Genomic DNA, 47,575 nt, shown 5'->3' with positions numbered 1-47,575 from the left:
AAAACCAAATAACCAATTCAATACAATAAATTGGTATCAATAAAACTTGGCACACTATTGAGTTCTCAAACAACAACCACACCCGGCCAACACACCCGAAAAGCACCGAAAAAACCAGTAAACAATCCGCAACGATCAGCGCCGGAGCAACCACACAAACTTACCCGCCAGACCAGTGATAGTCAAATCTTCAGTTCAGGCCGGTGTTCGTTTCCCAGCAATTCTCATCGCCGAAATTTGAACACATGTTATCGAGCCTATATTTCAAGGCCGATGTCTTGGTCTTTTCCTGGACCGGACTGTTTGCCCGGCGGGGTACTAACTCTAACACCATCCAGCCGAGTTCACCAAACGGCAGGAAGATGTTCATCCACGGGCCCGGGGATCACATCTTCAGCGGTTGCAGGTACACGGCCCCGAGCGGCGGAATGCGCAACGCGAGCGAAGTTTTCTGGCCGTCCCAGGCCTCGGATTCGGCAGCCAGCTGGCCGCCGTTGAGGACATTGGAACCGCCAAATTCCGCACGGTCCGTGTTTAACACTTCTTCCCACGCGCCGCCCTGCGGCAGGCCCACCCGGTAGCCCTCATACGCGACGCCGGCAAAGTTAATAATGCACACCAGCGGGTTGCCGGCCTTGTCCCAGCGGATGAAGGACACGACATTGTGCGTGGTGTCCCCGCCATTGACCCAGGTGAAGCCTTCAGCCTTGTTGTCCTGTTCGGAGAGTGCCGGGGTGTTGGCGTAGACCCGGTTGAGTTCCTTCACCAACAGCTGGATGCCACGGTGCGGCGGGTTTTCGGCCAACCACCAGTCCAGTCCGTGTTGTTCACTCCACTCCGCTTCCTGGCCGAACTCAGTGCCCATGAAGATCAGCTGCTTGCCCGGGTGTGCCCATTGGAAGGCAAGGTATGCCCGGAGGTTGGCTAGCTGCTGCCAGCGGTCACCCGGCATTTTCCGCAGCAGCGAGCCCTTTCCGTGGACGACCTCGTCGTGGCTTATCGGGAGCAGGAAATTTTCCGTGAACGCGTAGACCAGGGAGAAAGTGATCTGGTTGTGGTGCCAGCCGCGGTTGACCGGATCCTCAGCCATATAGGTAAGGGAGTCGTGCATCCATCCCATGTTCCACTTGATGCCAAACCCAAGTCCATCAGCTGAGGTGGGGGCGGTGACCCCGGGGAACGCCGTGGACTCTTCAGCGATGGTGACCACACCCGGATTGCGGCGATAGGCGGTCGCGTTCATTTCCTGAAGGAAGCTGATGGCCTCGAGATTTTCCCGACCGCCGAAGCGGTTCGGGCTCCACTGGCCGTCCTCGCGGGAGTAGTCGAGGTAGAGCATGGAGGCAACGGCGTCGACACGAAGCCCGTCGATGTGGAATTCCTCGAGCCAGTACAGGGCATTGGCCACCAGGAAGTTGCGCACCTCGTTGCGGCCAAAGTCAAAGATGAGGGTGCCCCAGTCCGGGTGTTCGCCCAGGCGCGGGTCGGCGTGCTCGTATTGGGCGCCGCCGTTGAACTTGGCCAGGGCCCATTCGTCTTTGGGGAAATGGGCCGGAACCCAGTCCATGATGACCCCAATGCCGGCCTGGTGCAGCGAGTCGACTAGGAAGCGGAATTCATCCGGGTGCCCGAAGCGCGATGTCGGCGCAAAGTACGAGGTGACCTGATATCCCCATGATCCACCGAACGGGTGCTCGGACACCGGCATGAATTCAACGTGTGTGAACCCCAGCCACTTGACGTAGTCAACGAGCTCGGAGGCCATTTCACGGTAAGAGAGGCCTTGCCTCCATGAGCCAAGATGGACCTCGTAAACGCTCATGGGTGAGTTGTGCGGATCGCGGGCAGCCCGCGCGGCCATCCATTCCGCGTCTTGGAACGCGTAGTTTGACTCCACCACCCGCGACGCAGTCAGCGGCGGGACTTCGGTGCCGTACGCCATGGGATCGGCCTTTTCCAGCCACCGGCCGTCTTCGGTCAGAATCTCAAACTTGTAGCGCTCTCCGGCCGCGGCGTCTGGTATGAACAACTCCCACACCCCGCTGGTTCCGAGGCTGCGCATGGCGTGTCCACGGCCATCCCAGTTGTTGAATTCACCGATGACGCGCACTGCCCGCACGGCCGGAACCCACACCGCGAAACTGACACCGGTCACGTCTCCAAGGCCGGAATGATAGCGGCGCACATGGGCGCCAAGGGTGGTCCACAGCGTTTCGTGGCGGCCTTCCGCCATGAGGTGCAGGTCCAGTTCGCCCACCGTGGGCAGGTAGCGGTACGGATCGTCGGCCTGGTGCGTACCGTCGGCGTAGCTGACTTCCAGACGGTAGTCGGGGGCATGCCCGGCCTCCTCCGCCGGCACCACGGCAACCCAAATGCCGCCGTGTTCGTGCTTCATGGGGAATTGCCCGCTGTCCGTAACCACGGTCACCGACTTCGCCAGGTGGCGGAGGGTGCGAACGGTGGCAAATCCGTCGGAATCCAAATGGGCACCCAGCACCGAGTGCGGCGCATAGTAGGTTCCCTCGGAAACGCTGGCCAAGACTCCTGCATCGACTGCCAGAGGCGCGGTCTTCTTCAGTCCCATGTCCACACTACTTTCCCTTGTTTCAAACAAATCCTGAACGGCCTTTACCGGCACTCCAACCCAACCGGGTCGGTTTTGCAACTCATAAACAACCTCGTAAAGCGCCTTATCCAGCCACAATGACACAAAAAGCGTCGAATCCAATTCAATGGAGTTGGGCCGGACACTCTGGTAGCCGTCAATGAACGCCGCGCTGGAGGCCCGCACCCAGCGTGCAGCCTCCCCTGCGGTGACGGTTCCTTGGTTGGTGGCCTGCGCGCCAGCATAGCCAAGGGAGCGAAGCAGTCCCACCACGTCGCGCAGCGGCACGTCAGGACTCCTTCGCCCGGCCAGCGGCCGCATCGGCTCGCCCTCGAAGTCCAAAAGGTACCACGTGTTGCTTCCGGGGCCGTTGGCCTGAATGAGCTGGCCCAGGTGAAGGTCGCCATGGATGCGCTGCAGTGGGGGCAGGCGCCGCAAATAGCGCAACTGTGCCATGATATCCGCGAATGCCCCGTCGAAGGGCCCGACGACGGGGCGGGCCAGTTTCCAGGCCCAGGTGAGCCGGGCGGTAATCGCCTCCACAAACTCGTCGCGCTGTTCGTCCGAACCGGTGGTGGCGCCCAGCGAGTCGAGCAGGCTGCCATGGACGTGCGCCAGCGCCCTGCCGATGGCCCCGGCCTGGGCGGTGAAATCGCTGCCGCTGCCCGCGGCGGCCAGTGCCGTTTCCCAACCGTCCTGCCCGTTGGGGATGAAGGAATGGATGACAAAGAGTGTGGTCCCGGCAGGATCCCTGCTTGACCCCTCGAGCGGAGCCCCGGGGATAGCTGCCGGTTGCGGGGCCCGCAGGGTAGCTGCCGCATGCAGTTTGGGGACAAAGCTGCTGCCGGCCTGCGCCAGGGCCCTGCCGATCTCGGCTTCCGGGTGTGGACCGGGATGGAGCACCCGGAAGAACTTGGCAATGAGCGGTTGCCCCGCAAGCTCAAAGACCACCGAACTGTTGGACTGTTCGGTGCCCATGGTGCGTACGGCGTCAACGGATGTCGGGCCGGAACCCATGGTGCGTAGCGCGCCAACAGATGCCGTGCCGCCAGTGCCCTCAGTGCCGTCCGTGCCGTCAGTGCCTTCAATGCCGCGCGTGCCGACCGCCCTGTCAAAAATGGTGCCGCTGTGCCAGGCCTGCACTGCCTCCAACGGTGTGGCCCCGGAAATGACGCCCAGCCAGGCGCTCATAAAGGCGGGGTCGGCCAGGGCGTCGTACACCCACCCACCGGAAGGAAGCTCCCCCAGCAGTGCAGTCTCCGGCACGCCCCGCGGCCTTTGGCGGCACACGCCCAAGGGAACCTGCAGCGTGACGACCCGTCCGGCGTCGTGCGGGGAAGTGGCAGTACCGGCGGGCACGATGTCAACGAACAGGACGGTGAAATCGGTGTCGGGGCGGGGCTGCGGCAGTTCCAATGTGCCGGCCACGCGCACCGTGGCGCCTGCTCCGGCACCGCCCTTGAGGGGGTACCAGCGCTGCGCGGGCAGCCAGTCCGCCAGGAGGCCGGGGAGGGCGGCGTCCATCAGTGCCTGGCCAATCCGGCACCGCGAAGGGAGCGTGGTCCCGGGGAGGTGGTTGGCGACGGCATGCCTACCGCCGCACGTGCAGGATGTGGGCCGGTTCCAGGTGGGCGTCCAGCCGGAAGTAGTTTTGCTTGCCCCAGTTCCACGTGGCGCCGGTGATGAGTTCATCGACGATGAACGTGCCGTCCGGGGCGAGCCCGTCCAGTTCCAGGGCGTCCAGGTCCAGGGTGACCTGGCCTTCGCGCATGCTGTGCGGATCGACGTTGATGACCACGATGATGGTGTCCTTGCGGGCCGGGACGTCTGCAGTGGCCGCGATGTCCTTGTGCTTGCTGAAAACGAGCGTGGCCTCGTCCGAGCTCTTGTGCAGCGTCAGGTTTTCCAGGTCCAGAAGAGCCGGGTGGGCGCGGCGGATCTTGTTCAGCAGCGTGACGAAGGGTGCCAGCGACCGCCCAGCGGCCTCGGCGCCGGCGAAGTCCCGGGCCTTGTACTCGTACTTTTCGTTGTCGATGTTTTCTTCCGAGCCGGGCCGTGCCACATGTTCATAGAGTTCGTATCCGGCGTACATGCCCCAGAGCGGGCTGCCCAGGGCTGCCAGGATGGCGCGGATCTTGAACGCCGCCGGGCCGCCGTACTGCAGGTATTCGGTGAGGATGTCAGGGGTGTTGACAAAGAAATTGGGACGGAAGTAGCCGGCGGATTCGCGGCTGACGTGGTGCAGGTATTCCTCCAGCTCCTCCTTCGTGTTGCGCCAGGTGAAGTAGCTGTACGACTGCTGGAATCCGGCCCGGCCCAGCGCCGCCATCATGGCCGGGCGGGTGAATGCCTCGGCCAGGAACACCACCTCGGGGTTCTCGGCGTTGATGGTTCCGATGAGCCATTCCCAGAACCACACGGGCTTGGTGTGCGGATTGTCAACGCGGAAGATCTTCACGCCGTGGCCGATCCACAGGCGCACAATCCGCAGGATCTCCGCCGACAGTCCGGCGGGGTCGTTGTCAAAGTTCAGCGGGTAAATGTCCTGGTATTTTTTCGGCGGGTTCTCCGCATACGCAATGGTGCCGTCCACCCGGGTGGTGAACCATTCGGGGTGCCCGGTTGCCCAGGGGTGGTCCGGGGCGCACTGCAGGGCCAGGTCCAGCGCCACTTCCAGCTCCAGCTCATTGGCGGCGGCAACAAATGCGTCAAAGTCCTCGAAAGTGCCCAGGTCCGGATGGATGGCGTCGTGCCCGCCGTCCGCCGAACCAATGGCCCAGGGCGAGCCGGGATCGGCTGGGCCGGCCACCAATGTGTTGTTGGGGCCCTTGCGGTTGATGGCGCCGATGGGGTGGATCGGGGGCAGGTACACCACGTCAAAGCCCATGGCCGCGACCGCCGGGAGGCGCCGGGCCGCCGTCGTAAAGGTCCCACTCGTCCACACGCCCGTCCCGGGATGGCGCACTGCGCCTTCGGAACGGGGGAAGAATTCGTACCAGGCGCCGCGGCCGGCGGCGTCCCGCTCCACCTGCAGGGGGTAGTTGCGGCTGCGCGTCACCAGGTCCCGCAGCGGAAACCGTCCGACGGCGGCGCGCACCTGCGCGCTGGTGCCGGCGGCGAGGCGGTCGTTGGTGTTCAGCGTGGTGTCCGCGAGCACCTTGGCTGCATGTTTGAACGCCTTGGCGTCCCCGGCATGCGGGGTGTCCGTGGCGGCCTTGGCCACGAGCAGCCGGCCCTCGGCCAGCATGACGTCGACGTCCACGCCGGCGTCGATCTTCACCTGCGCGTTGTGGCTCCAGGTGGCATAGAGGTCCGTCCAACCTTCGACGGCGAACTGCCAGGCACCCTCCGCCGTGGGCGTGAGCGTGCCACCCCACGCGTCGGTTCCCTTGCCCAGCGGTATCATGGGCGTCCGCTGGACCTCCCTGCCGCTGGGGTCCAACAGCACGGCGGTGACACCAACGGCGTCGTGTCCTTCGCGGAAAACCACGGCGCGCACCTGCACGTCGCCGCCCCGCACCGCCTTGGCGGGGAACCTTCCATCTTCAATGACGGGCTGGACGTTGGTGACGGGGATGCGCCCGAAGCGCAGTCCCTGCCTGGGAGCCGGCACAGGGCGGGCCGCGGATGTCGCTGCGCCCGCCGCTGCGCTTGCTCCTGCGCCTGCTGCTGCGTGGCGTGCGGCTGGTGCTTGGGTGGCTGGCTTCGAGGTACTCACAAACAAGACGTTAGCGACTCCTGTCACCAAATGCGAAGGTCTGCGCCGATATTGGGCGTTTCAATCGTGTTAAGAACAATTTGCCCATGCGGGAAGGATTCGTTACGTCATGAAGGCGCGATTGTGTCGCTCCCGCAGTATTGCCGTTACGTTCATGGGTTATGGTGACCGGCATGAAGGCGATACGTAGGTTCACTGTCCGCACCGTTGTGCCCGGGCCGATTGGCGCGCTCCCCCGCCTTGCCACCAACCTGCGCTGGTCGTGGCATCTGCCCACCCGACGGCTCTTTGAATCGCTGGACCCGGTGTTGTGGGAGGACGCCCGGCACGATCCGCTGGCCATGCTTGCCGCGATCTCCCGCGAGCAGCTCAATGCCCTGGCGGAAGACCCGGAGGTGGTGGCCCGGGTGGCCGAGGCGGACCGCAGCCTCGCCGTGTACCTGGACGAGCCGCGCTGGTACCAGTCCCTTGGTGGGGACGCCCCGAAAACCATTGCCTATTTTTCCCCGGAATTTGGCATTAGCGAAGTGCTTCCGCAGTACTCAGGAGGCCTGGGCATCCTGGCCGGAGACCACCTGAAATCCGCCTCCGACCTGGGCGTTCCGCTGATCGGCGTCGGGCTGCTGTACCAGGCCGGCTATTTCAAGCAGTCCCTGTCCAGGGATGCCTGGCAGCAGGAAACGTACCCCTTGCTGGATCCCGATGCGCTGCCGTTGACCCTGCTCCGCGAGGACGACGGCGCCCCGGTGCAGATTTCGCTGCCGCTGCCCGAGGGCCGCGTGTTGCGCGCCCATATTTGGCGCGCCGACGTGGGCAGGGTGCCGCTGCTGCTCCTGGACTCGAACGTGGCCGAGAACGACGCGGCCGCCCGTGGCGTGACCGACCGGCTGTACGGCGGCGGTGGGGACCACCGGCTGACCCAGGAACTCCTGTTGGGCATGGGCGGCGTGAAGGCACTGCGCGTGCATGCCCGCCTCACCGGCACCCCGGCGCCGGAAGTGTTCCACACCAACGAGGGCCACGCCGGTTTCCTGGGCATTGAGCGCATCCGCGAACTCATGGACCCGGCGCTCACGGCCAACCCGCTGTCCTGGGCCGAGGCCCTGACGGCCGGGCGGGCCTCCACCGTCTTCACCACCCACACCCCGGTGCCGGCCGGAATCGACCGTTTCCCCCGCAGCATGATTGAGCACTTCTTTGCCGGCGAGCTGGCCCCGGGCGTCCCCGTGCATGAGATCCTTGCCCTCGGTGCGGAGAACTACGACGGCGGCAATCCCGACGTGTTCAACATGGCCGTCATGGGCCTGCGCCTGGCCCAGCGCGCCAACGGCGTGGCCAAGCTGCACGGCGTGGTCTCCCGCGAAATGTTCTCCGGCCTGTGGCCGGGATTTGACCACGACGACGTCCCCATCACCTCCGTGACCAACGGCGTCCATGTGCCCACCTGGGTTGACCCGCAACTGGCCCAGCTCGCGCGGGAGAAATTTGGCGCGGATGTGCTGGACGGTCCTGACTGGTCCAAGGTCTACGAGGTCGGCGACTCCGACGTCTGGGCCTTGCGCCGCCGCCTGCGCTCGGCGCTCGTGGCCGATGCCCGCCGCCGCCTGCGTTCCTCTTGGAAGAAAAGGGGTGCCGCGGACGCGCAGCTGGCCTGGACGGACTCCGCCCTGGACCCGGACGTGCTGACCATCGGTTTTGCCCGCCGCGTTCCCACCTACAAGCGGCTGACCCTGATGCTGCGCGACCCCGCCCGGCTCAAGGCGCTGCTGCTGCACCCCGAGAACCCCATTCAGCTGGTGATCGCAGGGAAGTCACACCCGGCCGACGATGCGGGCAAGAAGATGATTCAGGAACTGGTCCAGTTCACCGACGATCCGGAAGTCCGGCACCGGATTGTGTTCCTGCCCAACTACGACATCGCCATGGCGCGCACACTGTTCCCCGGCTGCGACGTCTGGCTGAACAACCCGCTGCGGCCCCTCGAGGCGTGCGGCACCTCCGGCATGAAGGCAGCCATCAACGGTTCACTGAACCTGTCCGTCATGGACGGCTGGTGGGATGAACTCTACGACGGCGAAAATGGCTGGGCCATCCCCACGGCCAACCAGGGCACCAGCGATGAGGAACGCGACGACATCGAGTCGGCCGCACTTTACGAACTTCTTGAGACGCAGGTGGCGCCGCGGTTCTACGGCGACCTGGTGTCCGACGGCGCCGGTGCGGCCGGGCCGTCACATCCGGGCAGCGGGGGGCTGCCTTCACACTGGATTTCCATGATCAAGCACACGATCTCCAAGCTTGGCCCCGCGGTTTCAGCTGAGCGGATGGTGCAGGAATATGTACAGCGCCTCTATCAGCCGGCCGCCGCTGCGGGACGGGCGGCACAAGACGGCGACTATGCCGCCACGAAGGAATTTTCAGCCTGGATTGGCAGGGTCCGCTCCGAATGGGGCGGCATCCGCGTTGAGCACGTTGAGTCCCATGGGCTCGCGGACGAACCGCAGATTGGCCAGGCGCTGGCGGTCCGGGCCAATGTGTTCCTGGGCGGGCTGACCCCCGACGACGTCGCCGTCTCCGTTTCCTACGGACGGGTGGGCGACTCCGACGAGCTCAGCGACACCCGCACCCTGGCACTGGATTCGGCCGTGGACCTCGGCGGCGGCCGGCACCAGTTTGTGGCCGAGCTGGTCATTGACCGTTCCGGCAGCTTTGGCTACGGCGTGCAGGTACTCCCCCGGCATGCCTCCTTGGCAAATTCGGCGGAACTGGGCCTGATCGTCACGGCGTAGCGGAAACTCTGGCCGCGGCCGCACCGGTCAGGGCTTGGGGAGCCCGTTGCGGTAGATCTGGATCGTGTTTGCCTCGACCGGGACCGATTCCCCTGCCCGGACCCGCGGCACGGCACGGGGCAGGCTGAACGACGGTTCGCCGTCGTCGTCCAGGTAGGCGCCGGACGTGGTCATGCGCAGCTTGTAGGGGTGCGGCACCACGGATGGGTCCTCGGCAAAGCGCGGGTTGGCCGGCAGAGTCACATCCTCGTCGGTGATGCCGGCGTTGAAGACAACGAGGCCGTCCACCTGCCCATTCGGCGAGCCCATCAGCATGGTGAGGACGCGTTCGTGCGGGTTGGTCCAGCGTTCAGGGGTCATGGCCAGCCCGTCAGCGCCAAACCAGTGGATGAAGGATTCGCCGCCGCGCGTCGGGTAGCTGCTGGGCTGCTCGGACAGGAAATCCTTGCGGATCTGCACGAGTCGCTTCGTCGCCGCCAGCATGGTCTTGGCCTCGTCATCCATGGACCAGTCCAGCCAGGCAATCTCGTTGTCCTGGCAGTAGGCGTTGTTGTTCCCGCCCTGGCTGCGCCCGAGCTCGTCCCCGGCCGTGATGAGCGGGATGCCAAGGGCCAGCAGCAGGGTGGCCATCATGTTCCGGGCGGTCCGGGCGCGCTGGGCCAGGATTACGGGGTCGTTGGCGATCCCCTCCACCCCGTGGTTCCAGCTTCTGTTGTCGGCGTTGCCGTCCCGGTTGCCTTCCTGGTTGTCCTCGTTGTGCTTTTCGTTGTACGCGGTGAGGTCCGCCAAGGTGAAGCCGTCGTGGGCGGTGATCAGATTTACCGAGGCCATCGGGCTGCGGCCGGACTGGGCAAACAATTCGGCGGAACCGCCCAGCGCGTCGCCAAACTTGGCCAGGCTGCCTTGGTGGTGGCCGTCGAATTTGGCGGCACGGTCGCTGAGCCACACCTCGCGGACGTTGTCGCGGAAGGAATCGTTCCAGTCCGACCAGCCCGTGGGGAAGTTTCCGGTCTGCCAGCCGCCGTAGCCCACGTCCCATGGCTCGGAGATCAGCTTGGTTGACGCCAGGACGCCGTCAGTGGCCGCAGCCAGCAGGAACGGATGCTGGTTGGTGAATTCGTGGTCCCCGTCCCGTGCCAGGGACACGGCCAGGTCAAAGCGGAAGCCGTCAATGTGGAATTCCTCCACCCAGTATCGGAGCGAGTCCATGGCCATCTTGATGACGTTGGGATTGCCAAAATTCAGCGTGTTTCCACACCCCGTGGTGTCAAAATAGCTGCCGTCGCGCATGCGGTAGTACTGTTCCTCGGCCAGCCCGCGCCAGCTTAACGCGGGGCCGCCCTGACCGCCCTCGGCAGTGTGGTTGTAGACCACGTCCAGGATGACCTCAATCCCGGCCAGGTGAAGCAGCTTCACCATGCCCTTGAGCTCGGCCTGCACCGCCTCCGGGCCGCGTTCACGGGCCTGGGCACTGGCGTACTTCACGTGCGGGGCGAAGTAGCCCAGCGTGTTGTAGCCCCAGTAGTTGCTCATGCCGGTGCCGTCCAGGTGCGGCTCGTCAATGTGGAAGTGGATGGGCAGAAGCTCGACGGCGGTCACGCCCAGCTCTTGCAGGTGCTTGATGATGGAGGGGTGTGCCATCCCGGCATACGTGCCGCGGATCTCCTCGGGGACTTCCGGGTGCAACATGGTCTGGCCGCGCACGTGCGCCTCGTACATCACGGAATTGCGCCGCGGAGTCCGCGGGCTCTTGGACTCACCCCAGTCAAAGTCCGACTGCATGCGCACCGAGGTGTACTTCACGGCACCGTCGGTGCCCGTTCGTTCGTCGATGTAGCGGCCATATGGGTCCAGAAAGAGCTGGACCACTTCGGGGTCAATGTTGCCTTCGAGGCCGTCCCGGGTGCCGGCATAAAAACCGTATCGGGAGCCCACCGGCAGGCCCGTGACCAGGCCGTGGTGTACGCCGTCGGACATGTCCGGCAGCAGGATGGCCTTCCATGTGCCTTCCGGCGGCTGGAAACACAACACGACATGGTCCAGGGCAGGGGCGTAGACGGCCACGTTGACTGTGTCCGGCGCATTCTCACGGGGGCGGGCGCTGACACCGAGCGGAAAGCGCCGCGAGAGCGTCGTCCCCAGCGTGCTCACATCTTCAACTACGGTATCGGGCATATCAGGCCTTGGCCGCCCGCTGCTTGGAAATTTCGTACAGGCTGATACCCACCGCCATCGACGCGTTCAGGGATTCCATGGCGGAGTTGATGGGAATGGAAACTATCTGGTCGCAGTTTTCCCGCACCAGTCGGGAGAGACCCTTCCCTTCGGAGCCGACCACCAGACAGATGGGGTCCGTCGCCAGGCCGAGGTCGGGCAGCGAAACGTCGCCGTCGCCGTCGAGCCCGAGCACAAAGTAGCCCATCTTTTGGAACGCACCGATGGCGCGGTTCAGGTTCGGGGCCTTGGCCACGGGCACGCGCACGGCGGCACCGGCGCTGGTCTTCCAGGCGGCCGCCGTCATGCCGGCACTGCGGCGTTCGGGGATGATGACTGCCTGCCCGGAGAATGCGGACACGCTGCGGATGATGGCGCCGAGGTTGCGGGTGTCGGTGATTCCGTCCAATGCGACGATGAGGGGGGCGTTGGCGATGTGGCCCTTTTTCCACTTGTCCATGACCTCGCCGGCCTTGTCCACGGCGTCTTCATATTCATACGGCGGGATCTGCAGGACCAGGCCCTGGTGGATGGCGTCCTCGGTGAGGCGGTCCAACTCTGGCTTGTGTGCTTCCAGCAGCGGGATGCCCCGTTCGGTGGCCAGCTTAATGGACTCACGCACGCGCTCGTCCATGTCAACGCGGACGGCCACATACAGCGCCTTCGCGGGGATGCCGGCACGCAACGCCTCAACCACGGAATTGCGGCCCGTGACCAATTCCTCGGTGGCGCGACCCTTGGGGCCGCTGCTGCGGCGGGGCGCGGCGGAACGGGGTTCGTCGCCACGCTTGGCGGCGGAGCGCTCGGCGAGCTCCTTGTTCTTGTACGCCTTGTGGTAGGGGCGCTCCTCCGCCTTCGGAGTGGGACCCTTGCCTTCAAGCGCCTTGCGGCCCAGCCCGCCTGTGCCCTTGCTGGGGCCCTTCTTGAGCTTGCGGACGGCGCCGGAGCGGGAACTGTTGGCCATGGTAAAACCCTTACGATTGGTGCGGTGCCGTTGTCTTCCTGGCCCCGAAGTTCTTTAAAAATTCGTGCCCGTGGACGCTTTTAGGCACACGGGAATACGCGGGAATGCAAACCCGTAGCTATCAGCTTACGGCCTGCACCCCGATTTTGTGATATGCAGGCAGGAACGTGCGCAGCCTCACCCCGGGCGGGTGCGCGAAAACCCGTGCCAACACCCGCTGCCACCAGGAACGCTCCCTTCGGGGCCACAACGGAGAACGCTAGCTCAGCTTCGGGCTCGAATTTGGGAACCCTCCCTCACCCGGTGAGGGAGGGTCGTGGAAAAGCTCCCATTATGTGAGGGAGGGTTTTGGATTCGCCCACCAAAGGGAGGTGAGGGAGGGTTGGCAAAAAGTGCCCCGATTGTGAGGGAGCGCTGGTTGGCGGCTACTTTTTCAGGGACCAGATGGAGCCGTCTGCGGAATCGGCAATGTCGATGCCGGCCGCGGCCAGTGTGTCCCGGATCCTGTCCGATTCGGCCCAGTTCTTCTCTTTCCGCGCCTGCGCCCGTGCCGCCAGCTGGGCGTTCACCAGCACGTCCAGGGCGGCAGTTTCAGCCGTAGCGTCACCGCCGCGCTGCCACTGGGCTTCGGTTGGGTTGATCCCCAGTGCGTCGGTCATGCCCATGACACCCTGGAGCGCAAGGAGGGTCCCGGCATCGTCCCTGGCGGCCAGGGCCGTGTTGCCGGCGCGCACGGTATCGTGGAGCACAGCGAGGGCGGCGGGGATGTTCAGGTCGTCGTCCATGGCGGCGCGGAAGGCGTCGGGCAGCTTCGCAACCAAGCCAAAGTCGCCACCCGGGAAGAGCTTGGCGAGCGCCGCGTGCATGAAGGTTTCAATGCGTTCGACGGCGGCCGCGGCCTCCGTGAGAGAGCCCGGGCGGTAGTCCAGCACGGAGCGGTAATGCGCCTGGCCCAGATAGTAGCGGACCACGAGCGGGCGGGCGATTTCCAACATTTCCCGCGGGTTGATGGTGTTGCCGATGGACTTGGACATCTTTTCACCCAGGTAGGTGACCATCCCGTTGTGCATCCAGAAGCTTGCGAAGCCGTGGCCGGCCGCCTGCGACTGGGCCATCTCGTTTTCGTGGTGTGGGAAGCGCAGGTCCAGGCCGCCGCCGTGGATGTCGAACTCGGTGCCGAGGTATTTGGTGACCATGGCCGAGCATTCCAGGTGCCAGCCCGGCCGGCCGGCGCCCCACGGGGACTCCCAGCGGGCCGTCTCCGGCTCGCCCTCCTTGAAGCCCTTCCACAGCGCAAAGTCGCGTGGGTCGCGCTTGCCCCGGGGGTCGGCGTCGGCCGCGGCCTGCATGTCGTCGATGTTTTGGTGCGTCAGGGACCCGTATTTGGCCCAGGAACGCACGTCGAAGTACACGTCGCCCGAATTGTCCGGGGCAGGATAGGCATGCCCCCGCTCAATGAGCTGTGCGACGAGGGCGTGCATCTCCGGGATGTGGCCGGTGGCGCGGGGCTCGTAGGTGGGCTTGAGAATGCCGAGGGCGTCGTAGGCGTCCTCGAAGGCCTGCTCAAAGCGGTACGCAAGCGCCCACCAGGGCTCGTTGTTTTCGGCGGCCTTGACCAGAATCTTGTCGTCTATGTCCGTCACGTTGCGTACCACCGTGACATCGAGGCCGCTGGTCTGCAGCCAGCGGGTCAGCTGGTCGAAGGCAAGGGCAGAGCGGACGTGGCCGATGTGCGGCTCGCCCTGCACGGTGGCGCCGCAGTAGTACAGGGAGACGCGGCCTTCCTTCAGCGGGACAAAGTCACGGACGGCGGCGGTGGCGGAATCATAAAAGCGCAGGGTCACGGCTCTAGGTTATCCCCTTGGGCGGTGGCGTGCCCGTCCGCGGGCCCGGTGGCGTGCCCGTCCGCGGCCCCGGTGGCGTGCCCGTCCGCGGCCCCGGTGGCCGGCACGACGGCTGGCTGCCCGGTTTGCACCACGAGCGCCGTGGCGACAGCGGTGATGCCTTCGCCGCGGCCTGTGAATCCCAGCCCGTCGAAGGTGGTGGCGCTGACGGACACGGGTGCGCCGGCCGCCTGGCTGAGTGCGGCCTCGGCCTCCAGCCTCCGCGGACTGAACTTGGGCCGGTTCCCCACAAACTGGACGGCAATGTTGCCTATGTCAAAGCCGGCCGCGCGGACAATGCGCGCGGCTTCGGCGAGCAGCGAAACCCCGCTGGCACCCTTCCATTCGGGCCGGTCGGTGCCGAAGTGGCTGCCAAGGTCGCCCACCCCCGCGGCCGAAAACAGGGCGTCCGCGGCCGCGTGGGCGACGGCGTCGCCGTCGGAATGGCCGGACAGGCCTCTCTCGCCTTCCCACAGCAGGCCGGCCAGCCAGAGGGGAACCCGGCTGCCGGCGTCGTCCGTTTCCGCGGCAAAGGCGTGGGTGTCGATGCCTATCCCGGTGCGGGGCAGCACGGCCCCTGGGTTTGCCCCTGCCACGGCTATCCCTCCACCCAACGTGGGCGCAGCGGCCCCTGCAGCATGGCTTCGCCCAGCAGGAGGTCCATGGGCGTGGTGATTTTCAGGCTGTGGGTGGATCCCTGGACCACGTAGACGTCCTCCCCGATCGCTTCGACCAGCATCGCGTCGTCCGTGATTTGTGCGGCCGCGGCGGCGTCCAGCGTCAGGGCGTAGGCGTGGGCCCGGCGCAAGGTGTCCAGCTCAAACCCCTGCGGCGTTTGCACGGCCCGCAGCAGGTGGCGGACCGGCGTGCCCGACACTTTCTCCACGCCGGCACCGGTGGCGGGCAGCTCGGCGGGAGTCACGGTCTTGATGGTGTCCGCCACGGCAAGGGCAGGGATCACGGCCTTGGCGCCGTCACGCAGGGCCGCGACCACCCGGTCAAACACTCCGGAGGGCGTGAGCGGCCGGGCGGCGTCGTGCACCAGGACGGTGCCAACGCCGCTGTCGATCACGGCCAGGGCCGCGCGGACGGAGTCGGACCTGTCCGTCCCTCCGTCGACCACGTTCCACACCATGTCCGGCCCAGCTCCGGACTCCGCGGCAAGCTGATGGCAAATCTCCACCATGGCGGCGTCGTCCTGCGGCACTGCGATGCAAATTTGCGTGGCGATGCCGGCTTTCACCACGCCCCTGATGGCATGGGCCAGCATGGGCTCCCCGCCCAGCGGGACCCGGGCCTTGGGGATGCCGTGCCCCAGCCGCTGTCCGGAACCGGCGGCAACAATCACGACGGCGCAGGGGCCGCCCACTTGCTCATTCATGACTCCACACTATCCCCGGCATGAAAAGAACCCCGGCACCGTGGGTGTCGGGGTTCCTTTCCGGGATTTGCCTGCCGTTTGCACGGCCGGCACTCCTGCAGCTGTTGCTACGAGGCCAAAACCTCGTCAAGGACTTCAGCGGCCTTGTCCTCGTCTGTCTTTTCAGCCAGGGCAAGCTCCGAAATCAAGATCTGGCGGGCCTTGGCCAGCATGCGCTTCTCACCTGCGGACAGGCCGCGGTCGTGGTCGCGGCGCCAGAGGTCGCGCACAACCTCGGCAACCTTGATGACGTCACCGGAAGCCAGCTTTTCCAAGTTGGCCTTGTACCGGCGGGACCAGTTGGTGGGTTCCTCCGTAAATTCCGCGCGGAGCACTTCAAATACGTGCTCCAGCCCTTCCTTGCCCACAACGTCGCGAACCCCTACAAGGTCAACGTTCTCCGCGGGCACTTCAATCGTTAGATCCCCCTGGGCAACCTTGAGCTTGAGATACATCTTCTCTTCACCCCGAACAGTGCGCATCTTGATCTCTTCGATCTTTGCCGCACCGTGATGTGGGTAAACTACTGTCTCGCCGACCTCAAAAAGCATGTGGATTCTCCCTTTCCAATACTTCTACTTTACCACGTTAAAGCACCCTCCCCCTTGAGTTTCCGCAGGTCAGGGCCGCGTGAAGATACGCTTACCGCGCAATTGCTCCAACAATTGGAATTTATCCGCACCCTTGACTAAATGCCCACAAGGTGCACTGGCGGCCCCGCACAATACACGCTTCACTTCGAGAAGGGGCGCAAAAGCGTGCTTTTGGCCCATGAGCGGATAAGCTGGTGCCAGATATTTTGTCTTTTTCCATGAGGAGTTACTGACGTGAGAATCGCTGCCGGCATTCCCGGAGCCAATCGAGTACGGCGCCTGAGCCTGATTGCCGCCATTGGCGTTGGTGCCATGGCGTTTACCGGCTGCAGTGCCATCAACGCGCAAAGCACCACCATGGTCTACTCGGCCTCGGACGGTGTCCGGCTGAACATGGGCAGCCTGGAACTGCGCAATGTGATGATTGTTTCCAACGGCGCGGACGCCCCCGGACGCGTTTTGGGCACCTTCTACAACACCTCCACGTCCGACATCACGCTGACCATCAGCGGCGCCCAGGGATCCCAGACGGAGATCACCGTCAAGCCGGGCGTTCCGACGGTCCTCAACGGCGCCAACGACGCGGCCATCCTCAGCACCGTCACGGCCCGGCCCGGCGCCATGGAAGTTCTCCAGCTGCGTCAGTCCGGGGGCACCACCGATACAGGCTCCCTGAACGTGCCCGTCCTGGACGGCACCCTGGCGGAGTACAAGCCGCTGGTGCCCACCGCAACACCCACGCCGTAGCTTTCACGCACAAAAGGGGCCGGCCATCTCATTGTGAGATGGCCGGCCCCTTTTGTGCCCTGCTTTATGCCCTTTGTGGGCCGGGCTGGCGTGCTGCCGGGCTCAGGCCGCCGGACTGGCGTGCCGCCGGGCTCAGGCCGCCGGGCTGGCGTGCCGCCGGACTGGCGTGCCGCCGGGCTGGCGTGCCGCCGGGCTGGCGTGCCGCCGGGCTTAGGGCTCAAACTTGTAGCCGAGCCCGCGCACCGTCACCAGGAAACGGGGCGCCGCCGGGTCCGGCTCGATCTTGCTGCGGATCCGCTTGACATGCACATCCAGGGTCTTGGTGTCACCCACATAATCGGCGCCCCAGACCCGGTCGATCAGCTGGCCGCGCGTGAGTACGCGCCCGGCGTTGCGCAGCAACATTTCCAGCAGTTCAAATTCTTTCAGCGGGAAGGACACGCCCTCGCCGTGCACTGTCACCACGTGCCGCTCCACATCCATGCGGACCGGGCCAGCGTGCACGGTGGAGCTGACAAGTTCCTCCGGTTCGCCCTGGCGGCGCAGCACGGCACGGATGCGGGCAATCAGTTCCCGGGAGGAATAGGGCTTCGTGACGTAGTCGTCGGCGCCAAGCTCCAGCCCCACCACCTTGTCAATCTCCGAGTCCTTGGCCGTGAGCATGATGATGGGAACGCCGGAGCGCTGGCGCAGCTGCTTGCACACCTCGGTGCCGCTCATGCCCGGCAGCTGCAGGTCCAGAAGCACCAGATCGGCGCCGCTGCGTTCAAAGGCCACCAGGGCGTCCAGCCCGTCGTCCGCCACCTCCACCTCATACCCTTCCCTGCCCAGCAGGAACGACAGGGGATCGCTGATGGATTCCTCGTCTTCGACAATCAAGATCCGGCTCACGCGTGGTTGCTCCTTGTAGGTCATCTTGTGGTTCAGCTACGGTACCGACCGGCTGGAAGGCTCCGGCCGGCGTCGTTCGTGGAAAGTTGTGGCAGGCGCACGGTGAACGTGGACCCCGTCTTGGGCGCGGACCACAGCGTAACCTCCCCGCCGTGGTTGCCCACGATGTGCTTGACGATGCTCAGCCCCAGGCCCGTTCCGCCGGTGTGCCGCGAACGGGCCGCATCCACCCGGTAAAACCGCTCGAACACGCGTTCCTGGTCCTGCGGGTCCATGCCGTCGCCCTGGTCCGACACGCTCACGCTGACGACGCCGTCCCGCACCGACAGCCCGATGCCCACCTGGGTGTTTTCCGGCGAGTAGCGCACCGCGTTGTCGATCAGGTTCCGCAGCGCCGTCACCAATTGCGGCGCGTCGCCGTGGACGTGGGCGGGGATGGCGGGACCGACGGCGATGGCGATGTTCCTGTTTTGGGCCGGCAGGCGGGTCCGGTCCACGGCCTCGGCGATAACGGCGTTCATGTCCACGTCCGTGCCGGCCTGGGCCACGTCCTTGCTCTGCAGCCGGGAGAGCTCAATGATGTCCTGGACCAGGGCGGCCAGGCGGGCGGCTTCGGTGATCATCCGGGATGCGAAGCGGCGCACCGTGGCTTCGTCGTCCGGGGAGGATTCCAGCGCCTCGGCCAGCAGCGAAATGGCCCCGACAGGCGTTTTTAGTTCGTGCGAGACGTTGGCGACGAAGTCGTTTCGGACCGCCTCGGTTCGGGCGATCTCCGTGCGGTCATCGGCCAGCAGCAGGATGTATTCCTCGCCCAGCGGAGCCACGCGAACCTGGACAACCAAGGTGCCCTGGGCGGGGACGTTGTCGAAGGTCCCCGACGCCGGGGCGGCCGGCGCACCCGGGTGCGCGGCCGGCGTCGTGCCCGGGGAGGCGCCGGTGGAAGTGCCGGTGCCCGGCAGGACGACGCGCGGCAGGATGAGGTTGCGTTCCTCGATGACGCCGTCGCGGCGCACCCGGTGGGCCAGGTCCAGCAGTTCCTGATGGACCACGGTGTGGCCGCGGACCAGGCCGAAGGCGTAGGCGCCGGGGCTGGCACGCACCACGCCGTCCACAATGTCAATGACGATGAACGCCTTGCCCACCACGGAGAGAATCTCGGCGGCACCTTCGGGCAGCGAGGGCTCGCGGACGTCTACGGTCTGCCGGCGCGATCGTTCACTGGCGCTGAAGGCGAGCATGCCGAACACGCCCAGGGCCAGGCCGATCAGTCCGGCGGCAACTCCAATCAGCAAAGGGTTCACGTTCCAAGACTATGCGCACTCTTCACCCCGTTTACCTCAAAGTGGGCTCCCTTGGCCGGCCGTTCAGCTAACGTTCACTTCGTAGTGCCGCCGCGTTCACCCTCGGGTGGCAGGGTAGGTCATGATCGAGCCCAACTGTGCGTTGGGCTGTCCATGAAAGGAATCACGCGTGCGCAAAGTTTTTCAGGCAGAACTTCACCAAATCGGGGAGGGCTTGATTGAAATCTCGTCGTTGGTCATTGATGCCATCGAAAATTCCACCACCGCATTTGCCGCAGCGGATTTGGAGGCTGCCGAGCAGGTCATTGCCGCCGACGCCCGCATTGACTTCCTGCAGAACGACCTCGACGAGCGCGCAATTGACGTGCTCGCCCTGCAGGGGCCCGTGGCCAGCGACCTGCGCATGATTGTCGGCTCGCTGCGCATGAGCGCATCGCTGGAGCGCATGGGCGACCTGGCCCGGCACATCTCCCAGCTGACCCGCCTGCGCTACCCGAACCAGGTGATTCCGGCGCAGCTGCAAGCCACGTTCGCGGAGCTGGCGGCGCTTGACATCGTCATCGCCAGGAAGGTCGCGGAGCTGCTGGACACGCGCGACCTGGAGCTCGTCAACGACATCCTGACCGCCAAGGCCTCGATCAGCAAGCTCCACAAGACGGTGTTCTCCGCCATGGGCTCCCCGGACTGGCACGAAACCCCGGCCACCACCGTGGACGTCACCCTGGCCAGCCGCTACTTTGAGCGTTTTGGCGACCATGGGGTCTCCGTGGCCCGCAAGGTCTCCTACCTGGTCACCGGCGAATGGCAGCCCGAGGACTTCCTGGCCGGCTAGTCTTCCCGCTTGGCCCGCCTGCTTTGCAAGATCCTTGCAAAAATGAGCCCGGTCCCGCTAAATGATCCCGGAATCCCGGTGTCAGAAAGCGGGACCGGGCTCATTTTCTGTGGGAGGGCGTGGGGTACGACGGCGGCGGGTGACCCTTTTGTCCAAGGTGACCCGCCGCCGTCGTACTTTCCCCGGTGAGGGGCTAGTTCTTGCCCTGGTTGGCGACAGCCTGAATGGAGGCCGCGGCGGCTTCCGCGTCCAGATACGTGCCGCCGGGGGTGATGGGGACGAAGTTCTCGTCCAGTTCGTACACGAGCGGGATGCCGGTGGGGATGTTCAGGGCCGCGATGGCGTCGTCGGAGATGCCGTCCAGGTGCTTGACCAGGGCGCGCAGCGAGTTTCCGTGGGCCGTGACCAGGACGGTCTTGCTGGCCTTGAGGTCTTCCTTGATGTCCGATTCCCAATAGGGCAGCAGACGGACTAGGACGTCCTTGAGGCATTCGGTGCGCGGCAGGGCGTCGCCGAGGTCCGCGTAGCGCGGGTCGTGGGCCTGGGAGAACTCGCTGTCGTCGGACAGCGGCGGCGGCGGGGTGTCATAGCTGCGGCGCCATTGCATGAACTGCTCCTCGCCGTACTCGGCCAGCGTCTGGGCCTTGTCCTTGCCCTGCAGGGCGCCGTAGTGGCGTTCGTTCAGGCGCCAGTCGCGCTTGACGTCAATCCAGCCGCGGTCGGCCGCCTCCAGCGCGAGGTTGGCTGTGTTGATGGCGCGCTTCAGGCGCGAGGTGTACAGCACGTCCGGGAGCAGCTTGTTCTCCACCAGCAGCTCGCCGCCGCGCACTGCTTCACCGCGGCCCTGGTCGTTGAGGTCAACATCCACCCATCCGGTGAACAGGTTCTTGGCATTCCACTCACTGTGTCCATGGCGAAGCAAAATCAGCGTATAAGTCATGGTTTCATCCTAGCGGCAGCCGCTCCACGGGCCCGAAATCCCTGGAATGCTACGCCGCACTTTGAAGCTGCGCGCACTTGGGGGCTGGCGGGGCGCCACCTGGCAATTAGCGAAGTGCTGGTCCCCAACGGCGCGCAGATTCAAAGGTTGCTTCCGGCATGCGCTCCGCAGGGCTCCACTCGTGCGCATGCTGGAACTCCACTTCCAGCATGCGCCGAATTCGGCCTGGATTCTGCGCATGATGCACTCTGCGCAGAACTCCCCACGAATTAAGCGCATGCGTGAACCGCGCTTCCACCATGCGCCGTACTGGGGGCTGACTTCCGCGCATGGGTGAACGCAGCTTGCCGTATGTGCAGAACCGGGGTCCAGCCCTGCGCATGTATGAACACATAGCCGGCCGTGAGCCTCACCACGTTCTTGCAGCCGTGCGCGGGCCGGCACTTATTCTTAATCAGTGGTTCAACGCGCCCAAAGGGTCAAAAAAGCTTCCACCGGCCCTGCACAACGCGACATTGTTCCGCGTGATGCCGGCCGGTCCCGCATCACACCCTTTGGCAACGCCACCCGCGGCACCACCAACCCGAACCGCCTGCGCCGAGTGGACCGCTGGCTGGCAGGACCGGAGGCCTGGCGGCTGCGCAGGGACCGGTCCCCCGGAAGCGCCCCCCTGGTGGTGGATCTGGGCTACGGCGGCTCCCCCACCACCGCCGTGGAACTCTACGCGAGGATCCATGCGGTCTGCCCCGACGCACACGTCACGGGCATTGAAATTGAGCCTGAACGCGTCCGCGTCGCCAAGCCCCTGGAGCACGACGGCCTGGACTTCCGCGTCGGCGGGTTTGAAATCCCCGTCCCGGGACATGCCACGATGGTCCGCGCCTTCAACGTCCTGCGCCAATACGACGAGGCCGACGTCCGGCTGATCTGGGACACCGTCCGTTCGCGCCTGTCGCCCAATGGCATTTTTGTCGACGGCACCTGCGACGAGATCGGCCGCCGCAGCACATGGGTGGCACTGGACGCGTCGGGACCTCAAACGCTCACCATCTCCATGCGGTTTGGTTCCTTCAAGCGGCCCTCCGACGTTGCCGAGCGCCTGCCCAAGGCCCTCATCCACCGCAACGTTCCGGGCGAGAGGATCAACGACTTTTTGCAAGCCCTGGACCAGCATTGGCTGGCGGCCGCCCCGCTGGCACCGTTTGGAATCCGGCAGCGCTGGCTGCTGATGTGCCAGGGGATGTACGACGGCGGCTGGCCCGTCGCGCGCAATCCGTCCCGGTGGCGCCTGGGCGAACTGACGGTGGCCTGGTCGGCCGTCGCGCCGGGCCTGGACGAAGCCTAGTCCACCGGCGCTTTTAGCGCTGTTACCAGGAAGTACCCCGGGTTTGGTTGCCGCGGCCGCGGCCGCGCACCTCGGCCAGCGCCGGGCGGACATCAGCCAGGTACACACCGGCCACGGTCGCCCCCGCAAGGTTGATGATCATGAGCATGCCCATGTTCGGCGCGACAAGGGCCGTTGCCGCCGGCAGCAGATAGAGGAAGCCGAAGAACGTTGAAACCGCCGTCAGGGCTCCCCAAAATTGCTTGGAGCGCTTGCTGACGCGCTGAAAATCCGCGGCAGGCGTGCGCAGGCAGTCGGTCAGGGCCCAAATTTGGACGCCAAGGGCGACGGCACCCAGCACCGCCAGGATGAAAAAGGTCGCAGCATAGAGGAAGAAGCTCACGTGACTAGCCTAACGGGTGGAACGGTCCGGCAACACGCGGTGCTGCACGGAACAGCGCCGGCGCCGGTTCGGCGGACCCTTATTGGGCCTTTCCGGCCGCTCCGCCTGTCCGGCAGACCCCGCCGCTCCGGCCGATCCGGCCTTATCCCGCGGGCCCTGCCGCTCCGCCTGTCCGGCAGACCCCGCCGCTCCGGCCTTATCCCGCGGACCCTGCCGCTCCCGCGGACCCTGCCGCTCCGCCTATCCGGCAGACCCCGCCGCTCCGGCCGATCCGGCCTTATCCCGCGGACCCTGCCGCTCCCGCCGATCCGGCCGCCCCCGCCGATCCGGCCGCCCCCGCGGCTCCCGCCGCCTCCAGCGCCTGCGCCAGGTCGTTCCAGAGGTCCTCAACGTTTTCAATGCCCACGCTCAGCCGCAGCAGGTTGACGGGCACCGAGTCGGGCTCATTCGCGTGGCGCCGGCGGCGCTCAATGAGCGACTCCACCCCGCCCAGCGACGTGGCGGGGGTCCACAACCGCAGCGCCTCAACCAACGCGTTGGCGGCTGCCTCGCCGCCGGCCATCTCAATGCAAAGGATGGAGCCAAAGCCGAGCATCTGATCCCTCGCGCGGCGGTGGCCGGGGTCGGAGTCGAGCCCGGGAAACAAGACCCTGTCGACGCCGTCGTGCACGTCAAGGCGCTTGGCCAGCTCCAAGGCGTTGGCCTGGGACCGCTCCAACCGCAGGGCCAGTGTGCGCAGGCCGCGCAGCGCCAGCCAGGCCTCGAACGGCCCGGCGATGGCGCCGTGGATTGAACGGTAGTGCAGCAGGGCGTGGCGCAGCCTGTCATCCGAGGTGACCAGGGCGCCCAGGATGACGTCGGAATGGCCGGAAAGGTACTTGGTCACCGAGTGCAGCACCAGGTCGCTGCCCAGTTCCAGCGGCTTCTGGACCAGCGGTGTGCAAAAGGTGTTGTCCGTGACCGTGATTGCCCCCACGGCCTTGGCGGCACGGCACAGGACACGGAGGTCGGCAATCTCCAACATCGGATTCGTCGGGCTTTCCAGCCACAACATGTCAGCGGCCTTTTCGCCGGCACCGGTCAGGGCAGCGAGGACTTCGTCGTTGTTGGCGATGTCCACGGTGCGCAGGGTAAACAGTCCCTTGGCCGCTTGTTCCTGCGCCATGACCAGGGCTCCCTGGTAGGAATGCCGTGGCATGACCAGCACGCCCCCCACCGGGATCAGCGACAGCGCCGCGGCAACGGCCGCCAGCCCGGAGCTGAAAATCAGGGCCGGCAGGGTGGCGCCTTCAAGCTCCGAGAGGGCATCCTCCAGCGGATCCCACGTGGGGTTGGAGTAGCGGCCGTAGGCCCTGTCCCCGTCCACAACCTGGCCGGTCCCCACATAGGTGGAGGACAGCACGATGGGCGGGTTGACCGCCGCGTCATGCTCGCGGGCGGGCCGGCCGGCGGCCACCACCACCGTATCCGGGCTCAGCTCATTGGGGTGGGAGGAAGGTTCATGCGTCATACCCTTCAGATTAGTGCCCTGTCTCACCGTGGAAGAAACTTCATGACGGTGCCCTGTGGACAACGCGGGGACGCTGTCAGCGTTGGCCGGTAGGCTGGGGGCGTGACTTTCCCATCTGCCGCACGGCCCGGCCTGTTCATTGCCCTTGAGGGCGGGGACGGGGCCGGGAAATCGACCCAGGCCACCCTGCTGGCGCAGGCCCTGTCCGACGCCGGCCGCACTGTCCTGCGGACCCGTGAACCGGGCGGGACCCCCGTGGGCGAAAAATTGCGTTCGCTGGTGCTGGACCACGGCCAGGGCGAGATCGACGCCCGCTGCGAGGCGTTGATCTTTGCCGCCTCCCGTGCTGCCCACGCCAGCCAGGTCATTGCTCCGGCCGTGGCCCGGGGCGAGATCGTCATCAGCGACCGCTACATCGACTCCTCCATTGCCTACCAGGGCGCAGGCCGCGGGCTGGGCCCCGGTGAGGTCCAGCGGCTCAACGAGTGGGCCACCGCCGGGCTGTGGCCGGAGCTGACGGTGCTGCTGGACGTCACTCCGGAGGACGGCCGCAGCCGCCGTACGGCCGGGGACGCCGCCGAGGACCGCCTTGAATCGGAACCGGACCACTTCCACTCCGAGATCCGCCAGGCCTTCCTTAACCTGGCCGCGGCCCGCCCGGAACGCTACCTGGTGCTGCGCGCCGGCCGTCCGGTGGACGAGCTGGCGTCGGCCATCCGCACGCGCGTTCTCGGCCTGCTGGCCGCCAGGGAAGCCGGGTCGGCATGAGCGTCTGGGTGGACCTGCAGGGACAGGGGCCGGTGGTGGAGCAGCTTCGCCGGGCCGCCCAGTCCAGCACCCCCACACACGCCTGGCTGCTCACGGGCCCGCCCGGCTCCGGCCGCTCCAACGCGGCCCTGGCCTTCGCCGCGGCCCTGGTCTGCGAACGCGAACAGCTGGCAGAACGCGGCTGCGGCGTGTGCAAGGCCTGCCACACCACACTGTCCGGCACCAACGCGGACGTCAGGTTTATCGCCACGGAAAAAACCACCATCACCATCGAGGAGGCCCGGGAGCTGGTCCGCAAGGCCCACGACAGCCCGTCCTCGTCCCGCTGGCGGGTGATGATTGTCGGCGACGCCGACCGCATGGCCGAACGCACCACCAACGTACTCCTGAAAGCCATTGAGGAACCGCCGCCGCGAACCATCTGGATCTTGTGCGCGCCAAGTCCGGCGGACGTCCTGGTCACCATCCGCTCCCGCTGCCGGACCCTGACCCTGCGCGTGCCCCCGGTCGAGGACGTGGCCGCACTGCTGGTGCGCCGCGACGGCATTGAGCCGGGGCTTGCCCTGCACGCCGCCCGTGCCGCCCAGAGCCACATCGGCATTGCCCGCCGCCTGGCGTCCGACGCCGGTGCGCGGGAACGGCGCGACGCGATAGTCCGCCTGCCGTTCTCCCTGCGCGACGTCTCCGCGGCCGTGCGCGCGGCGGGCAGCCTCCTGGAACTGGCGCAGGCGGAGGCGGCGTCCTCCAATGAGGAACGCGATGTCGAGGAAAAAGCCAACTTGCTCCGCTCCCTCGGCGCACCGGAGACGGGCATGCTGCCCCCACCCATGCGCGCCCAGGTCCGGGCCCTGGAGGAAGACCAGAAGCGGCGCTCCAAGCGCTCGGTGACGGACCAGCTCGACCGGGCCCTGACCGACCTGCTCTCCTTCTACCGGGATGTGCTGGTACTCCAGCTGGCAGCGCAGGGAGGCTCCGGCGTCGGGCATTCCAGCGCGGAGGCAAGCCACGGCGGCGCCTTGGAGCTGGTCAACGAGTCCCTGCGCGGGGACCTGGCCGAATTCGCCGCCCGCGGCCGCCCCGAGGCCACCCTGGCGCGCATGGACTCCATCAATGCCGTGCGCCGCCGCCTGACCACCACCAACGTCGCCCCGCTTTTGGCCCTTGAAGCCATGGCCGTCAGCCTGCTCTAGATTCGTAAAGGACCTTCCCCATGCCCCACGCACCCGTCCGACGGCGGCACCACCTCCGCCTGTCCCTCACCGTTGCCATGGCGGCGGTGGGCGCGCTGCTGCTCAGTTCCTGCACGGCCCTGGCCCCGGCGCCGGATGCGACAGTCATCTCCAGCGCTGACGCGGCGGTCATCGGCGACGTGCCGGCGGACCTCGCCGGGTTCTACGCGCAGGTGGTGACGTGGACGGCGTGCAGCGGAGGCTTCCAGTGCGCGAAGATTGAGGTGCCCCTGGACTACGCCAAGCCGCGCGGCACCTCGATCAAGCTCGCCGTCACCCGGCTGCCGGCCTCCGGAAAGCGGCTCGGTGCCATGCTGACCAATCCCGGCGGGCCGGGCGCCTCGGGGGTGGACATGGTGGTCAACAGCGGAAAATCCTACTTCTCGAAAAAGCTGCGGGCGGCCTACGACATTGTGGGATTCGACCCGCGCGGGGTGCAGCGTTCGGAACCGGTGAAGTGCCTGGACGACGCCCAGACCGATGCCGCGCGGCAGAAGTCCTACAACATGGCCGACGATGCGGGCTTGAAGCAGGCCGAAGCGGACACCAAGGTGCAAACAGAACTGTGCGTGAAGAACACCGGGCCCGTGCTGGCGCACGTTGACACGGTCAGCTCGGCCCGGGACATGGACATCCTGCGGGCCGTGGTGGGCGACCCGAAGCTGAACTACATGGGCTTCTCCTACGGAACCAAGCTGGGCGCCACCTATGCGGGGCTGTTCCCGTCGCGGGTGGGGAAGTTTTCCCTGGACGGGGCGCTGGATCCGTCGCTGGACATCGACCAGGTGTCCATGGGCCAGGCCGTCGGCTTCGAAAATGCCCTGCGGGCGTGGGCGAAGAACTGCCTCGGCACCAAGGACTGCCCGGTGTCCGGCACCGTCGACGGCGCGATGGCGCAGATCCGCGAGCTGAACGACGTCTATACGAAAACGCCACAGCAAACGTCTGCCGGGCGGGTGGTGACGGGGACCGAGTTCACCAACGCGCTGGCATTCGCCATGTATTCCACCGACCTGTGGGATCCGCTCTCCGGTGCCCTGAAGCAGGCCTTTGCCGGTGACGCCTCCGGCATGCTGCAGCTCGCCGACTACTCCGCCGACCGCTCCAGCGACGGCAAGTACAATTCGAACACGGCGGCGGCGTTCACCGCCATCAACTGCCTGGACTACCCGATGAACTCCGACACGGCCCACATGCGGGCCGATGCCGCAGCCCTGAAGAAGGCCTCGCCCACGTTTGGCGAACTGCTGGCCTACTCTGGTTTGACGTGTAAGTACTGGCCTTACCCGGCCACCGGCAAGGCGGAAACCATTTCCGCGCCGGGGGCCGGCCCCATCCTGGTCATTGGCACCACCGGCGACCCCGCCACCCCGTATGCGTGGGCGCAGGCACTGGCCAAGCATCTTGATTCCGGTGTTTTGGTCACGTGGAAGGGCAACGGGCACACCGCCTATGGCCGGGCGAACGCATGCTTGACGTCCGCCGTCGACGGCTACTTTGTGGATGGAAAGGTGCCCGCCGGCGGAACCACCTGCTAAAGCCGCTGCCGCCGATTTTGTACATGGGCGCCGGCATATTAGAGTTGATTCTTGTGTTCGCCCAATGATCCCGCAATGGGTTGTTGGACGATGACAGGCCTCCATAGCTCAGTTGGTAGAGCGTTTCACTCGTAATGAAAAGGTCAACAGTTCGATTCTGTTTGGAGGCTCCAAAACCCCTGAAATCCGCGGATTTCAGGGGTTTTTTCTGCCCGCGGCGTGCGGTCCGCCCGCGGTTGTTGAATCGGGGCGAGCGCACATGGATCACCACCCGGCGCCGCAGCTGTGATTCCCTTAGCTGCCCGCCGCCACGGATGACGGAATGGAAATTTGAGGCCGATAGGTCAACCTCAAATCTCCATTCCGTCATCCTGCACGCCGGGCGGCCACGCCTTTAGCGTGAACCTGTGCTGTCACCGGACAGCTTGCCCTCCCCCCGGGAGTAGCTGCCAGGTTCCACCAGCGCGCCCATTTCCTCAGCGGAGTGCTGCAGCATCAGGTCCGCGTCTGTGCGCGAGGCCTCGTCGTCGGCCGCTTCCTGCAGCGCCGACTTCATCCGCAGCGGCGGCGTCTTGAAGAACAAGGCCAGCACGAATGCCAGCAACACCACCATGAGCGCCACCCAGTAAATGACGATGGTTGAAGTGGTGAAGCCGGTCAGGAACGGCTTGCTCAGCGCCGGATTGGCTCCCTTCAGGAACGACGTGTCATTGAGCGCGCTGCCCCCGGCCGCCGAGGATCCGGATGCCGACTTCAACTTTTTCGCAATGGTGGGCGCAACCTGGTTGACTACCTGGGTCCGGACGTCGGGCTTGGAGAAGTCGAGCGGCTGTGCGGGCACCGTGGTCTCGGCCACTGGCTGCGCCACGCCCTTGGCGACGAGTGCCTTCACGCCGGCGGCATGTGCCGCCTGCTGCGCGCCCTTCTCCACGGGAGTCACGATATCCGTGTAGATCAGGCTCATGATCGCCTTGTTCTCGGGGGCAGTCGCCACCGACGGGGTCATGGCCGCGTCGAGGGCACTCTTCAGCGTGGGTCCGTCGGAGAGGGAGCTCTGGATGTTCAGGGGCATGATCGTGAACAACAGCGACAGCATGACCGCGGTGCCCAACGTTCCACCGATCTGACGGAAGAACGTGGACGCACTTGTCGCCACGCCCATGTCCCGCAGGCCCACCGAGTTTTGGCTGGCGATTGTCAGGGTCTGCATGAGCTGGCCCAGGCCCAGGCCGATCAGCAGCATGCCCCCGGCGACGAACCAGAAGGACGAGTCAAATTTCAAGAAGGTGAGGTACAGGAACCCGGCGGACATCAGCCCCGTGCCGAGGATCGGGAACATCCTGTACCTGCCGGTGCGGGCGATCAACTGGCCACTCCCGATCGAGGCGATCATCAGGCCCAGGATCATCGGCAGCATCTGGAAGCCGCTCTCGGTCGGTGTTGAGCCGAGCACGATCTGCAGGTAGAGCGGAATGGTCATCATGGCACCAAACATACCGAAACCAACCAGCACGCCGATGATGGTGGCCATCGAAAACGTCGAAGAGTGGAAAAGCTTGATGGGAATCAACGCGTCATCCTTCATTCGGATCTCGATGAAGATGAATGCGATGACGCCGACGACGCCGATCACGTAGCAGGCGATGGCAGCCACGCTGGTCCAGCCCCAGACCTGGCCTTCCTCGGCCACCAGCAGCAGCGGCACGAGCGCGACAATAACAGCGGTCGCACCCCACCAGTCGATGCGCACCGAATGGCGGTCAACCTTGGGCAGGTGCAGGAAGCGGAACACCATGGCCAGCGCTGCAAGGCCGATGGGCACGTTGACGAGGAATACCCAGCGCCAGCCGGCGATCCACAGGATCTCGCTGGCCCCGGAGAACAGGCCCCCGATGAGCGGGCCAATCACGCTCGAGACACCGAACACCGCCAGGAAGTAGCCCTGGTATTTTGCCCGTTCGCGCGGGGCAAGCATGTCACCCATGATCGCCAGCGGCATCGACATCAGGCCACCGGCACCGAGCCCCTGCACCGCGCGGAAGGCGGCAAGTTCAATCATGGAGGTCGAGAAGCTTGAAAGGACGGATCCGATGATGAAAATAACAATCGCAAAGATGAACAGCGGACGCCGCCCGAAGATGTCCGACAGCTTTCCATAAATCGGGGTGCTGATCGTGGAAACGATCAGATAGGCGGTGGTCACCCAGGCCTGAAGGCTCAGGCCGTGCAGGTCATCACCGATGGTGCGGATGGCGGTGCCGACCACCGTCTGGTCCAGGGCTGAAAGGAACATTCCCGCCATGAGACCGAAGATCACAAATAGGATTTGGCGGTGGTTCATGACGGCGCTGCCGGCGGGACTGGGACCGGATATGGGCGGCAATGGTTTTTCGCTAGACATGCGTCCTCAAAGGTTTGTGCAGGATGCCGCTGACACCGGCATCACGGCGTCGTGGGCGAAACGAAGAATGTTGCGCAGAGTGGAACGTTACTCTCCTGAACTTCGCCGGGCAATGCAAAAACTCCCAGAAAGGCTCCTGTTTCGCGCAAGGTGAACATGCGGGCCGGATCTATCATTGGCGCATGAGCGAGAAATTGCCGTCACCGCGGGCAAAGTCCCACGATCCAGGACGCGCCCCGGGCCGGGTCCATTGGATGGAACTGTTTTTCGACCTGGTCTTTGTTGCCTTTGTGGGGCAGCTCGCACACGGGATCCACGGCAATCCCGGCTGGGCCGAGTTTGGCACCTTTGTGCTGCTGTTCTTCCCAGCGTGGTGGGCGTGGGTGAACATCGTCTCGGTGGTCAACCTGCTCCCCGGCCTGTCCTCCCGGGGCCTTGGCGTGGCGATGCTCGCCGCGATGGCGGCGGCCGGCCTCATGGCGGCTGCCGCACCGGAAGCCTTCGGCGCCCGGGCCTGGGCATTTTCACTGGCCAATGCGTCCATGCGTGGGGTGCTGCTGGTCCTGTGGCTTTACCAGCACCGGCAAAAGTCAGCGGATACACCGTGGCGCATTTGGATCTACAACGGCGGAACGGCTGCGCTCTGGCTCGTGGCGGCCATGCTGCCCCTTCACGTGGCCGTGATCCTGTGGGCGGCCTCGATCGCCGTCGAGGTCGCCATGGTCCTGCTTGGCGGGCACCTGTGGGCGGACAGGAGTGTCAGCGGCATCAACATCGAGCATGCGTCGGAGCGGCTTGGCCTCTTCGTCATCATCGTCCTGGGCGAATCCGTCTTCACAATCGTCAGCGAACTCTCGACTGGCTGGGGTCCGGCCGGCGGCCTGGCCGCAGTGCTTGGATTCCTGGTGGTTGCCCTGCTCGGATGGGCTTTCTTCCAGTACGGCACCGGTACGGTGGCCACGGGGCTGGAGCGGCTGCAGTCCCGGTCCGACTATGCGGGAATCCTGCAGACCACCGTGTTCATGCCGTTCCTGCTTGTGGTTGGCGTGACGGGCGTCGCGGCAGCCATCGCAACGGCCATACCGGCGCCCTTGGAACCGCTGCCGTTCGGTGCGGGCATCGCGCTGGGCGGCGGGCTGGCCCTTTTCTATGCCACCAACGCCATGGTGTCCCTGCGCTACGGCCGGCCGCTGAACACCGTGTTGCCGTGGGCCGTGCCGGCCGTGGTGGCCGCAGCCTTGCTCATCCCGGCAAGCGCCACGGTTCCCGCCGCCGTCGTCCTGGCCCTTGCCGTGCTGATCCTCCTGGCCCTCACCGCCTACGTGGAGATTCACCGACGGCGGCGCTAGGCGCCTAAAGGTGCCGCAGCATCGCAGCCACGGCGCTCAGATACTGCCCGTCGTCCTTGGTTCCCGCCACGGGAACGCGGAACAGCCAGCCTTGCACCAGGGCGAGAACCGCCAGCCCGACCGCGGCTGCCGCCTGCCGGGCAGCCGCGGCATCCATGTCCCGGGCATCCCGGTACCAGGCCGCCAGATACGCTTCCATGTGCTCGAGCAGCCGGCCATATGCGTCGCGGGCGATGGCGCCGATGGTGTCGGAGTTCGAGGACATGCCCCAGACCTGGACCACCAGGCCGCCGTCGCGCAAGGGGCCGGCGATCGAACCCATGAACTCCAGCAGCGCCTCGGCCGGATGCGGCACAGGCGATCGGGCGGACAGCTCGTCCAACACCGCCACCCTGCCGCCCACCACGCGCCGTGCCAGTGCGGCGAGCAGTTCGTCCTTGCTCTTGTAATACCCATAGATGGCGCCTGCGGAAAGCCCGGATTCGCTGATGATGTCGGCCATCGACATCGCGGCAAAACCCTCACGCCGGGCACACTCCATGGCGGCCTGTTCGATGCGCAGGCTCATGAGCGCTCGATGTTCATCGGAAATACGTGGCATGTGTCGCACAATACCAGTAAAAAAGAATGATCGTTCTTGACGTGGCGGGTCTGCGATGGCTTAATAAAGAACGACCATTCTTTTTATCGCCAAGTTTTATCTCCGAGGAGCACCCATGTCCACCACCGCCCCGCCCCACACCCGCTGGGGGTTGACGCTTGCAACGGCGGTTGGCTCCGCAGCCGTCGTCGCCGTCGTGTTGCTGGCCTTTCTCTGGCCATCAGTAACCTCCAGAGTGCACAACCTGCCCGTGGTCGTCTCCGGCAGCGGCCCAGCGGAAACGGCCCTGCACGCGCAGCTCGAGAAGGCCGGCGTTTTCGCGATCAGCCCCGCGGACAACCGGGCCGCCGCCATTGCCGCGGTCGAAGCCAGGGATGCCTACGGGGCGTTTGTGGTTGCCCCGGACGGATCGGGCGTGGATGTCTTGACAGCATCCGCCGCCAGCCCCGTCGTCGTCCAGATCATGAACCAGGCAGCCGCCGGCATTTCCCAGGGCATGGCGCAACAGGCCGCCGCAGGGCAGGCGGCACGCGTGCAGGCCGCCCTGGCCTCCGGCAGGCTGTCCGCCATGGCCTCAGCCTTGCAGCCCGTCCCGGCACCCAAGGTGACCGTGACCGACGTCGCGCCCCTGAACAAGCAGGATCCCCGCGGCACGGGACTGGCCCTGCTGGGGCTTCCCCTGGCAATGGGCGGGATGATTGGCGGCGTCCTGATCTCGCTGGTGGTGACCGGCTTCCGGCGCCGACTGGCCGCCGCGGGCGCCTACGGTGTTGCGGGCGGCCTGGGCCTGGTTGGCATCCTGCAGGGGTGGTTTGGCATCCTGTCCGGCCCTTACCTGCTCAATGCCTTGGCCATGGGCCTTGGGCTGTTCGCCATCGCGATCACGATCGTTGGCCTCGAGTCGCTGCTGGGCAAGCCGGGCATCCCCGTCGGCGCCGTGCTGACCATGTTCATCGGCAACCCAATTTCCTCGCTAACCTCGCCGCTGGAATTCCTGCCGTGGCATTGGGGAGAGATCGGCCAGTGGTTCGTGCCGGGCGCCACGGGCACGCTCCTGCGCGACCTTTCCTACTTCCCCAACGCCGCCCAGGGCGTGCACTGGTTGGTACTGGCAGCTTGGTCGGCGGCCGGGATCGCCCTGGCCATCCTGGGCCGGCACCGCAACGAGGAGGCCGTGCACCTGCCGTCCACGCTTGATGCTTCAGGGCACGACACTTCAGGGCACGACGGCGGCGCCCGCCATGGCGCCGACCTCTCGGCGGCGTCCGCCTGAGAAGCGGCCAGCCGTCATTGAGGCGCGGCTAGCCGTCCCAGGGGAAAACTACGCCCTCGCCCACGACCTTCAGCGACAGCTGGGTGCCGGGGCGGGCCAGCATGGCGTTCCAGTGCCGAATACTGATCACCTCGCCGCCCACGGGCTGGTGCGGATCCACCGGTTCCGACGGGTCCACCGCAATCGGGGCCAGCTGGATCCGCACCGTGGTTTCCGGTCCAAAGTAGTCCGTGTCAACCACGCGGCCGTGGATGTTTCCGCCCTCTGCGATGCGGATCTGCTCCGGACGCAACATCAGGTGGACCCGGCCCTGCACGGAAGGGCGGCGCACCGGAATGCCGCCCAGGGAGCACAACGCCAGCGAACCCTCCATCCACGCTTCAAGGATGACTGCATCGCCGAGAAATTCAGCCGTGGCCCTGTCGGACGGCCGCGTGTAGACCACAAACGGGCTGCCAATCTGGGCCAGCCTGCCGTCGCGCATCACGGCCACCTGGTCGGCAAAGCTCAGCGCCTCGGCCTGGTCGTGGGTAACCAGGATGGTGGTCACCCCCGCATCGCTCAGGGTTTTGGAGACGGCCCTGCGGGTGGCCACGCGCAGGCCGGCGTCGAGCGCGCTGAAGGGCTCATCCAGCAGCATCAGCTCCGGCTGCCGGGCCAGTGCACGGGCCAGGGCAACGCGCTGCTGCTGCCCGCCGGACAGCTGCGACGGCCTCCGCTTGGCATAGGCGGGATCCATGGAGACCATTTCAAGCAGCTCGGCCACGCGGGATGCAGCGGCCCTGCCGCGAACGGGCAGCCCAAATTCAATGTTCTGCCCCACGCTCAGGTGCGGGAACAAGGCGCCGTCCTGCGCCACATAGCCAATGCTGCGCTTGTGCGCCGGCAGCCAGGCGGACGGCCCGGCCACTTCCACGCCATCCAGTGCGACGCTGCCGGCGTCGGGCGCCTCAAAGCCGGCAATGAGCCGCAGCAGCGTGGTCTTGCCGGATCCGGAAGCGCCCACAATGGCCGTGGTGCGGCCCTGCGCCACCGTCAGGTCAACCCCCTTGAGCACCTCCGTGGCGCCAAACGACTTCCTGACACCGCTGACCAGCAGGTGGTCGGTGACGTGGGCGGCGTCCGGCGCAAAGGCAGGAGCGGGGGACGCGGCCGGTGCGGGCCTGCGCGGTGTTGTCACTGTCCGGCTGCTTTCTTGGATTGGGCAAAAAGAAGGTACGTCATGGGCGCGGAGAGCAGAATCATCAACAACGCGTACGGCGCCGCACCAGTGTAGTCAATCTCGCTGCTGAGCGACCAAAATTCCGTGGCCAGCGTCTGGGTGCCGTTCGGGGCCAGCAGCAGGGTCGCCGTCAGCTCGTTCACGATGCCCAGGAAAACCAGCGCCGCCCCGCCCGCCGCGGCAGGGGCGGTCAGGCGCAGCGTGACCTTGAGAAACGCCACCAGCGGCGGCTTGCCCAGGGCCTGTGCGGCCTCGTCCAGCTCCTTGGGTGCCTGAGCCAGCCCGGCCCGCAGGTTCACCAGCGCGCGCGGCATGAACAGCAGTGCATAGGCTGCCACCAGCACGACGGCGGTCTGGTAGACCGCGGGCACGTTGTGGATGCTGATGGTCACCAGGGCCAGGGCCACCACAATGCCGGGCATGGAGCTGGATATGTAGTTGGCGCCTTCGAGCAGTTTGGTGACGGGGCCGGGGTGCCGGACCGCCAGGAAGGCAAGCGGGAAGGCAAGTGCGGTGGTGACCAGTGCGCCCGCCAAACCGTAGCCAAGGGTTTGCAGGAGGGCAGTGGCCAGTGCGCTTCCGGTCCAGATCCCGGGGCCGCCCACAATGAGCCAACGCACCACGTGGAACAGTGGGACGCCCAGCGCCAGCACGGTCAGCGCGGCCAGTCCCAGCTGCCCGGGGATCTCCAGCCGGCCCATCGGAAGGCGGGGCGGGTTGGCCTGCACGCCGGAACCCACGCGGGCGTAGCGGGCGTTGCCGCGGGTCTTGGACTCACCCAGGAGGAGCAGCAGGCAGAACAGCACCAGCACGCTCGCCAGCATGTTGGCCGCGGCCCCGTTGAACGTGGAGCGGAACTGGTCGTAAATGGCGGTGGTGAAGGTGTCGAACTGGATCATGGCGAAGGCACCGTATTCGGCCAACAAGTGCAGCGAGACCAGCAGGGCCCCTCCCGCCGCCGCCAGCCGCAGCTGCGGCAGCACCACCCGGAAAAACACCTTCCAAGGCCCCAGTCCCAGGGAGGAACCCGACTGCTCCAGTGCAGGGTCCATGCGGCTGAGCACGGCGGCCACTGGAATGTAGACAAGCGGAAAATAGGAAAGCGTGGAAATCAGCACACCGCCAAACACCCCGCCAAGGGACGGGATGGCGCTGACCCAGGCGTAACTGTTGACAAAGGCCGGGATGGCCAGCGGCGCCGCAAGCAGCACGGCCCAGGCCTTGTGTCCGCGCAGCCGGGTCCGCTCCACCAGCCACGCCCCGGCGATCCCAATCACCACACACAGCGGAACGGTGATCACCACGAGCGCCACGGTGTTAAACAGCAATTCGCCGACCCGCGGCCGGAAAACCAGTTTCTCAATGGTGTCCCACCCGGCATTGGCGGTCATGGTGGCCACGTACCCCAGCGGGAGCAGGGAGAACGCGGCAATCAGGGTGCAGAGTACGACGACGGGCCAGGGGCCGGAGCGTGTGCCCCGGCCCCCGCCTGCGTTACGTAAGTTGTTCGAGCGCGGCTTACGTTCCGCCGTCGTACTTGTGGGAATTGACATCACTACTAGAGTAGACCGGCTTCGGTCATGAGGTCCGTGACCTTCTGGGAGTTCAGTTTGGCCGCATCCACCTTGGGCGCCTGCAGATCCTTCAGCGGAACCAGCTTCGAGTTGGCGGCAACGTCGCTGGCGACCGGGTACTCAAAGGACGTGCCGGTTTGCAGGATCGTCTGGCCGGCCTTGCCCGTGATGAATTCCAGGAACTTCTCGGCATTGGCCTGGTGCTTGCTGGAGGCCAGCACGCCGCCGCCGGAGATGGAGACGAAGGCCCCGGGGTCCTGGTTCTTGAAGTAGTGCAGGGCCACGTTGTTGGAGTTCTCGCCGGTCGCGGCCTGGTCGCCAAACCAGTAGTAGTGGTAGATGATGGCCCCGTCAACCTCGCCGGCGTTGACCGCCTTCATGGCCGTGCTGTTGCCCTTGTATGCCTTGGAGTTTTCCTTCATGGACTTCAGCCATGAGAGCGTGGCGTCCTCACCCTTGAGCTCCAGCATGGCGGAGACGATGGCCTGGAAGTCTGCACCGGAGGGCGAGGCGGCCCAGCGGCCCTTCCACTCGGGGGAGGCGAGGTCCATGATGGACTTCGGCAGCTGCGCCTGCGTCAGCTTGGATTTGTTGTAGGCAAAGACGGTGCTCCGGGCGGCGATGCCGGTCCACTTGTTCGTGGAAGGACGGTACTCGGCGGGGACCTGGCTTTGGATCTTGGCATCGATGCCGGTGAACAGCCCGGCGTTTTCCACCTGCGTCATTGCCGGTGAATTTTCGGTCAGGAACACGTCCGCCGGCGACTTGGCGCCTTCGGCGATGATCTGGTTGCTGAGTTCGGAGTCGTCGCCGTTGCGCAGCGTGACCTTGATGCCCGTTTCCTTGGTAAACGCATCAACCCAGGACTGGGTGAGCGATTCGTGTTGGGCGTTGTACACCGTGATGGCATCCGTTGCGGAGCCCGAGGCGCCCTCGGATGCCGCAGGGGCGGTGCCGCCGCTGCAGGCGGCCAGGGCGAGCACGGAAACTCCGGCGATCGCGGTCAGCGCAGTCCGGCTGAGCACAGTCTTGTTGAACCAAGTTTTCATGGGGGCCTTTCGGCGTAGAGAGAATTAGCGAACCTTTGTCAAGCGTAATACGAGGATAGGCGAGGCTACCCTCAGAACCCCCACTTTGTGACACAGCTCTCTTGGATTGCGTCACATTTCCGTGCCCAAAATGGACTCGGTCCAAAGACGGGCGCTGGCGCTACTTTTTGGCCAACAGTTCCGCCGCCCGGTTGACGTGCTCGTGGACCAGTCCGGCCCGGCGTTCGACGCCGGACACCTCCCCTGCACCCAGCCTCACCATCGCCGCTGCCTCGGCAGCCGTGGCCAGCGCATTGCCGGCACGGGAGAGTTCGCGGTGGACGTCGTTGAGGTAGCCGCCGGTGCCGGTGGGGATTTCCATGCCTTCGCTGGGCGCGATGGCATGGGCCTGGGCCGCTATGGTGCGGACCACTGGCAGCAGGTCCGCCAGCGCGTTGGCGATCGGGACGAGTGCGGCATAGTTCTCCGCCGGGCCGTTGCCGACCGGCCGTGCGCCCGGCTGGCCCTGGTCCTGCCCTGCTTCCGCGGCGGGGGCCGGGTGCGCCGCGTCGTCCGCCACACCTTCAAGCATCTGGTGGAACCTGTCCAGGCCACGACGGAACCTGTCGTGCGCACGGCGCCACACGCCCTTGCCGAGTTCGGCGTCATCGCGCCTGCCTTGGCGGCTGGCGCCTAAAAGTCCCTTGAGCATTCTTCCCGCATCCGGTCTCAGGCGATGGCGGTCAGAGGTACTGGCCGGGGCCGCCGGCGTCGGACTGGCCGGATCCCGCGGGATGGCCCTGCTGCTGGCCCATGGATGCGCGTTGGGGTTCGCCGTTCTCCCCCACCACCACGCCGGGGGCAATGACGGTCCCGGGCGGCAGCTGGTGCATCTGCAGCCGCGCCGCGACCTGCTGGTTGGCCATGGCCTGGGCGGCGATGGCGGTTTGGATGCCGTGGAACAGGCCCTCCAGCCAGCCCACCAGCTGGGCCTGGGCAATGCGCAGCTCCGCGTCCGACGGCGCCCCGGCTTCCGTGAACGGCAGGCTCAGCCGGTGCAGCTCCGCCACGAGCTCAGGCGAGAGCCCGTCCTCAAGTTCTGCGATGGAGCGGTCATGGATTTCGGCCAGGCGGGCGCGGGCGGCGTCGTCAAGCGGTGCACTCTTCACCTCGTCAAGCAGCTGCTTGACCATGGTGCCGATCCGCATCACCTTGGCCGGCTGGTCGACCATGTCGGCAACGCTGGCGTGTTTCCCATCCTGCGCCCCGGACCGTGAACCTGCCTGTGAAGCTTCCGGCTGCGGCTCCCGGGCCGGCTCGAAGCCGTCCGGCGCGGCACCCTTGGTGCCGGTGGCGGAATCGTCCATTACCTTGCCCTCTGCCGCAGTTCCGGCGGCTTGGGAGTGCGCCTTGTCAGTCATATGGCCAGTCTCTCACGACGTCCTGCAATCTTTTGGACAAATTCCTGCAGCCGTCGCGCTCAGCGCGCCGACCGCAGTGGCTGCGCACCGCGACGGGTATGCCCCCAACGCCTCCGTCAGCTTCGGGGGTACGGCACACCGGAAATCCACCCAGAGTACAGCTGTGGCGACCTCCGCCAGCGCCGTCGCGGTCCAGAGTACAGCTGTGGCGACCTCCGCCGTCGAGAGAGAACCACAGCTGTACTATCGGCGCGGAACGAGGGCCGCCAGCCACCACAGCTGTACTATCGGCACAGTTCCAGAGCCGCGGGTGGCCGGAGATGCACGCCGGAGGACGACCCCCACTGCGGGAGGCCAGTGCTCCGCCTTTAGCAGCAGCGGCCCTCGGGGCTGGCGTCCTGGCGGTCCATTTTGTCGCGCCAGAACTCCCTGACAGTCATGGGCGGAGTCGCGCAGCCCGTGCTCTGGTGGTGGTCCAGGTATTTCTCATAGGAGTCCTCCCCCAAGACGCCCTTGAAGTACCTCTTCACGGAGGCCAGAAGCGACGCCACCCGCCGCAGCAACCCCATGGACAGGGCCTGCATGGCTAGTGGTCCGCCCTGACTGTTTCCGTGCCGGAATCCGCCCATTGCTTTTGGATGGCACGCTCGGCAGCCGTCGGAATCACGCTGGCCGGGGCAAAGATGCGCGACGCCACTGCCGGATCTTCCATGCCGGGTCCCCCGCCGGAGCGGACGGACCGGATGGAGACCAGGACCGCCGTCGTAATCACAATGATGGAAAGGACCACAAAAATGATGGACAGTGTCCCCTGCACCGAGGTGTTGCGCACCACCGCCTCCATGGCTTCCACCGTCTTGGCGGTGCCAAAGTGGGTCTTGCCGTCGGCCAGCGCCTGCTTGAAAGCGTTGTGCTGCGCCCAGTAACCCACTGACGGAACAGTTGAGAAGATCTTTTGGAAGGACGCGACGACGGTGACCACCGTGACGAAGGCCAGCGGGAGCGCCACCATCCACAGGTACTTGACGCGGGTGTTCTTGGAGATGATGGCCAGGCAGACGGCCAGTGCAATGGCGGCCAGCAACTGATTGGCGATGCCGAACAGCGGGAACAGCGTATTGATGCCGCCCAGCGGGTCGGTGACGCCCATGACCAGGATGGCACCCCAGCCGGCAACCATGATGGCCGTGGTCACCCAGGAGCCCAGGCGCCAGGACGTGTCCTTGAACTTCGGCACAAAGTTGCCAATGGAGTCCTGGAGCATGAAGCGGGCCACGCGGGTGCCGGCGTCGACCGCGGTAAGGATGAACAGTGCCTCAAACATGATGGCAAAGTGGTACCAAAAGCTCATCATGGCCTGCCCGCCGGCCACCTGGTGCATGATGTGGGCCAGTCCCACGGCCAGTGTGGGGGCGCCCCCGGTACGCGAGACGATGGACTGTTCGCCGACGTCGGACGCGGTTTGTGCCAGCGTGGCCGGGTCGACGTGGACGCCTGTCAGGCCCAGCGAATTCACGAACGCGGCGGCACCCTCGATGGTGCCGCCGGTGGCAGCGCCCGAGGCGTTCATGGCGAAGTAGATGCCGCGGTCAATGGACAGGGCGGCGACGAGGGCCATGATGGCCACGAACGACTCCATGAGCATGCCACCGTAGCCGATGTAGCGGCTCTGGCGTTCCTTTTCAATGAGCTTGGGCGTCGTGCCGGAGGCAATCAGCGCGTGGAATCCGGAGAGCGCTCCGCACGCGATGGTGACAAAGAGGAACGGGAACAGCGAACCGGAGAACACCGGGCCGTCGGAGCGGCCGGCGTATTCACTGAACGCGGGTACGTTGATGGTTGGGCGCACCAGCACGATGGACGCCGCCAGCATCACGATGGTGCCGATCTTCATGAACGTGGAGAGGTAGTCGCGCGGGGCCAGCAGCAGCCACACCGGCAGGATCGCGGCGATGAAGCCGTAGATGATGATGGCCCAGGCGAGAGTGGTGCGGTCCAGGTGGAAGAACGCCGCACCCCATTCGGTGTGGGCCACCATGCCGCCGCCGATGATGGCTGCGAGGAGCAGGATGAAGCCGATCACGGAGACTTCCATGACCTTTCCCGGGCGCAGGTATCGCAGGTACACGCCCATGAACAGGGCGATCGGGATGGTCATGGACACGGAGAACACGCCCCACGGGGATTCGCCGAGGGCATTGACAACGACCAGCGCGAGAATGGCCACGATGATGATCATGATCAGCAAGGTGGCGATAAGCGCCGCGGTGCCGCCAATGACGCCGAGTTCCTCACGCGCCATCTGGCCCAGGGAGCGGCCGCCGCGCCGCATGGAGAAAAAGAGCACCAGGTAGTCCTGGACGGCGCCGGCAAGCACGACGCCGACGATGATCCAGATGGTACCTGGCAGGTAGCCCATCTGGGCGGCCAGGATGGGGCCCACCAGGGGGCCGGCGCCGGCGATGGCGGCAAAGTGGTGGCCGAAGAGCACGTTGCGGTCGGTGGGGACAAAGTCCTTGCCGTCCGCCTTATACTCGGCAGGGGTGGCCCGCTTGTCATTGGGTTTGATCAGGTACTTTTCAATGACCTTGGAGTAAAAGCGGTAGCCGATCAGGTAGGTGCACACTGCGGCGAACACAAACCAAATCGCGTTCACGGACTCGCCGCGGACCACGGCCAGGACCACCCAGGCCACGCCGCCAAGCAGCGCGAGGGCCGACCAAATGGCAATTTTCAACGGTGTCCATTTGTGCGTTGCTTCCTCCTCAGCGAGGTCAACTGACACGGGTGGAAGGAGCGGATCCTGAACTAAAAGATCCGCGGGGTCGGCGGTCTTCCTCGACGGCTGGGTCATTTTTTCCTTCACTAAACCTGAAATCTGGCCTCTTGAAGCTAGCAGTTATGGCCCGTCACACATGGCGGATGTGGGTCGGGCCATACCGGCCAATCTGCCAGCGGCCCTGTTCCTGCGACGAGCGGCCGCGCGAACCCACCCCAACGCTCCTGCAGATACGGGGTGTTTTTCCGGAACCCTCACCCAATGAGTGAGAGAGCGTCTGTTTGCGCGGACGACGGCGGGAGGTCACCTTGCTGAAAAGGTGATCTACCGCCGTCGTACTTTGGGATGGGCGGGTCAGGCCAGGGTCTGCCTCCTCGTCATCGGCAGCTTCCCCTTGGTCAACACCCACGCCGCGGCCGCGCCAAACAGCGGCACCAGGACCACCAGCGCCCCCATCTGCAGCCACGGCAGCACAATGGGAAAGCCCCTTTGCAGCGACAGCACGACGACAACCGGGATGGCGCCGGCGACGATGCCCAGCACGGTTCCAAGCAGGGCGGTCATGAGGATCTGGGAACCGGCCAGTGCTTTTCGCAGCCTGGAGTCCGCGCCGACGCTGGCCAGCGTGGCGTGGTCGTTGCGGCCGTCGGCGAGCGCCAGCCCGGCCGTTATTCCGGCAGCGCTGAGCGTGATCAGCGCCCCTCCCACCACGATCAGCCACAGGATCAGGTTGACAAATGTTGGCGGCCCTTGCTCCAAGGCGAACCCACCAAACGGCCCCATGAACGGGGCCAACGCGGAGGCCACCTTGTCGCCGGCAGCCTGGCTCAGCGGACCGGCAGCGGTGACCAACAGCGTCCTTTCGTCAAGGGGCATGCCAATCGCCTTGGCAGTTTCCGGGGACACCACACCATAAAAGTGGAGTGGCTTTTCCGGGGTGTCCACGACGGCGGGCAGCGCCTTGGTGCTCAGGGGCACGAAGGCCGGACGCAGATAGGAAGGCCCCTTGGTGGCATCCCCTCCGTACATGCCATAGCTCTGGTTCGCCACTGCGTTGAAGTCGACACTGATCACGGTGGCCGAGCCGGCGTCGTCGGCATAAATCTTGTTCGTTATGACAATGCCGCCGGACTTCAGGGCCTGGCGGGCGGCGCTGCTGGGCTCGCGGCCCAGAAGTGCAGCAAGCTCCGCCTCACCTCCGACAACGATGGGCGGGATGAAACTGCCAAAGTTCGTCGTGTTCATGGCACCGGTGCAGCGCCAGTCGGCCATGTCCTTGGGACGGCCGTCCTTGGCGAGCTCACAGCGGTTGGCGGCTGGTTCAGCCAGCACCCAGCCGGTACAGATTGCCTGGATGTAGTCGCCGTTCTCCGCGACAGTGCCGGAAGGACAAGAATTTGAGGGAATTCCTCCGCGCAGGACGTTGGTCACCACGTCTGCTCCCATGGAGGTTTTCAGGACCCCGGTAATTTTGACGGGGTCAACCTTGGCCACAGTGGGTTTCTGCCCGGCCGCGGGCACGGCGCCCGCACCGGGTTCCATAGGCCCATAGTCCTCATATTGGAGGGGAATGCCCACCTGGTTGAGGTTGTATTGCCATCCGTAAGTGTCATTGGCTTGCTGCATGGCACTTGCGGTGCCGACCATAAGCGCCCCGGACAACGTGGCCGCTGCGAGCACTGCGGCGACGGCCGGCACGGTGCGGCCGTGATTTCGGGCGGAATCGCGTGCCGCAAGGCGGAGCGGGACGGGAAGCCACGCGGTTCTGGCCGTCAGGAGGTCCACGATGCGCCCCGTCAGGCAGATCAGCGCAAAGACGAGCAGCACGGCACCGGCAATGATCAAGCCGATGTACACGGGTTGCCATTGATACATCAAGGGGTCGCCTCGCTTGGCTACGGCGAGGACTCCGCCTGCTGCCATCACAGCCGCCGCCAGGACTGCCAATCCGAACCCAATGCGGACGGTCCATTTGGAGGGTTCGTCGGCTGTCCGCCCGGATTTCAGGGCGGACAGCGTGGCCTGTTTGGATACAGCCCGGGCCGGCACCAGTGCCGCCAGCCAGCCGGCACCAAGGCCCACCGCCACCAGGACCGCGATGCCCAGCCATTGGATGTGCAGGCCGGAAAACAAGACGTGGCCCCCGGCCCGGACAACCAGGACCGCGATGGATGCCGCGGCCGTCCCGAGGACCGCCCCCATGGCACCACCTGCCAGGCCCAGCCAGACACCGCTGGCAGTCACCACCGAGCGCAACATGCCCGTCTCGGCACCCGAGGCCGCCAACAAGGCCAGGTCCCGTTGCTGCCTGCGGGCCCCCACGGCAAATGCGGCACCGGCGAGCAGCCCCACTTCGAGCAGGGCGAGGACACCGATGAGTGCGCCCATCAGCGCCAGGCTGAGGACGTTTTGCTGGCGCGAATCGGAAGCGCCGTCGTTGGGTTGGGAAGGCCGCTCGGCAAGCGGCGGCGGGTCCAGCAGCAGACTGCGCGAGGTGACTTGGACTCCCTTGGCGTTGAACGCGCTGGCGTCCTCCCAGATGATTGGCCTGCTGCCCGCCAAGTAGATCGTCGTGGGGCCACTGATGGTCGTTATCGACTGGCCCGGCGCAAGATAGAGGATGGCGTTGCCATCCGATACCCCGGCATCGCGAAGCTGGCCGACCAGCACAAAGGTGCCGGCCGACGTCGTCAGCTTCTCCCCCAGGACCACGCCAAAGCGGCTGAACAGTCCCGGCGAGCCCACGGCCTGGCCTGCGCCCGCGGGAGCGGCGCCCTTAAGCAGCCTGAATTTCCCTTCAAATGCAGGGTCAAGAACGTCAGTCACGATGGCCTGCAGCGGAACTTGGGCCTCACCGACAGGGCTGGTCACCTGGGTGGACACGACCTTAATAGGCCGGTATCCGGACGGGACTACATCTGCCGGGGCGGAGGCAGCAAAGGTCTTGTCCGGCTCGCCCGTGCTGAATGAATAGCCCAAGTCGCCCCGCACGGATTGCACCATGGTGGCGTTGACCGCACCCAGGCTGCTCAACCGCCCCTGCGTTTGCCCCAGCTCATGCAGCACTGTCTCCTGCGGCGTGGCGAGCATGCTCTGCCCGGCCGTGGCTGCCGCCGACATGCCGAAGACCGGGAGCGCAATCAAAGCGATAATCAGCGCCGAACGCCCCTTGTGTCGGCGGATGTCCCGCCACGCCATGGTCAGCGCCAAACGCAGGCGGTGCCGCCGGCCCCCTTTGACGGGGGCGAGGTCCAGCGCCACCTTAGTGGCCCAAACCGGCCAGCAGCACGGACGGATCGTGCTGCGAGGCGGCCTCGTCCACAATGCGGCCGTCTTTCAGGAACACCACCCGGTCCGCCCAGCCGGCATGACGCGCCTCGTGCGTCACCAGTACGACGGCGGCACCCGCCTCGGCCCGCCCGCGCAGCACTTCCAGGATGCCGTCGCCGGTGGCGGAGTCCAGCGCGCCCGTAGGTTCGTCCGCCAGGATCAGGCGTCGCTGGCCCACGATGGCGCGGGCAATGGCCACGCGCTGCTGCTGGCCGCCGGACATCTGGTCCATGAACCTGTCCGCCAACTCCTCAATGCCCACCAGACGCAGAGCATCCTTGGCCTGCCGGCGGGCCTTCCGTGCCGGAATTCCGTCCAGTTCCCGGGGCAGGGCCACGTTTTCCGCCGCCGTCAGCGTCGGAACCAGGTTGAAGTCCTGGAAAACATAGCCCACGGCCCGGCGGCGGAGCCGGGCCAGCTCGTTGATGCTCAAGCCGCCCAGCGGCGTGCCCTCCACGAAGATCTCGCCGCCGGTGGCCTTGTCCAAGCCGCCGGCCAGCGTCAGCAGTGACGACTTTCCGGAGCCGGAGGGACCCATCACGGCCACAAATTCCCCGGCGTTGATGGTCAGATTCACGTTACGCAGCGCGGCGACGGCCGTAGCCCCCTGGCCATAGCTGCGGGACACGCCTTCAAGCTGCAGGACTTGATTGCTCATTTTGAAACCGCCCCATTGGTTGACGCCATTGTCTGCATACCTGCTGCGCTCGAGCCGCCATTTGACGATTTGCGACCGGCCGCCACCCGTTGGGCCATCCAGCCCTCGCAGTGGTCCAGCCACCGCACTTCGGCTTCAGTGGAGAAGATCAGCGAATCCAGGACCAGCAGCCATGCTGCGTCATTGGCGGAGCCGGTTCCGGCGGGCCCGGACAGCGAAGCGCCCGCATTCGACGCCGCAGCCCTGCGCTGGCGGGTGTAGTCCTGCAGCAGCCGCATCGAGGCGGTGCGCTGGGCCTGGACGACGGCGGCAACGTCCACGCCGTCCAGGGTCATGGCCAGGGCCAACTTAATGGCCAGCTCATTCCGCGGCGGGTTCGTGGCGGCCACGGGGGCGGCAAACCAGCGCGTCACCTCGGCGCGCCCCGCGGCGGTGATGCTGTAGATGACGTGGCCTTCGCCGTCGTCGCCTTCCTTTTCCACAAGGGCATCACGCTCGAGGCGGTCCAAGGTGGTGTACACCTGCCCGATGTTCAGCGGCCAGGTGGCCCCGGTCCGCTCCTCAAACTCGCCGCGCAGCTGGTAGCCGTAGCGCGACCCCTCCTGCAACAGGGCCAACAATGAATGTCTGATCGACATGTGCAACTCCCCAAGCTCGGCGCGGGCGCCCCCAATGGCCGGCCGCGACAACGGTATACATACCGCGTATGCCAATTATTAGCTACCGGGTATGCAAAGCGCAAGGGGAGGAGAGGGGGCGTCAGGTTAAAGCGCCCCGAAGGTGAGAGAGGGTCGGCCGGAACAGCCCCGAAGGTGAGAGAGGGTCAGAGCGTCAGCAGGACCTTGCCCACGTGCGAGCCGGAATCGAAGTACTCATGCGCCGCGGCGGCCTGCGCCAGCGGAAACGTCTTGTCCACGATGGTCTTCACGGTCCCGGCCGCGATCAACGGCCACACGTGGTCCCGCACGCCGTCCATGATCGTCGACTTTTCCTCCGTCGGGCGGGCCCTCAGCGTGGTGCCAATGACGGCAGCGCGCTTGGCGAGGAGGGCGCCCAGGTTGAGTTCCGCCGTCGCCCCTCCCTGCAGGCCAATCACCACCAGCCGGCCGTAGAGCGCCAGGGACGCGACATTTTGGGCCAGATACTTGGCACCAACGACGTCGAGGATAACGTTGGCACCCTGCCCGCCGGTGATCTCCTGCACGGCTTCGGCAAAGTCCCGGGTGCGGTAGTTGATGGCCGCATCCGCGCCGAGGTAACTGGTGAGCATGGCAACCTTCTCGTCACTGCCGGCCGTGGCGATCACCCGCCCACCGGCCGCCTTGGCGAGTTGGACGGCCATGACGCCGATGCCGCCCGTGCCGCCGTGGACCAGCACGGTTTCCCCTGGTTGCAGCTGCGCCGTCATGAACAGGTTGGAATACACCGTGGCGGCCACCTCCGGCAGGGACGCGGCCGTCACCACGTCTACGCCAGACGGGAGCCGGAGCACCTGGCCGGCCGGCACGGCCACCTGCTGGGCGTAGCCCCCGCCGGCGAGCAGTGCCACCACCTTGTCGCCGATGGAGAACGGACGGGTCACGTTCGGGCCGAATCCGGCAATCCGGCCGGAGACTTCAAGGCCCATGACGTCCGAGGCACCGGCCGGCGGCGGATAAAAGCCGCGGCGCTGCTGCACGTCCGCCCGGTTGATGCCTGCTGCGACCACGTCGATCAAGACCTCGCCCGGGCCGGGCACCGGTGCGGGAACGTCGGCCAGGGCCAAAACCTCCGGACCGCCGGCAGCCCTTGCAACAATCGCCTTCATGAAATTCTCCCTCTGCAGCGCATGCATCACCCGGGGGCGCCCGCTTTGGTGGCACCGCCCTGCTTATGAAACACTACTAGGGCAAGGAAGGTTGTCCGAGCGGCCGATGGAGCTGGTCTTGAAAACCAGTGTGCGGTGACCCCGTACCGCGAGTTCGAATCTCGCACCTTCCGCACAGAAAAAGGGAAGCAGCCCCGTGACGGGACTGCTTCCCTTTTTCGTTCCCGCGCCCCCCTCTCGCGCAATCCGCGTGTCGACTCCTTACCGCGGAATGCTGGGTAAAAGCTGTGTTTCCTTGACCAACACCCTGTGTTCATGGTTGATTCACAGCTATGTGTTTTGCTCAAACACGTTCCTGCAGTGACCGGCCGGGGGCCGGCCTTTGGCTTTGGGCCGTTCCACAAAGCCTGCGGTTCATCATCACCGACAGCACAATGGTGTGCCCAAGAATCGAGAGTTGGAG

35 protein-coding genes and 2 tRNA genes are annotated in these 47,575 nt (G+C 65.8%); 11 read left to right on the top strand and 26 right to left on the bottom strand.

What is annotated here, in order from left to right; all coding sequences use genetic code 11:
- Positions 1 to 385: 385 nt before the first annotated feature.
- Together glgB and CVV68_RS02060 are read right to left on the bottom strand one after the other, a co-directional pair.
- The gene (gene glgB / locus CVV68_RS02065; protein WP_110499321.1) at positions 386 to 4,129 is read right to left on the bottom strand and encodes a 1,4-alpha-glucan branching protein GlgB; all 3,744 of its coding nucleotides are present in this window, start codon (positions 4,127 to 4,129) and stop codon (positions 386 to 388) included.
- Positions 4,130 to 4,196: 67 nt separating this feature from the next.
- Complete coding sequence (locus CVV68_RS02060) at positions 4,197 to 6,218, bottom strand: alpha-1,4-glucan--maltose-1-phosphate maltosyltransferase (protein WP_110499320.1); 2,022 nt, start codon at positions 6,216 to 6,218, stop codon at positions 4,197 to 4,199.
- Between the two features lie 278 nt (positions 6,219 to 6,496).
- Here CVV68_RS02060 and glgP point away from each other — a divergent pair, with 278 nt between their 5' ends.
- Entirely contained in the window at positions 6,497 to 9,112 is a 2,616-nt protein-coding gene (gene glgP, locus CVV68_RS02055) for an alpha-glucan family phosphorylase (protein WP_211320689.1), read from the top strand.
- A 27-nt stretch (positions 9,113 to 9,139) separates the two neighbouring features.
- On the opposite strand, the gene glgX is transcribed toward glgP, so the two are convergent.
- The 6 genes from glgX to CVV68_RS02025 form a co-directional block, all read right to left on the bottom strand.
- A complete protein-coding gene (glgX, locus tag CVV68_RS02050) occupies positions 9,140 to 11,287 on the bottom strand; it encodes a glycogen debranching protein GlgX (protein WP_110499319.1) in 2,148 nt (715 codons plus the stop codon).
- Position 11,288: 1 nt separating this feature from the next.
- Positions 11,289 to 12,290 carry a 23S rRNA (guanosine(2251)-2'-O)-methyltransferase RlmB gene (rlmB, locus tag CVV68_RS02045; protein ID WP_110499318.1) on the bottom strand — a complete coding sequence of 334 codons (1,002 nt, stop codon included), beginning with the start codon at positions 12,288 to 12,290 and terminating at the stop codon, positions 11,289 to 11,291.
- Between the two features lie 425 nt (positions 12,291 to 12,715).
- Positions 12,716 to 14,134, bottom strand: coding sequence for a cysteine--tRNA ligase (gene cysS, locus CVV68_RS02040; protein ID WP_110499317.1), 1,419 nt, complete (start codon positions 14,132 to 14,134; stop codon positions 12,716 to 12,718).
- Entirely contained in the window at positions 14,131 to 14,745 is a 615-nt protein-coding gene (gene ispF / locus CVV68_RS02035; protein ID WP_110499361.1) for a 2-C-methyl-D-erythritol 2,4-cyclodiphosphate synthase, read from the bottom strand. The genes cysS and ispF overlap by 4 nt, the downstream gene beginning before the upstream one ends.
- Before the next feature lie 26 nt (positions 14,746 to 14,771).
- A complete protein-coding gene (ispD, locus tag CVV68_RS02030) occupies positions 14,772 to 15,554 on the bottom strand; it encodes a 2-C-methyl-D-erythritol 4-phosphate cytidylyltransferase (protein ID WP_110499316.1) in 783 nt (260 codons plus the stop codon).
- Positions 15,555 to 15,661: 107 nt separating this feature from the next.
- Positions 15,662 to 16,144: a CarD family transcriptional regulator gene (locus tag CVV68_RS02025; RefSeq protein WP_110499315.1), complete on the bottom strand. Its 483-nt coding sequence runs from the start codon at positions 16,142 to 16,144 to the stop codon at positions 15,662 to 15,664.
- Positions 16,145 to 16,420: 276 nt separating this feature from the next.
- On the opposite strand from CVV68_RS02025, the gene CVV68_RS02020 reads away from it, so the two are divergent.
- Positions 16,421 to 16,933: a hypothetical protein gene (locus tag CVV68_RS02020; protein WP_245933272.1), complete on the top strand. Its 513-nt coding sequence runs from the start codon at positions 16,421 to 16,423 to the stop codon at positions 16,931 to 16,933.
- A gap of 210 nt (positions 16,934 to 17,143) precedes the next feature.
- On the opposite strand, the gene CVV68_RS02015 is transcribed toward CVV68_RS02020, so the two are convergent.
- Together CVV68_RS02015 and CVV68_RS02010 are read right to left on the bottom strand one after the other, a co-directional pair.
- Positions 17,144 to 17,824 (bottom strand): response regulator, encoded by a 681-nt coding sequence (locus CVV68_RS02015; RefSeq protein WP_110499314.1) that lies wholly within the window; start codon positions 17,822 to 17,824, stop codon positions 17,144 to 17,146.
- Positions 17,825 to 17,856: 32 nt separating this feature from the next.
- Positions 17,857 to 19,125, bottom strand: a complete 1,269-nt coding sequence (locus CVV68_RS02010; RefSeq protein WP_245933271.1) for a sensor histidine kinase — start codon at positions 19,123 to 19,125, stop codon at positions 17,857 to 17,859.
- Positions 19,126 to 19,294: 169 nt separating this feature from the next.
- On the opposite strand from CVV68_RS02010, the gene phoU reads away from it, so the two are divergent.
- Complete coding sequence (gene phoU, locus CVV68_RS02005; protein WP_110499312.1) at positions 19,295 to 19,957, top strand: phosphate signaling complex protein PhoU; 663 nt, start codon at positions 19,295 to 19,297, stop codon at positions 19,955 to 19,957.
- Positions 19,958 to 20,150: 193 nt separating this feature from the next.
- Here the strand turns inward: phoU and CVV68_RS02000 are convergent, their stop codons facing one another.
- The gene (locus tag CVV68_RS02000) at positions 20,151 to 20,897 is read right to left on the bottom strand and encodes a phosphoglyceromutase (protein WP_110499311.1); all 747 of its coding nucleotides are present in this window, start codon (positions 20,895 to 20,897) and stop codon (positions 20,151 to 20,153) included.
- Between the two features lie 457 nt (positions 20,898 to 21,354).
- Between CVV68_RS02000 and CVV68_RS01995 the strand changes: the two genes are divergently transcribed.
- Positions 21,355 to 22,242, top strand: coding sequence for a class I SAM-dependent methyltransferase (locus CVV68_RS01995; RefSeq protein ID WP_438502604.1), 888 nt, complete (start codon positions 21,355 to 21,357; stop codon positions 22,240 to 22,242).
- Positions 22,243 to 22,264: 22 nt separating this feature from the next.
- Here CVV68_RS01995 and CVV68_RS01990 read toward each other — a convergent pair whose 3' ends face one another.
- Together CVV68_RS01990 and CVV68_RS01985 are read right to left on the bottom strand one after the other, a co-directional pair.
- Positions 22,265 to 22,624 carry a DUF2516 family protein gene (locus CVV68_RS01990; RefSeq protein ID WP_245933270.1) on the bottom strand — a complete coding sequence of 120 codons (360 nt, stop codon included), beginning with the start codon at positions 22,622 to 22,624 and terminating at the stop codon, positions 22,265 to 22,267.
- Positions 22,625 to 22,901: 277 nt separating this feature from the next.
- Positions 22,902 to 24,134, bottom strand: a complete 1,233-nt coding sequence (locus CVV68_RS01985) for a trans-sulfuration enzyme family protein (protein ID WP_110499310.1) — start codon at positions 24,132 to 24,134, stop codon at positions 22,902 to 22,904.
- Positions 24,135 to 24,236: 102 nt separating this feature from the next.
- Here CVV68_RS01985 and tmk point away from each other — a divergent pair, with 102 nt between their 5' ends.
- From tmk to CVV68_RS01965, 4 genes are all read left to right on the top strand, one after another.
- Positions 24,237 to 24,902 (top strand): dTMP kinase, encoded by a 666-nt coding sequence (tmk, locus tag CVV68_RS01980; protein WP_110499309.1) that lies wholly within the window; start codon positions 24,237 to 24,239, stop codon positions 24,900 to 24,902.
- Complete coding sequence (locus CVV68_RS01975) at positions 24,899 to 26,092, top strand: DNA polymerase III subunit delta' (protein ID WP_110499308.1); 1,194 nt, start codon at positions 24,899 to 24,901, stop codon at positions 26,090 to 26,092. The genes tmk and CVV68_RS01975 overlap by 4 nt, the downstream gene beginning before the upstream one ends.
- A gap of 20 nt (positions 26,093 to 26,112) precedes the next feature.
- Entirely contained in the window at positions 26,113 to 27,669 is a 1,557-nt protein-coding gene (locus CVV68_RS01970; protein ID WP_110499307.1) for an alpha/beta hydrolase, read from the top strand.
- A 97-nt stretch (positions 27,670 to 27,766) separates the two neighbouring features.
- Positions 27,767 to 27,842, top strand: a tRNA-Thr gene (locus tag CVV68_RS01965).
- Between the two features lie 221 nt (positions 27,843 to 28,063).
- Here CVV68_RS01965 and CVV68_RS01960 read toward each other — a convergent pair.
- Complete coding sequence (locus CVV68_RS01960; protein ID WP_245933269.1) at positions 28,064 to 30,070, bottom strand: MDR family MFS transporter; 2,007 nt, start codon at positions 30,068 to 30,070, stop codon at positions 28,064 to 28,066.
- A gap of 182 nt (positions 30,071 to 30,252) precedes the next feature.
- Between CVV68_RS01960 and CVV68_RS01955 the strand changes: the two genes are divergently transcribed.
- On the top strand, positions 30,253 to 31,419 hold the full coding sequence (locus CVV68_RS01955) for a low temperature requirement protein A (protein ID WP_170133055.1): 1,167 nt from the start codon (positions 30,253 to 30,255) through the stop codon (positions 31,417 to 31,419).
- Positions 31,420 to 31,423: 4 nt separating this feature from the next.
- Here the strand turns inward: CVV68_RS01955 and CVV68_RS01950 are convergent, their stop codons facing one another.
- The gene (locus tag CVV68_RS01950) at positions 31,424 to 32,020 is read right to left on the bottom strand and encodes a TetR/AcrR family transcriptional regulator (protein ID WP_110499305.1); all 597 of its coding nucleotides are present in this window, start codon (positions 32,018 to 32,020) and stop codon (positions 31,424 to 31,426) included.
- A 115-nt stretch (positions 32,021 to 32,135) separates the two neighbouring features.
- Between CVV68_RS01950 and CVV68_RS01945 the strand changes: the two genes are divergently transcribed.
- On the top strand, positions 32,136 to 33,293 hold the full coding sequence (locus CVV68_RS01945; protein WP_211320688.1) for an ABC transporter permease: 1,158 nt from the start codon (positions 32,136 to 32,138) through the stop codon (positions 33,291 to 33,293).
- A 28-nt stretch (positions 33,294 to 33,321) separates the two neighbouring features.
- On the opposite strand, the gene CVV68_RS01940 is transcribed toward CVV68_RS01945, so the two are convergent.
- The 11 genes from CVV68_RS01940 to CVV68_RS01890 form a co-directional block, all read right to left on the bottom strand.
- On the bottom strand, positions 33,322 to 34,473 hold the full coding sequence (locus tag CVV68_RS01940; RefSeq protein ID WP_110499304.1) for an ABC transporter ATP-binding protein: 1,152 nt from the start codon (positions 34,471 to 34,473) through the stop codon (positions 33,322 to 33,324).
- Complete coding sequence (locus tag CVV68_RS01935) at positions 34,470 to 36,068, bottom strand: ABC transporter permease (RefSeq protein WP_110499303.1); 1,599 nt, start codon at positions 36,066 to 36,068, stop codon at positions 34,470 to 34,472. The genes CVV68_RS01940 and CVV68_RS01935 overlap by 4 nt, the downstream gene beginning before the upstream one ends.
- A gap of 5 nt (positions 36,069 to 36,073) precedes the next feature.
- Positions 36,074 to 37,138: an iron ABC transporter substrate-binding protein gene (locus CVV68_RS01930; RefSeq protein ID WP_110499302.1), complete on the bottom strand. Its 1,065-nt coding sequence runs from the start codon at positions 37,136 to 37,138 to the stop codon at positions 36,074 to 36,076.
- 160 nt (positions 37,139 to 37,298) lie between these two features.
- Complete coding sequence (locus CVV68_RS01925) at positions 37,299 to 37,829, bottom strand: hypothetical protein (protein ID WP_110499301.1); 531 nt, start codon at positions 37,827 to 37,829, stop codon at positions 37,299 to 37,301.
- Between the two features lie 31 nt (positions 37,830 to 37,860).
- Positions 37,861 to 38,538 carry a bacterial proteasome activator family protein gene (locus CVV68_RS01920; RefSeq protein WP_281268260.1) on the bottom strand — a complete coding sequence of 226 codons (678 nt, stop codon included), beginning with the start codon at positions 38,536 to 38,538 and terminating at the stop codon, positions 37,861 to 37,863.
- Between the two features lie 368 nt (positions 38,539 to 38,906).
- A complete protein-coding gene (locus tag CVV68_RS01915) occupies positions 38,907 to 39,122 on the bottom strand; it encodes a YbdD/YjiX family protein (RefSeq protein WP_438502603.1) in 216 nt (71 codons plus the stop codon).
- Between the two features lie 2 nt (positions 39,123 to 39,124).
- Positions 39,125 to 41,392, bottom strand: coding sequence for a carbon starvation CstA family protein (locus CVV68_RS01910; RefSeq protein WP_110499300.1), 2,268 nt, complete (start codon positions 41,390 to 41,392; stop codon positions 39,125 to 39,127).
- A gap of 279 nt (positions 41,393 to 41,671) precedes the next feature.
- Complete coding sequence (locus CVV68_RS01905; protein WP_110499299.1) at positions 41,672 to 44,578, bottom strand: ABC transporter permease family protein; 2,907 nt, start codon at positions 44,576 to 44,578, stop codon at positions 41,672 to 41,674.
- A 1-nt stretch (position 44,579) separates the two neighbouring features.
- On the bottom strand, positions 44,580 to 45,305 hold the full coding sequence (locus tag CVV68_RS01900) for an ABC transporter ATP-binding protein (RefSeq protein WP_110499298.1): 726 nt from the start codon (positions 45,303 to 45,305) through the stop codon (positions 44,580 to 44,582).
- Complete coding sequence (locus tag CVV68_RS01895) at positions 45,302 to 45,943, bottom strand: PadR family transcriptional regulator (protein WP_110499297.1); 642 nt, start codon at positions 45,941 to 45,943, stop codon at positions 45,302 to 45,304. Before CVV68_RS01895 ends, CVV68_RS01900 begins: the two co-directional genes overlap by 4 nt.
- 185 nt (positions 45,944 to 46,128) lie before the next feature.
- Positions 46,129 to 47,112, bottom strand: coding sequence for an NAD(P)H-quinone oxidoreductase (locus CVV68_RS01890; protein WP_110499296.1), 984 nt, complete (start codon positions 47,110 to 47,112; stop codon positions 46,129 to 46,131).
- A gap of 85 nt (positions 47,113 to 47,197) precedes the next feature.
- On the opposite strand from CVV68_RS01890, the gene CVV68_RS01885 reads away from it, so the two are divergent.
- Positions 47,198 to 47,285: transfer RNA gene (locus CVV68_RS01885), tRNA-Ser, on the top strand.
- Positions 47,286 to 47,575 lie beyond the last annotated feature (290 nt).

This window comes from Arthrobacter livingstonensis (assembly GCF_003219815.1).
GTDB lineage: Bacteria > Actinomycetota > Actinomycetes > Actinomycetales > Micrococcaceae > Specibacter > Specibacter livingstonensis.
Note: the sequence above shows the minus strand (reverse complement) of the source record. Positions and strands in the feature narration are given on the sequence as shown.

Coding starts and splice junctions, on each gene's coding strand:
- glgX (WP_110499319.1), bottom strand. CDS start 11,287: ATGCCCGATACCGTAGTTGAAGATGTGAGCACGCTGGGGACGACGCTC.
- rlmB (WP_110499318.1), bottom strand. CDS start 12,290: ATGGCCAACAGTTCCCGCTCCGGCGCCGTCCGCAAGCTCAAGAAGGGC.
- CVV68_RS01925 (WP_110499301.1), bottom strand. CDS start 37,829: ATGCTCAAGGGACTTTTAGGCGCCAGCCGCCAAGGCAGGCGCGATGAC.
- CVV68_RS01930 (WP_110499302.1), bottom strand. CDS start 37,138: ATGAAAACTTGGTTCAACAAGACTGTGCTCAGCCGGACTGCGCTGACC.
- CVV68_RS01895 (WP_110499297.1), bottom strand. CDS start 45,943: ATGTCGATCAGACATTCATTGTTGGCCCTGTTGCAGGAGGGGTCGCGC.
- CVV68_RS01900 (WP_110499298.1), bottom strand. CDS start 45,305: ATGAGCAATCAAGTCCTGCAGCTTGAAGGCGTGTCCCGCAGCTATGGC.
- CVV68_RS01920 (WP_281268260.1), bottom strand. CDS start 38,538: ATGACTGACAAGGCGCACTCCCAAGCCGCCGGAACTGCGGCAGAGGGC.
- CVV68_RS01910 (WP_110499300.1), bottom strand. CDS start 41,392: ATGACCCAGCCGTCGAGGAAGACCGCCGACCCCGCGGATCTTTTAGTT.
- glgB (WP_110499321.1), bottom strand. CDS start 4,129: ATGGACGCCGCCCTCCCCGGCCTCCTGGCGGACTGGCTGCCCGCGCAG.
- CVV68_RS01950 (WP_110499305.1), bottom strand. CDS start 32,020: ATGCCACGTATTTCCGATGAACATCGAGCGCTCATGAGCCTGCGCATC.
- CVV68_RS01975 (WP_110499308.1), top strand. CDS start 24,899: ATGAGCGTCTGGGTGGACCTGCAGGGACAGGGGCCGGTGGTGGAGCAG.
- CVV68_RS01960 (WP_245933269.1), bottom strand. CDS start 30,070: ATGTCTAGCGAAAAACCATTGCCGCCCATATCCGGTCCCAGTCCCGCC.
- CVV68_RS01935 (WP_110499303.1), bottom strand. CDS start 36,068: ATGTCAATTCCCACAAGTACGACGGCGGAACGTAAGCCGCGCTCGAAC.
- glgP (WP_211320689.1), top strand. CDS start 6,497: ATGAAGGCGATACGTAGGTTCACTGTCCGCACCGTTGTGCCCGGGCCG.
- CVV68_RS01915 (WP_438502603.1), bottom strand. CDS start 39,122: ATGCAGGCCCTGTCCATGGGGTTGCTGCGGCGGGTGGCGTCGCTTCTG.
- CVV68_RS01945 (WP_211320688.1), top strand. CDS start 32,136: ATGTCCACCACCGCCCCGCCCCACACCCGCTGGGGGTTGACGCTTGCA.
- CVV68_RS01890 (WP_110499296.1), bottom strand. CDS start 47,112: ATGAAGGCGATTGTTGCAAGGGCTGCCGGCGGTCCGGAGGTTTTGGCC.
- ispD (WP_110499316.1), bottom strand. CDS start 15,554: ATGAATGAGCAAGTGGGCGGCCCCTGCGCCGTCGTGATTGTTGCCGCC.
- CVV68_RS02025 (WP_110499315.1), bottom strand. CDS start 16,144: ATGCTTTTTGAGGTCGGCGAGACAGTAGTTTACCCACATCACGGTGCG.
- CVV68_RS01985 (WP_110499310.1), bottom strand. CDS start 24,134: ATGACGCATGAACCTTCCTCCCACCCCAATGAGCTGAGCCCGGATACG.
- CVV68_RS02000 (WP_110499311.1), bottom strand. CDS start 20,897: ATGACTTATACGCTGATTTTGCTTCGCCATGGACACAGTGAGTGGAAT.
- CVV68_RS01955 (WP_170133055.1), top strand. CDS start 30,253: ATGAGCGAGAAATTGCCGTCACCGCGGGCAAAGTCCCACGATCCAGGA.
- CVV68_RS01970 (WP_110499307.1), top strand. CDS start 26,113: ATGCCCCACGCACCCGTCCGACGGCGGCACCACCTCCGCCTGTCCCTC.